The organism is Nostoc sp. UIC 10890 (assembly GCF_054786515.1).
This window is the reverse complement of sequence record NZ_JBSGKF010000001.1, coordinates 1-57,671: the sequence shown is the minus strand read 5'-3', so window position 1 is coordinate 57,671 and position 57,671 is coordinate 1. Positions and strand designations below refer to the sequence as shown.

Annotated in this window: 40 protein-coding genes and 3 pseudogenes (1 of these 43 running past the window's edge); 26 read left to right on the top strand and 17 right to left on the bottom strand. The window is 41.9% G+C overall.

Going from position 1 to position 57,671, the window contains the following annotated elements; translation table 11 throughout:
* Positions 1 to 2,435, bottom strand: partial view of a PAS domain S-box protein gene (locus ACWATR_RS00215; protein WP_460328364.1) — the 5' portion only. The gene continues 3,217 nt to the left of window position 1, outside the view; 2,435 of the gene's 5,652 nt are visible here — the first part of the coding sequence; it begins with the start codon at positions 2,433 to 2,435; the stop codon falls past the left edge of the window.
* A gap of 468 nt (positions 2,436 to 2,903) precedes the next feature.
* Here ACWATR_RS00215 and ACWATR_RS00210 point away from each other — a divergent pair, with 468 nt between their 5' ends.
* From ACWATR_RS00210 to ACWATR_RS00175, 8 genes are all read left to right on the top strand, one after another.
* Complete coding sequence (locus ACWATR_RS00210; RefSeq protein ID WP_069069407.1) at positions 2,904 to 3,185, top strand: Nif11-like leader peptide family RiPP precursor; 282 nt, start codon at positions 2,904 to 2,906, stop codon at positions 3,183 to 3,185.
* A 235-nt stretch (positions 3,186 to 3,420) separates the two neighbouring features.
* A complete protein-coding gene (locus ACWATR_RS00205) occupies positions 3,421 to 3,711 on the top strand; it encodes a Nif11-like leader peptide family natural product precursor (protein ID WP_069069406.1) in 291 nt (96 codons plus the stop codon).
* Between the two features lie 381 nt (positions 3,712 to 4,092).
* Positions 4,093 to 7,401, top strand: coding sequence for a type 2 lanthipeptide synthetase LanM family protein (locus tag ACWATR_RS00200; RefSeq protein WP_460328361.1), 3,309 nt, complete (start codon positions 4,093 to 4,095; stop codon positions 7,399 to 7,401).
* Positions 7,402 to 8,007: 606 nt separating this feature from the next.
* On the top strand, positions 8,008 to 11,424 hold the full coding sequence (locus ACWATR_RS00195; RefSeq protein WP_460328359.1) for a leucine-rich repeat domain-containing protein: 3,417 nt from the start codon (positions 8,008 to 8,010) through the stop codon (positions 11,422 to 11,424).
* Between the two features lie 209 nt (positions 11,425 to 11,633).
* Entirely contained in the window at positions 11,634 to 11,843 is a 210-nt protein-coding gene (locus ACWATR_RS00190) for a hypothetical protein (protein WP_460328357.1), read from the top strand.
* Positions 11,836 to 12,054 carry a hypothetical protein gene (locus ACWATR_RS00185; protein WP_420759220.1) on the top strand — a complete coding sequence of 73 codons (219 nt, stop codon included), beginning with the start codon at positions 11,836 to 11,838 and terminating at the stop codon, positions 12,052 to 12,054. Before ACWATR_RS00190 ends, ACWATR_RS00185 begins: the two co-directional genes overlap by 8 nt.
* Before the next feature lie 55 nt (positions 12,055 to 12,109).
* A complete protein-coding gene (locus ACWATR_RS00180; protein WP_460328354.1) occupies positions 12,110 to 13,774 on the top strand; it encodes an FAD-dependent oxidoreductase in 1,665 nt (554 codons plus the stop codon).
* 238 nt (positions 13,775 to 14,012) lie between these two features.
* Complete coding sequence (locus ACWATR_RS00175; RefSeq protein WP_460328352.1) at positions 14,013 to 15,413, top strand: ATP-binding protein; 1,401 nt, start codon at positions 14,013 to 14,015, stop codon at positions 15,411 to 15,413.
* A gap of 52 nt (positions 15,414 to 15,465) precedes the next feature.
* Here the strand turns inward: ACWATR_RS00175 and ACWATR_RS00170 are convergent, their stop codons facing one another.
* The 3 genes and pseudogenes from ACWATR_RS00170 to ACWATR_RS00160 form a co-directional block, all read right to left on the bottom strand.
* Entirely contained in the window at positions 15,466 to 15,606 is a 141-nt protein-coding gene (locus ACWATR_RS00170; protein WP_460328350.1) for a hypothetical protein, read from the bottom strand.
* A gap of 123 nt (positions 15,607 to 15,729) precedes the next feature.
* Positions 15,730 to 15,972 (bottom strand): annotated as a pseudogene (locus tag ACWATR_RS00165) (RNA-guided endonuclease InsQ/TnpB family protein); the annotation flags it as partial.
* Between the two features lie 69 nt (positions 15,973 to 16,041).
* Positions 16,042 to 16,194, bottom strand: a complete 153-nt coding sequence (locus tag ACWATR_RS00160; protein WP_460328348.1) for a hypothetical protein — start codon at positions 16,192 to 16,194, stop codon at positions 16,042 to 16,044.
* A gap of 93 nt (positions 16,195 to 16,287) precedes the next feature.
* Here ACWATR_RS00160 and ACWATR_RS00155 point away from each other — a divergent pair, with 93 nt between their 5' ends.
* Positions 16,288 to 16,869 (top strand): DUF1579 domain-containing protein, encoded by a 582-nt coding sequence (locus tag ACWATR_RS00155; protein WP_460328346.1) that lies wholly within the window; start codon positions 16,288 to 16,290, stop codon positions 16,867 to 16,869.
* A 93-nt stretch (positions 16,870 to 16,962) separates the two neighbouring features.
* On the opposite strand, the gene psbA is transcribed toward ACWATR_RS00155, so the two are convergent.
* Positions 16,963 to 18,045 carry a photosystem II q(b) protein gene (psbA, locus tag ACWATR_RS00150; RefSeq protein WP_460328344.1) on the bottom strand — a complete coding sequence of 361 codons (1,083 nt, stop codon included), beginning with the start codon at positions 18,043 to 18,045 and terminating at the stop codon, positions 16,963 to 16,965.
* Positions 18,046 to 18,207: 162 nt separating this feature from the next.
* Here psbA and ACWATR_RS00145 point away from each other — a divergent pair, with 162 nt between their 5' ends.
* Positions 18,208 to 21,777 (top strand): NB-ARC domain-containing protein, encoded by a 3,570-nt coding sequence (locus tag ACWATR_RS00145; protein WP_460328342.1) that lies wholly within the window; start codon positions 18,208 to 18,210, stop codon positions 21,775 to 21,777.
* A gap of 95 nt (positions 21,778 to 21,872) precedes the next feature.
* On the opposite strand, the pseudogene ACWATR_RS00140 reads toward ACWATR_RS00145, so the two are convergent.
* From ACWATR_RS00140 to ACWATR_RS00130, 3 genes and pseudogenes are all read right to left on the bottom strand, one after another.
* Positions 21,873 to 22,029, bottom strand: a pseudogene (locus ACWATR_RS00140) (IS5/IS1182 family transposase); the annotation flags it as partial.
* A 735-nt stretch (positions 22,030 to 22,764) separates the two neighbouring features.
* Entirely contained in the window at positions 22,765 to 23,091 is a 327-nt protein-coding gene (locus ACWATR_RS00135; RefSeq protein WP_460328340.1) for a hypothetical protein, read from the bottom strand.
* A 314-nt stretch (positions 23,092 to 23,405) separates the two neighbouring features.
* A complete protein-coding gene (locus ACWATR_RS00130) occupies positions 23,406 to 24,104 on the bottom strand; it encodes a response regulator transcription factor (protein ID WP_460328338.1) in 699 nt (232 codons plus the stop codon).
* A 106-nt stretch (positions 24,105 to 24,210) separates the two neighbouring features.
* Between ACWATR_RS00130 and ACWATR_RS00125 the strand changes: the two genes are divergently transcribed.
* Positions 24,211 to 25,605 (top strand): sensor histidine kinase, encoded by a 1,395-nt coding sequence (locus tag ACWATR_RS00125; RefSeq protein WP_460328336.1) that lies wholly within the window; start codon positions 24,211 to 24,213, stop codon positions 25,603 to 25,605.
* 352 nt (positions 25,606 to 25,957) lie between these two features.
* Here the strand turns inward: ACWATR_RS00125 and ACWATR_RS00120 are convergent, their stop codons facing one another.
* On the bottom strand, positions 25,958 to 26,326 hold the full coding sequence (locus ACWATR_RS00120) for a hypothetical protein (RefSeq protein WP_460328334.1): 369 nt from the start codon (positions 26,324 to 26,326) through the stop codon (positions 25,958 to 25,960).
* Between ACWATR_RS00120 and ACWATR_RS00115 the strand changes: the two genes are divergently transcribed.
* Entirely contained in the window at positions 26,316 to 26,468 is a 153-nt protein-coding gene (locus tag ACWATR_RS00115; protein WP_460328332.1) for a hypothetical protein, read from the top strand. The genes ACWATR_RS00120 and ACWATR_RS00115 overlap by 11 nt on opposite strands.
* Positions 26,469 to 26,494: 26 nt before the next feature.
* Entirely contained in the window at positions 26,495 to 27,295 is an 801-nt protein-coding gene (locus ACWATR_RS00110; RefSeq protein WP_460328330.1) for a peroxiredoxin-like family protein, read from the top strand.
* Between the two features lie 377 nt (positions 27,296 to 27,672).
* Here ACWATR_RS00110 and ACWATR_RS00105 read toward each other — a convergent pair whose 3' ends face one another.
* Together ACWATR_RS00105 and ACWATR_RS00100 are read right to left on the bottom strand one after the other, a co-directional pair.
* Positions 27,673 to 27,963, bottom strand: a complete 291-nt coding sequence (locus ACWATR_RS00105; protein WP_460328329.1) for an ATP-binding cassette domain-containing protein — start codon at positions 27,961 to 27,963, stop codon at positions 27,673 to 27,675.
* Between the two features lie 21 nt (positions 27,964 to 27,984).
* On the bottom strand, positions 27,985 to 28,500 hold the full coding sequence (locus ACWATR_RS00100; RefSeq protein WP_460328328.1) for a Uma2 family endonuclease: 516 nt from the start codon (positions 28,498 to 28,500) through the stop codon (positions 27,985 to 27,987).
* A gap of 151 nt (positions 28,501 to 28,651) precedes the next feature.
* Here ACWATR_RS00100 and ACWATR_RS00095 point away from each other — a divergent pair.
* Positions 28,652 to 28,825: pseudogene (locus ACWATR_RS00095) on the top strand (sulfatase-like hydrolase/transferase); the annotation flags it as partial.
* Between the two features lie 55 nt (positions 28,826 to 28,880).
* Here the strand turns inward: ACWATR_RS00095 and ACWATR_RS00090 are convergent.
* The gene (locus ACWATR_RS00090) at positions 28,881 to 29,012 is read right to left on the bottom strand and encodes a hypothetical protein (protein WP_460328325.1); all 132 of its coding nucleotides are present in this window, start codon (positions 29,010 to 29,012) and stop codon (positions 28,881 to 28,883) included.
* Between the two features lie 40 nt (positions 29,013 to 29,052).
* On the opposite strand from ACWATR_RS00090, the gene ACWATR_RS00085 reads away from it, so the two are divergent.
* From ACWATR_RS00085 to ACWATR_RS00070, 4 genes are all read left to right on the top strand, one after another.
* Complete coding sequence (locus ACWATR_RS00085) at positions 29,053 to 34,431, top strand: ATP-binding sensor histidine kinase (protein ID WP_460328323.1); 5,379 nt, start codon at positions 29,053 to 29,055, stop codon at positions 34,429 to 34,431.
* A gap of 58 nt (positions 34,432 to 34,489) precedes the next feature.
* Positions 34,490 to 34,792 carry a hypothetical protein gene (locus ACWATR_RS00080; RefSeq protein WP_460340761.1) on the top strand — a complete coding sequence of 101 codons (303 nt, stop codon included), beginning with the start codon at positions 34,490 to 34,492 and terminating at the stop codon, positions 34,790 to 34,792.
* A gap of 222 nt (positions 34,793 to 35,014) precedes the next feature.
* Entirely contained in the window at positions 35,015 to 35,185 is a 171-nt protein-coding gene (locus ACWATR_RS00075; protein ID WP_460328321.1) for a hypothetical protein, read from the top strand.
* A gap of 125 nt (positions 35,186 to 35,310) precedes the next feature.
* Positions 35,311 to 37,305 carry a pentapeptide repeat-containing protein gene (locus ACWATR_RS00070; protein ID WP_460328319.1) on the top strand — a complete coding sequence of 665 codons (1,995 nt, stop codon included), beginning with the start codon at positions 35,311 to 35,313 and terminating at the stop codon, positions 37,303 to 37,305.
* A gap of 18 nt (positions 37,306 to 37,323) precedes the next feature.
* Here the strand turns inward: ACWATR_RS00070 and ACWATR_RS00065 are convergent, their stop codons facing one another.
* Positions 37,324 to 38,112 (bottom strand): hypothetical protein, encoded by a 789-nt coding sequence (locus ACWATR_RS00065; protein WP_460328317.1) that lies wholly within the window; start codon positions 38,110 to 38,112, stop codon positions 37,324 to 37,326.
* A gap of 188 nt (positions 38,113 to 38,300) precedes the next feature.
* Between ACWATR_RS00065 and ACWATR_RS00060 the strand changes: the two genes are divergently transcribed.
* The 4 genes from ACWATR_RS00060 to ACWATR_RS00045 all read left to right on the top strand — a co-directional run bounded on the left by ACWATR_RS00060 (position 38,301) and on the right by ACWATR_RS00045 (position 46,556).
* Positions 38,301 to 39,290, top strand: a complete 990-nt coding sequence (locus ACWATR_RS00060; protein WP_460328315.1) for an adenosine kinase — start codon at positions 38,301 to 38,303, stop codon at positions 39,288 to 39,290.
* A 435-nt stretch (positions 39,291 to 39,725) separates the two neighbouring features.
* Positions 39,726 to 41,165 (top strand): NHLP bacteriocin system secretion protein, encoded by a 1,440-nt coding sequence (locus ACWATR_RS00055; protein WP_460328312.1) that lies wholly within the window; start codon positions 39,726 to 39,728, stop codon positions 41,163 to 41,165.
* A 264-nt stretch (positions 41,166 to 41,429) separates the two neighbouring features.
* Entirely contained in the window at positions 41,430 to 43,664 is a 2,235-nt protein-coding gene (locus ACWATR_RS00050) for an NHLP family bacteriocin export ABC transporter peptidase/permease/ATPase subunit (RefSeq protein WP_460340086.1), read from the top strand.
* 3 nt (positions 43,665 to 43,667) lie between these two features.
* Positions 43,668 to 46,556, top strand: coding sequence for an NHLP bacteriocin export ABC transporter permease/ATPase subunit (locus ACWATR_RS00045; RefSeq protein WP_460328310.1), 2,889 nt, complete (start codon positions 43,668 to 43,670; stop codon positions 46,554 to 46,556).
* Positions 46,557 to 46,725: 169 nt separating this feature from the next.
* Here ACWATR_RS00045 and ACWATR_RS00040 read toward each other — a convergent pair whose 3' ends face one another.
* Together ACWATR_RS00040 and ACWATR_RS00035 are read right to left on the bottom strand one after the other, a co-directional pair.
* A complete protein-coding gene (locus ACWATR_RS00040) occupies positions 46,726 to 47,013 on the bottom strand; it encodes a hypothetical protein (RefSeq protein WP_460328307.1) in 288 nt (95 codons plus the stop codon).
* A gap of 95 nt (positions 47,014 to 47,108) precedes the next feature.
* The gene (locus ACWATR_RS00035) at positions 47,109 to 49,442 is read right to left on the bottom strand and encodes a response regulator (RefSeq protein ID WP_460328305.1); all 2,334 of its coding nucleotides are present in this window, start codon (positions 49,440 to 49,442) and stop codon (positions 47,109 to 47,111) included.
* A gap of 942 nt (positions 49,443 to 50,384) precedes the next feature.
* Between ACWATR_RS00035 and ACWATR_RS00030 the strand changes: the two genes are divergently transcribed.
* Positions 50,385 to 50,945 (top strand): ABC transporter permease, encoded by a 561-nt coding sequence (locus ACWATR_RS00030; RefSeq protein ID WP_069072224.1) that lies wholly within the window; start codon positions 50,385 to 50,387, stop codon positions 50,943 to 50,945.
* 3 nt (positions 50,946 to 50,948) lie between these two features.
* Here the strand turns inward: ACWATR_RS00030 and ACWATR_RS00025 are convergent, their stop codons facing one another.
* The gene (locus ACWATR_RS00025) at positions 50,949 to 52,352 is read right to left on the bottom strand and encodes a collagen-like protein (protein ID WP_460328302.1); all 1,404 of its coding nucleotides are present in this window, start codon (positions 52,350 to 52,352) and stop codon (positions 50,949 to 50,951) included.
* 215 nt (positions 52,353 to 52,567) lie between these two features.
* On the opposite strand from ACWATR_RS00025, the gene ACWATR_RS00020 reads away from it, so the two are divergent.
* The 3 genes from ACWATR_RS00020 to ACWATR_RS00010 all read left to right on the top strand — a co-directional run bounded on the left by ACWATR_RS00020 (position 52,568) and on the right by ACWATR_RS00010 (position 56,649).
* Positions 52,568 to 52,723 carry a hypothetical protein gene (locus ACWATR_RS00020; protein WP_460328300.1) on the top strand — a complete coding sequence of 52 codons (156 nt, stop codon included), beginning with the start codon at positions 52,568 to 52,570 and terminating at the stop codon, positions 52,721 to 52,723.
* Between the two features lie 264 nt (positions 52,724 to 52,987).
* A complete protein-coding gene (locus tag ACWATR_RS00015; protein ID WP_460328298.1) occupies positions 52,988 to 54,541 on the top strand; it encodes a YcjF family protein in 1,554 nt (517 codons plus the stop codon).
* Between the two features lie 314 nt (positions 54,542 to 54,855).
* On the top strand, positions 54,856 to 56,649 hold the full coding sequence (locus tag ACWATR_RS00010; protein WP_460328296.1) for a protein kinase domain-containing protein: 1,794 nt from the start codon (positions 54,856 to 54,858) through the stop codon (positions 56,647 to 56,649).
* Positions 56,650 to 56,738: 89 nt separating this feature from the next.
* Here the strand turns inward: ACWATR_RS00010 and ACWATR_RS00005 are convergent, their stop codons facing one another.
* Complete coding sequence (locus tag ACWATR_RS00005) at positions 56,739 to 57,518, bottom strand: class II glutamine amidotransferase (protein ID WP_460328294.1); 780 nt, start codon at positions 57,516 to 57,518, stop codon at positions 56,739 to 56,741.
* Between the last annotated feature and the right edge of the window lie 153 nt (positions 57,519 to 57,671).

Genomic DNA, 57,671 nt, shown 5'->3' with positions numbered 1-57,671 from the left:
TCAGCACCACGTTGATTAGCATCGATAATCAATCCATCTTTTTGGCAGGTGCGGAAAATCCCCACTTGGGAATTTTCAAAGATGTTGCGGTATTTCATTTCACTACGACGCAAAGCTTCTTCTGCTTGCTTGCGTTCTGTAATATCGCGTCCCACACCTGCGATCGCAATTTCACCGTTGGGAGTGTTGATTGTGGAAGTGTTAAAGTTGAACCATCGCCAGCTACCGTCTTTGTGTCGCAATCGCACCTCAATATCAGTCAGCTTTTCGCCAGTTAGAGCTTTTTGTAAGGCAGTGACGCTAATTGCTAAATCTTCAGGTTTGGTAAACTCCACCACCGAATGACCTTCTACTTCCTCCAGGCTGTAACCCAAAATTGCAGTCACATTTGGCGAGTGATAAGTAAAAATTCCCTCTGGCGAAAGGACAAATATCAGATCATTGGCATTTTCAACAATGCTGCGGAATTTTAACTCACTTTCCTGGAGGGCTGCTTGGACGCGTTTGCGTTCTGTGGCATCGGTGCCTACTGAAAGTATTTCGACTAAGTTTCCTTGTTCATCTAAAATAGGTTTATTGGCCCAGACTATCCAAACGCGATCGCCATTTTGGCATAAGTTTTCATTTTCGTTGAATAAATAGTTTTCTGGGTGTTGACAAATATCAACCATTAATGTCTGTAAGTCCCGCCCAGAAGTTTCGGTTTCTGGAACAATTGTGCCGATAACATTACGCCCGATAATTTCATCTAAATCGAAACCAAAAAGCCTTTGACCATAATCATTTAAAAATATGATGTCGCCGTTACCATCCCAACGTAGAATGATGCAGTTGGCTGTTTGCACCAAATCCCGATACTGGACTTCGCTTTGTCGCAAGGCTTCCTCAGTGCGTTTACGAGCAGTAATATCGCGCACTATCGCTAAGATGTGCGGCTTACCGTTGTAAATGCAAGTTGTCCCTTTCACTTCCACATCTATCAAAGTGCCATCTTTGCAGATATCAACTGCGGGCCCATAAAATTGCTCACCAGATTGTGTTGTTTCGAGAAACTCCAAGAAAACAGAATGTGAGTCTGGGTGAATGTAAACAGATGGATGTAACGTGAGAAATTCTTCATAAGAGTAACCGTGCATCTGACAAGCCGCAGGATTAACTTCGGTGACTTTTTCAGTTTCTATTTCAGTAATAAATAGTCCATCATTAATAGCTTCAAAAATACTGCGATATTGTAGCTCACTTTGTCGCAGTGCTTCTTCTGCCCTTTGGCGTTGGGTAATGTCACGGAAACTCCACACTCTACCAATAATCTGTTCGCCGATGCGTTGAGGACAGGAATAGCGCTCAAATATTCTGCCATCGCGCAATTCTAATGAGTCGTAACTAACTAGCTCTGGCTGTGAGTATAATTCTCGGACTCGTTGCAAAAATACATCTGGTTCTTTTAGCTGGTTTGCCAGATACGCCAACCGCTTAGGATGATCTGGTTCTGTCAAAAGTTCTGGTGGAATTGACCACATTTCTAAGAACTTTTGGTTGTAACTAGTGATATTACTTAAGCTATCGACTACTAAGATACCATCTTGAATCGATTCAAAGATGGCGCTTAACAGAGATAAAGAGTTTTCTAAGGCTACTTGAGTTTGTTTGCGATCGCTCAAATCCCGCCCTAAAACCACCAAAGCTTTGCGTCTACCATCCTGGTGAAATAGGGGAGCTTTAATCATATCTACACTGCTCACCGTCCCATCAGGTCGAGGTATAACTTCTTCTACCCGATGCACACATCCCAGCTGCCAAGCTTGTTCATCTGTTTTGTCGCAGTTGAGCAAAGCATCGTGATAAAAATTGCTAAATTCTGCTAGTTCTGAGTCTGTTTTGCCTTGATAATCAACCCCTTGTAGCTGTAAAAATTCCAGGTTAGCCTGGTTTGACAGCAACCATTTTCCCTCGCCGTCTTTTAAACAGATAATATCTGGTGTAGCGTTAATTAATGTCTGCAAACGCTCCTCAATCTCTTGCAAAGATTCTTGAGTTCGTTGAGTCAGTGTGATATCCCGCATCACCAATATTGCACAGCGATCGTCAGTCAGCCCGCTACAATTACCAGAGATTTGTAGTGTTAAAGTATGCTCACCCTGCTGGAACTGGTAATTTGCTGTTTCGTACTCACCATTGAGTATCCGCACATCAGGATAGCAAGGTAAATCAACTGGTTGTCCTGCTTGTGCTAGGGGTAACAGGTCAGTTAACTTTGTGTCGGTGACAGTGTTGTGGGGCTGATTAACCAAACCCTCAAAGCTAGAATTGCACCATTGGATGCGGCGGTCTTCTCCTACCCAGACTACAGCATCAGCGATCGCACCTAATGTCACTTCCATTTTGGTGAGGGTAGCTTGCAATTGCTTCACCTGCTCCAATTGTTTAGCGCTCATCACCAACTCCTTAATATCTCCTAGATAGATCAATCAATTTGGTATAGCGATTGTATCTTTAGTTGATCATCAGGATATTTAACTACAGCAAAACTACATATTGGCTTAAAATGTTACAGCAGCTACGCAGATATCAGCATCATAGAGATAGCAGGGAGCAACAAGAGGGAAAAAGGGTAAAGGGTAAAGGGTAAAGGGTAAAGGGTAAAGGGTAAAGGGTAAAGGGTAAAGGGTAAAGGATGAAGAAGAAATAAACCTTTTCCCCCTTACCCATTCCCCTTTGCCCTTCTTACCCATGCCCCATCCCCAATTAATCTGTGCTGAAAAATTTTTCCGCAATTGCACTTATCTCCCCTAGTTCTCCCCTATTTCTTTCTAAATTCAAATCAGAAAAGCAGAGAACACCGCCCAAAACAAGCGCACAATCTCTGCCGGATGAATAACTCAATCAAAACGGAGAACAAACGTATGCTACACCAAATCAAAGATTTGCTTCAAAACGCCCAACTACAACAGCAAGTAAAAGCAGCAGCTAACCAAGCAGAAGCCATCAAAGTGTTAGCGATCGCTAGTGCAGAAAAAGGTTACAACTTTACAGTTGAAGCTATCTCTCAAATGCTGTCCGAACTAACCTTTGTGGATTCTAACGAACTGAGTGAAGAAGAATTACTCAGTGTTAGTGGTGGATTGATGGCTGATAGTGCGCCTAAGCTATGTCATACAGAAGGTTGTGGTGGCGGACACTGCTAAAAAAGGTATGTAGCTTCTCCTTGGCATTGTAGCCTCCAAGGTCAGGTTGTTTTTCTAAAACAGCTTTTTATATCCAACTTTCCCAATATTTTAATTTGGATAATTTCCATACTTGGTACTGAGGCTCAACGCAGAAGGAAATGCTGCATAACAAATTCCCTCTTTACTTTTTTAATCAAGAAAAAGAGGGAATTCAATTAACAATTACTATCACCAAATCGGAGAAAATAAAATTATGTTGTCACAAATTCAAAGCCTACTTCAAAATAGCCAACTACGCGAGAATATACAAGCAGCAGTTACCCAAACAGAAGCCATCAAACTGTTGCTAATTGCCAGTGCAGAAAAAGGTTATACCTTCACAGCCGAAAGCGTAGCTCAAATGCTGTCAGAACTGACCTTTGTAGACTCCAACGAACTGAGCGAAGAAGAATTACTCAGTGTTAGTGGCGGTGCAATGGCTGATAGTGCGCCCAAACTATGCCACACAGCCGGCTGTGGTGGCGGACACTGCTATCTCTCATAATTCGTAATTTTTGGTCTTTATCTGTTGGGGACTTGTACCCCAACTAATTCAATTAAGAATTACAAGTTATTTTAATTATGCCTACCTAATTAGTACTTAATTTAAAACTTATTTCAGAGGATGTTTTAAAAGTCGTGATTGATGTATCAAATATTTTTTACCCCTCCCTAACCCTCCCCTTTACAAGGGGAGGGAACCGGATTTTTCTTGTTTCCCCCCTTTACAAGGGGGGACTAAGGGGGGTAACAACACAATTAAAATCACAATCAAACACTTTTCAAACATCCTCTCAGACGAACGCTATTGTTCTTAATGCCAACTATTAAAACATAGACCAGAACTGATACTTACCTTTTAACTCCCACTATGAGAAATCCACCTATGATTCAACAACTTGTTCGCTTATCCCAACAGAAAACATCAGACGATTTAAGAGCGATCGCAGCCAACGCTAGCTTTCTCTGGGAGCGTCTTGATGAAAGTAAATTTGCAATTGATGTTGATCAAGTCAACGAACAAGAAATTAACCGTCGTAGACATCGCTGGTGCGAAGTTGCAGCAGAAGGTAAATTGGATACATTGCACAAACGCTTACAGTGGGAAGGGCTAGACCTCGATACTGTTAGTTCCAAATTGGGAACCATCGAGTTGCTTGCCGATCAACCCTTACCTGAGTGGGCAGAAACCTTGCAGCAAATCATCCAAACCGCTACAGGATTTAATTCTGCAACCGAAATATTTCTACCAATAGATTCACAAAATCCTATTACCTTTGAAGATATCCTTTTGCCTGCTATCTTGGTAGCCAGACAGCAATTACTGACTCGCTGCAACAGTCAATTCACCCAAGATTGTCTTCCTTTATCGATTCTTTCCCAAACTGCTTACAGTTCTTTAGAACGTGGTTTACTGAAACGATTAGCAGGAATTTGCACAAAGACATTAGATTTTGAATTTTCTCAGGTGCGTCCCTTTGGTCAAAGCTTGCTCGGCTTACTAGGACTGGAAACACAAAACAATAACACTCACTACATTAAGTTTGTCAATCAAATTCTAGAAGATGGAATGCTGACATTCTTCCAGAAGTATCCAGTTCTCGGTCGGTTAGTGGCAACAGCAGTCAATTTTTGGGTTGAGTTCACTGCTGAATTTCTCGAACGTTTAGTTGCAGATAGGACAGATATTCAACGAACTTTTGATGAAAGAATTATCCCATTTTCTCAAAACAAAGTTGCCGAAATTCAAACATCCATTTCCGATGCACACAAACGCGGACGAACGGTGATTTCGCTTACCTTTGAGTCTGGACTTAAACTTGTTTATAAACCCAAAGATTTAGGATTAGAGGTTGTCTTTAACCAATTTTTAGATTGGTGCAATCAACACAGCAATCTTTTAGATTTTAAAGTAATTCAAGTGCTGGAGCGCAACGGTTACGGTTGGGTAGAACATGTTGAACAGTTGCCTTGTGTGGATGAAGCCGCTGCGAAACGATTCTATCAGCGTTCTGGGATGCTGTTGTGTGTGCTTTACGCTTTGCGGGGAACAGATTGCCATTACGAAAACTTAATTGCCAATGGCGAACATCTGGTGCTGATTGACATGGAAACGCTACTGCACCATGAACCGAATCTTATTGAAGACTCACCGCTTACCCAAGATTTAGAAACAACCGCCACACGACAATTTTGGGATTCCGTACTCCGCACCGGACTTTTACCGCGTTGGGACTTTAGTGGCGATCGCAGTGTCGCTTATGATATTAGCGGGTTAGGCAGCACAGATCCCCGATTATCTCCCCGGAAAGTGCCGCGCTGGCAGAACATTAATACAGATAATATGCATCTGTTGTCTGAACCTGTAACCTTGCCGATTGGGAAAAATGTCCCCTTCTTGGGTGAAACTGCTCTCTCTCCAAACGATTATCAACTCCAAATCACCACTGGATTTGAGCAGATGTATCGCTTTTTGATGGTGCACAAAGATTTCTTACTTTCAGGCCAAAGTTTGCTATCTGCTATGCAAAATCAGCAGGTACGCTTTATCTTCCGCAACACCCGCATCTATGGCATTATCCTCCAAAAAGCTTTAGCACCCGATTATCTCAAACACGGCGTAGATTACAGCATTCAACTTGATGTTCTCAGTCGTGCTTTTCTAGTTGCTCAGGAAAGACCAAACGCCTTTCCCGTTTTGAGCGCGGAATTACGAGCGATGGAACAATTAGATATTCCCTTCTTCACCGCTAGCGCTGTCATTGATGGACTCAGTTTAAACGGTTATCCAACCATTCCCAACTACTTCAAGCAATCCAGTTATCAAGACCTCCTCAACCAGTTGCAATCTCTAGATGAAACCGATCTAGCTCGACAAGTAGCGATTATTCAAGGCTCCTTCGATGCCAAAATTGCAACCACTTTCAGCCGCCAAGGTGGGCAATGGCAAGGCGAATCGTTACCGTTGCTAAATTCGGAACAATTGATTGCCGAAGCCAAAGAAATCGCCACTCAACTGGAAACTAGAGCCATTTCTGACCCTGATGGCAGCGTTAACTGGATTGGCTTAGACTTTGTACCTCGCGCCGAACGATATCAACTGCAAGTATTGAATAATTGTCTCTCTGACGGACGCTCTGGAGTTGCCTTGTTTTTAGCTGCACTGAGTCAAGTAACTGATGATTCCCGTTACCGCGATCTAGCATTGAGGACAGTGCAATCTCTGCGTCGCCAAATTCACACCATAGAACCTGAAACTTGGGAACGCATGGCTCGTTTCATGGGCGTTGGGGGTGCAACAGGTTTAGGATCGATGATTTATAGCTTGGTGAAAATTAGTCAACTCCTCAACGATGCAACGCTGTTGCCAGACGCTCAAATATTAGCTGGTTTGATGACACCAGAACTAATTGCTGCCGACGAACACTTGGATATTATGAGTGGAGCAGCAGGCGCAATTTTAGGTTTATTGTCCCTGTATCAAGCTACAGGAGAAGCAACCGTTTTAGAAAAAGCGATCGCCTGTGGACAACATTTAATCAACCGTCAAGTTAGCCACAACGGTGCGCCCAAAGCTTGGCATACTTATTGGGACAAGCCCTTAACTGGCTTCTCTCATGGAGCCGCAGGCATTTCTTACGCCTTGCTCAGACTTTATGCCGCCACCTCAGAGGGCAAGTACTTAGAAGCAGGTTTAGCAGGAATCGAGTATGAGCGTAGCGTCTTTTGCCAGTCCACCGCCAACTGGCCAGACTTCCGCAGAATGGGACAACCAGGACAACTTGACTTTGCAAATAAGTGGTGTCATGGTGCAGCCGGCATTGGTTTGGGACGCTTAGGCAGTTTGAGAATCGTGGAAACGCCGGAAATTCAACAAGAAATTGAAATTGCTCTCCAAACTACTCAGAATTTTGGCTTACAAGCGATCGATCACTTGTGCTGTGGCAACTTTGGCCGGGCGGAAGTGCTGTTAGTCGGTGCAAAAATCTGTTCCCGTCCTGATTGGCATCAAATTGCTCACCAGAATGTAACAAATGTCGTAGCTAGAGCCAAGCGAACTGGAGCTTATCAACTGTTCCCCAACTTACCCAATTCTGTATTTAATCCTGGCTTTTTACCCGGTATATCTGGAATTGGTTATCAATTGTTGCGTCTGGCTAACAATGACTTGCCTTCAATATTATTGTGGGATTGAGCTTGTTGTTCGTACTTAAAAATCAATACAGTTCATTTAAGAGCTACTGGCAAAAATTTTGGGTTTTCGAGACGCGATAAATCGCCGTCTCTACAAAGGACTGATTATTGTAGAGACGGCGATTTATCGCGTCTTTATGATCTAGGGCGTGTCATCAAAAAACCTTATCCGAACCTTATTGGCCATATTTAGGACTCATAATGCACCAATAACTACTGGATGCCTAAGTCAGGAGGGTGATTTCCTGGCTTAGGCATCGAGATAATCTAGTATTTTTCCCTAATCAGTTAAGATAAGTAGTCAGACAGAATTAATTAACACCGTGTGCGACCTATTCTTGAAACCCCTCTCCAAACCTCTCCCCGAAACGGAGAGAGGCTTTGAATATTACTCCCCTTCCCTACAAGGGAAGGGGTTGGGGGTTAGGTCTGAGAGAAAGTCGCACACGGCGTTAATTACAAGATGTCATTGCGAATGGAGCGAAGCGGAATGAAGCAATCGCAAGGGCTGGGATTGCTTCTCTTCGCTAGCAATGACTGTAAATATTTTTGTCCGACTACTTAATCTTCATCAATCTTCTTTCCTTTTACCCTTCTCCTTGGAATTATGACGCAGGAAGAGTTATTGCAACTGATAGATCGCGCCGTGGCTGAGGGTTGGCAAGAGTTAGACTTGTCGGGGCAGGAGTTGACTGAGTTACCTGTAGAAATTGGTAAGTTGAAGCAGCTTGAGTCTTTGATTTTGGGAAAGAAGGTTGAAGGTTATGAAGAAGTAGGATACCGCAATGTCCAAAAGGTTTCGGGCAACAATTTAAAAACGCTTCCTCTGGAACTATTGGGTTTGCCAAATTTGCGTAAGTTGGATATTAGTGGCAATCCTTTAGAGAGCATTCCCGATGTGGTAACGCAAATACTACATCTACAGGAACTTATCTTAATTCGAGTAGAGCTAACTGAAATACCTGATGCGATCGCTAAATTAACCAATCTGACACTGCTTCACCTCAGTGGCAACCAAATAACCGAGATTCCAGAGGCGATCGCTAAATTAACCAATCTGACGCAGCTTTACCTCAGTTTCAACCAAATAACCCAGATTCCAGAGGGGATCGCTAAATTAACCAATCTGACGCAGCTTGACTTCTATAACAACCAAATAACCGAGATTCCAGAGGCGATTGCTAATTTAACTAATCTGACGCTGCTTCACCTCAATGACAACAAAATAACCGAGATTCCAGAGGCGATCGCTAATTTAACCAATCTGACACTGCTTCACCTCAGTGGCAACCAAATAACCGAGATTCCAGAGGCGATCGCTAATTTAACCAATCTGACGCTGCTTCACCTCAGTGGCAACCAAATAACCGAGATTCCAGAGGCGATTGCTAATTTAACCAATCTGACGCTGCTTCACCTCAGTTTCAACCAAATAACCGAGATTCCAGAGGCGATCGCGAATTTAACCAATCTGACGGGGCTTTACCTCTATGAAAACCAAATAACCGAGATTCCAGAGGCGATCGCTAAATTAACCAATCTGACTAGGCTTTACCTCTTTTCCAACAAAATTACAGAGATTCCAGAGGCGATCGCTAAATTAACCGATCTAACTACACTTGACCTCGGTTCTAACCAAATTACCGAGATCCCAGAGGGGATCGCGAATTTAACCAATCTGACGGGGCTTTACCTCTATCAAAACCAAATTACCGAGATTCCAGAGGCGATCGCGAATTTATCCAATCTGACTACCCTTTACCTCAGTGGCAACCAAATAACTCAGATTCCAGAGGCGATCGCTAAATTAATTAATCTGACGGAGCTTGTCCTCAGTTCAAACCAAATAACCCAGATTCCAGAGGCGATCGCTAAATTAATTAATCTGACGGAGCTTGTCCTCAGTTCAAACCAAATAACCCAGATTCCAGAGGCGATCGAAAGTTTGCCGAAATTGGAAAAACTAGATTTACGGGGAAATCCGCTTCCTATTTCACCAGAGATTTTAGGATCTTCTGATGATGTTGGTTCAGTTGAAGATATTTTCAATTACTTGCGATTACTCCGTAGCGGTGAAGTGCGTCCACTCAACGAAGCCAAACTGTTGCTCATCGGACAAGGCAGCGTCGGCAAAACATCCCTCATCGAGCGACTAATCCGCAATAAATATGATAAAAATCAATCCCAAACCGACGGACTCAATGTAGAAACTTGGAACGTGCAGGTCAATAGCAAAGACATCCGCCTCAATGTTTGGGACTTTGGCGGACAGGAAATTTATCATGCCACCCATCAGTTTTTTCTGACTAAGCGCAGCCTCTATCTCCTAGTCTGTAATTGTCGCACTAGCGAAGAAGAAAACCGCATCGAATATTGGCTGAAACTAATCGAAAGCTTCGGCGGACAGTCCCCCGTGATTATCGTTGGCAACAAAAAAGACGAACAACCCCTCGACATCAACCGCAAGGCATTACGCGAAAAATATCCTAACATCCAAGGGATTATCGAAACCTCCTGTCAAGACAATATCGGCATTGATGACCTTCGCACTGCTATTTTGCAGCAAATCGCCAACCTCAAAGAAGTCTACGACCTTTTACCCCTGACATGGTTTGAAGTTAAACAAAAACTCGAATCCATGACTGAAGACTTCATCAGCTACAACCGCTACATCGGCATCTGTCACCAAAAAGAGATTCCCGAAGAACAAAACCAAGAGCAACTAATCGACTTGCTGCATCGACTCGGCTTAGTTCTCAACTTCCGCGATCATCCCATCCTCAAAGATACCAACGTCCTCAAACCCAACTGGGTGACAGAAGGTATTTACACGCTCTTGAGCGATGAAAACCTCAAAACTAAAACCAAAGGCATTTTCACCCCTGCCGATCTCACCCGCATCCTCAATCCAGAGCGTTACCCCACCGAGCGCCACCGCTATCTGATCGGGTTGATGAAAGAATTTGAGCTTTGCTTTGCATTAGATTGTAACCCACCACAATTTCTGATTGCGGGACTTCTGCCCAAAGACCAACCAGACAAAACAGAACTCCAAGGCGAAACCCTGGAATTTCAATACCATTACAAAGTTCTCCCCGAAAGCATCATTTCCCGCTTCATCGTCATCACCCACGAAAAAATCCATAACCAAATTTATTGGCGCAGTGGTGTAATGCTGCAATATCAAGAAAACAACGAAATCTACAACATCGCTCGGATCAAAGCCGATCCCGAAGACAAAAAAATCTTCATCACCATTAGCAAACGCAAAGAAACCCGCCGCTTATTTCTCGGCATCCTCCGCGATGTCTTCCAAAAAATCCACAAAAGTCTCCCCAACCTCGAAATCACCGAATGGGTTCCCGTCCCCAACCATCCCAAACATCCGCCCCTCGACTACCAAGAACTCCTCGGACTCGAATCAATGGGCGTTCTTGAATATCCAATTGGTAAACTCAAAATAAACATCAATATCCGTCAACTACTTGATGGGTATGAAGATATAAGAACTCGACAAAGACAACAAATAGACAAAGAAATTATTGAACCATTCCCCATTAAGGAACCAATTATGTCAGAAAGCATCAGAAACCAAATATTTGTTAGTTACAGTCATCAAGATGCAGAATGGTTAACAGAACTGCAAAAACAACTAAAACCCTATATTCGTGCAGAAGGTTTGATCGTTTGGGATGACACCAAAATCAAACCTGGCGCAAAATGGAAAGCCGAGATTGAAAAAGCATTAGCCACGGCTAAGGTTGCTATCCTGCTAGTCAGCCCTAACTTTATAGCCTCTGATTTCATCCACAAACATGAGCTACCCCCTTTACTCAACGCAGCCGAACAAGAGGGATTAACCATTTTCTGGATTCCAATTAGTGCAAGCTCATACAAAAAAACCGACATCCAAGAATACCAAGCTGCTCACCCTCCAGATAAACCCCTCGACACTCTAAGTAAGGCAGAATGTAACCAAGCTTGGGTGAAAATTTGCGAAGAAGTCGAAAAGGCAATAAAATAGAACCTATTTAAACATTGACTAAATTCAACTTAAATGTTATTGAAATAGGGAGCAAATTAGGCATAGAACTAAAGCTTCCCTCTGGTAAATAGACTTTTATCACTCCAGAGGCGATCGCAAATTCGAGCAAGTGGTCAAAATGTCTACGTGCGAAAATTGGGATATTGGCGTAGTAGACTGTCCATATATCGCATACACCCGCCCCAAGTTTGTCTACCAAGCAAGCATTACAGGTCTTGAGAAGACCTTACACCGAGCAAGTGCGATCGCTCCTCGATGTCGCACTCGATCGCAAAGCCCGTTATTCTCACCGTGATTATACACTGATGGTGAATCACCGAAAGCTGATTAGTGCAATACTGGTGTTGAACCTTCTTCCAGAGTCCAATAAAGTGCAGGGAGATGAACAGTATGGCTGAACACGTATTTCATGACCAACTGAGTCTAGAGGAACAAACCGAAAAACTTGGAAAGCAAGCATTGAGCTTGGGTTTGATTCCCAGCTTTGTGGTACATTACTTTCCCGATACTTGGGTATTTTATATACCAAATGAAAGTCAATCCGAACCTCTGACACCAGAAGAGGCATACTTTCGTTTAAAACAACTGGTTAAACAGAAGATATCTTGACAACAGATTTTTGAAAATAACGGCTAGGCACTGCAATTGTTGAGTAAGAGTAATTATGGCGAAACCAGCAATTTTAACCGTCGATGATGATCCAGAGGTGCTGCAAGCAGTGTCACGAGACTTACGGCATCAGTATGGCGATCGCTTCCGTATTGTTCGGGCAGATTCGGGTATTAGCGCTCTAGATGTGGTGCAGCAACTCAAATTACGGAATGAAGCTGTTGCTCTATTTTTGGTAGATCAACGTATGCCCCAGATGGGAGGTGTAGAGTTCCTAGAACAGGCAAAAGGCATTTTTCCCGATGCCAAACGTGCCTTGTTGACGGCCTATGCAGATACGGATGCTGCCATTAAATCAATTAATAGTGCCAGACTTGATTATTACTTACTCAAGCCCTGGAATCCCCCAGAAGAGAAGTTATATCCAGTTTTAGATGATTTGCTCGATGACTGGCTAGCTGGATTCCGTCCACTCTTTGAAGGCATTCGAGTCATTGGTAATCGCTGGTCGCCTTTTTCACATCAGGTTAAAGATTTCCTAGCACGTAACCAGATTCCATTTAAGTGGTTAGATATTGAACTGGAACCGGAGGCGGCCAAATTGGTGGAATACGCCCAAGCTGATTGTAGACAACAATTGCCCTTGGTGCTGTTTCCCGATGGTTCCCGGTTAATTCAACCATCTAATTTAGAGATTGCTGCCAAAATTGGACTGCAAACTCAGGCAGAGCGTCCATTTTATGATTTGGCGATCGTGGGTGCTGGCCCTGCTGGACTGGCTGCCGCCGTCTATGGCGCTTCCGAAGGATTGAGTACTGTTTTAATTGAGCGGGAAGCGCCAGGAGGACAAGCAGGTACGAGTTCGCGGATTGAGAACTATTTGGGGTTTCCTATTGGCTTGAGCGGTAGTGATTTGGCAAGGCGGGGAGTCACCCAAGCGCGGCGATTTGGGGTAGAGATTCTCACACCTCAAGTAGTAACTGGGGTTAGGCTGGAAAATCCTTACCGGATTCTGCAATTAGCAGATGGTAGCGAGATTAGTTGCCATGCACTTTTAGTTGCAACTGGCGTTTCCTACCGTTGGCTAAATGTACCAGGAGCCGAAAAGCTGACAGGGGCAGGAATTTACTATGGTGCTGCCATGACTGAGGCGATCGCCTGCACCAATGAAGAGGTTTACTTGGTAGGCGGGGCAAACTCTGCCGGACAAGCAGCAATGCATTTTTCTAAGTATGCCAGCAAAGTGATCATGTTGGTGCGGGGTGAGTCACTAGCATCGAGTATGTCCCAATACTTGATTGACCAAATTGCCGCGACTGAAAATATCCAAGTTTGCACAGGTTGCAGCGTCGTGGAAGTGAAGGGAGAGAAACATTTAGAAGCAATTGTGATTGCCCATGCCAAGACTGGACAAACTGAAACCGTGCCAGCGCGATCGCTATTTATCTTCATCGGTGCTAGCCCCAAAACAGATTGGCTCGATGGTGTTATTCAACGCGATGCTCAGGGGTTTATCATCACAGGGCCAGATTTAATGGCTAATGGCAAATCTCCCCCAGCTTGGAATTTGGAACGCTCTCCTTTTTTGCTAGAAACCAACATTCCAGGCATCTTTGCAGCCGGAGATGTGCGCTACGGCTCGATTAAGCGCGTGGCATCCGGTGTGGGAGAAGGTTCGATCGCTATTCAATTCGTTCACCGCTACCTGAGTAATGTTTAGCTAATTCGTAATTCGTAATTCGTAATTCGTAATTAATGACAAAATACACAAAGCTTACTCAAAGAGGTTTTCCATCTTTTAGCCTACTCTTGAAACAATACTTTATTTCAAATTTGGTATTTAGATCAATTCTCCAAAAGAATACTACAGGTGCAAGCCACAAAGCCCAGGTTACATCTAACCCTCTTAATTACGAATTACGAATTACGAATTACGAACTAGTATAGGGGGTTCATTAATGTTATGTATTGAGGAATTAGTCAACTTAGACGCGTTTCAACAACTTCCCAAAGAGCGATTGCAGTGGGTTTGCGATCGCGCTCAAACCGTTGAACTGAGTGCTGGAGAAGTGTTGTCCCATGAGGGAGATCCTGTATGTCGCTTATTTATTTTAGTCAAAGGTAAAATCAACATCACTCGCCGCAGTGAAGGAGTTGAAATTCCCATCGGGCAACACGAAGCCCCATCCTTTTTTGGTGAAATTCCAGTACTCACAGGCGAACCTGCACCTGTGACAATGCGGGCATTGACAAATTGCCGCATTTATGAAATTAAGGGAGAAGACTTTCGTAAATTGCTGCATGAATGTCGTGATTTTGAGCAAATGGTCTTCCGAATTATGCAAAGTCGTGTCCGGGGGCTAGAGTCTTTCATTCGTGGGCGGGAAAAGATGGCAGCTTTAGGGACACTTGCCGCCGGATTAGCTCATGAACTCAACAACCCAGCCGCAGCCCTGGTTCGGACTTTAAAAGAAATGCCCTCTGCCATCCTAGAGTTACAACGAATGAACTTAGTTTATGGGCAACGCAATGTTGACGAAGCCCATACTCAACACTGGTTGAGAGTACGCGATCAAGGCTATGATGCGATTTTGAATAATCGCCTAGATCCTGTAACTCTAAGCGATCGCGAAACCATATTACTGGAATGGTTAGAAGATTATGGTGTGAAGCAAGCATGGAAATTAGCAGAACCTTTAGCAGAAGGTGGTGTTGAGGTTGAAAGCCTAGAGCAATTAATGGAACGTTGGCGCAACGATGACACGGAATTGCGAGAAATGGGATTGCACTGGCTAGCGCTTTCCTTTGAAGTCATGTCGATGATTAAACATGGTTTGCGAGGATCTGAGAGGATTTCCGAACTTGTGCAAGCAATGAAATCTTATTCTTACCTCGATCAAGGCACTCAGCAAGAAGTAGATATACATCAAGGCTTGGAAGATACCTTACGATTGTTTGTTCATAAACTCAAGTGTGGTGTCCAAGTGCAACGCAATTATGATCGAAGTCTTCCAAAAATCTTTGCCTATGGCAGCGAACTGAACCAAGTGTGGACAAACTTAATTGACAACGCCATTGATGCAATGGATGGTAAGGGATTGCTAGAAATTACAACATCCCATTGCGATCGCTATGCCCATATTGACATTATCGACTCAGGCAGTGGAATTCCACTTGAAATTAAAACGCGCATTTTTGAACCCTTCTTCACCACCAAATCAGTAGGGCAGGGATCGGGATTGGGTTTAGAAACTACTCGCCGGATTGTAGAGAATCGCCATCACGGTACGCTTTCATTTGAGTCGCAGCCAGGTAGAACTTGTTTCACCATCTGCTTGCCTTTGACATCAAAAATCTGACTCAAGTAAACTTTTTGACACTCCTACTGCTTGAAGCAGTGGGATTCTTGTTTCATCCAGTCAACTTACTTAGAGGAGTTTCCTCACCTAAGCAGAGGTTGTTCTGTCCACAAGCTTTAGATTCCGTATGTCCTACGGTACTTTTCAATCCTTTCGCCAGTATTTGTTTGGCTGCATTATGATCACGGTGCATCGCAATACTTCTCGGTTAAGCACTTTTAACTCGGAATCGGGTTTGGGGAAAAGGTTAAAGGGTAAGGGTTAAAGGTTTTTTATTTTCCCTTTCCCATTCCCCTTTTCCCCTTAACCGAAAAGTATTGCGGTGCATCGTTGTTCCGCACATATAACATTTGTGGGTACGAGTGGACAAGGATTTTTTAACTCGTGTCCCACAAACAGAACAATCTTGGCTTGTGTAGTGTGGTGCAACTGCTATTGCCCAAGTACCAAAAACTTTGGAATAGTAGTCTACCCAATCAGTGAACAATGACCATGAAGCATCGCTGATAGATTTAGCTAAATGATGGTTCTGAACCATATTTTTTACCTGCAAGTCCTCTAAAGGGGACTGCACCCAACGGACTAACGGTGATTTTGCCAATGGAAACAACGTCGTTATCCCTGCTAATTACGACTTTTTCTCTTCTGCTATACAAAAGCGAAAATGAGAAGTTGATTTCTCTTGGGTAGCGATCGCTGGCACTTGTACAAAGGTATAAATAGTTTTCAAAATATAAGCTGAATACTGGTAAAAGATGATTATAGTCAATCTGCCAGTCATAAACCTCGATTAGCCAATTTATGATAGTATATATGTACTACTAAGTCTTGATTTTTCATCATTTCACGCGGTTCCTAGCCCTTTGGGGCGGCTTTGCCTACAGAGTTGGGGTTCGCGCTAATTACATTCCTCAATGATTCATCAAAAGGAGCTAAAGCAATGGAGACAGCCAAAACACAACAGGAGCCAACAATGAATACTGAGCCACAAAAGGAACATCAGTGGCTAGAGAAACTCGTCGGTGAGTGGACTTATGAAACAGAGGCAATGATGAGTCCAGATCAGCCGCCTGAAAGAGCAACAGGAACGGAAAGTGTGCGATCAATCGGTGGACTCTGGGTTGTAGCTGAAGGACAGGGCGAAATGCCCTGTGGTGGTGCGGCAACAATGATAATAACGCTCGGATATGACCCGCAGAAGCAACGCTATGTAGGCACCTGGGTTGGGTCAATGATGACTTATCTATGGTTGTACGACGGTGAATTGGACGCAGCTAAAAACATACTAACGCTCAATTCTGACGGGCCCGCGATGACGGGCGATGAGAAGATGGCAAAGTACAGAGATGTAATCGAGTTCAAGAGTGATAATCATCGGGTGATGACATCTCATGTACTGGGCGATGATGGGCAGTGGCATCAGTTTATGACCGTAAACTCTTGGCGGAAGCAGTAGCAGAATGCCAAGTCAGAAAGGTAGAGACGTTAAAAAACCCGGCTTCAACAAAGTAAGCCGAGGTAAGCACTTATAAAAAATGACAGTTAAACCTTAGCCGTGAATGACAGGGGCATTGAAAGCTACTGGTGCTGCTTCACCCGCAGCCAAATCTAGAGGGAAGTTGTGAGCATTACGCTCATGCATTACTTCCATACCCAAGTTGGCACGGTTAATCACATCTGCCCAAGTGTTAATTACGCGCCCTTGGGAGTCGATGACAGACTGGTTGAAGTTGAATCCGTTCAAGTTAAATGCCATCGTGCTGATACCCAAAGCAGTAAACCAGATACCAATCACAGGTAAAGCTGCTAAGACAAAGTGCAGCCATCGGGAGTTTTGGAAGCTGATATATTGCCAAAATAGCCGTCCCAGATAGCCATGAGCCGCAACGATGTTGTAGGTTTCTTGTTCTTGACCGAACTTATAGCCGTAGTTTGCAGATTCGGTTTCGCTAGTTTCACGAACTAAGGTAGACGTCACCAAAGAACCGTGCATCGCAGAAATTAAAGCACCACCAAACACACCGATGACACCTAACTGATGGAATGGATGCATCAGGATATTGTGTTCAGCTTGGAACACCAACATAAAGTTGAAGGTTCCAGAAATACCCAAAGGCATACCATCAGAGAAAGAGCCTTGACCAATGGGATAAATTAAGAAGACAGCAGTCGCAGAAGCCAGAGGAGCGCTATAAGCTACACAGATCCAGGGACGCATTCCCAAGCGGTAGCTCAACTCCCATTGCCGTCCCATGTAGCAAGCGCAACCAATTAAGAAGTGGAAGATTACTAGCTGGTAGGGCCCACCGTTGTAAAGCCACTCATCTAAAGAAGCTGCTTCCCAAATGGGGTAGAAGTGTAAGCCGATCGCATTTGAAGAAGGAACAACCGCACCAGAGATAATATTGTTGCCATAAATCAAAGAACCAGCAACAGGCTCACGGATACCATCGATATCTACGGGGGGTGCAGCAATAAAGGCGATGATGAAGCAAGTGGTAGCTGTTAGCAGGGTGGGAATCATCAGGACACCGAACCAACCGATGTATAGACGATTATCAGTGCTGGTGATCCACTCACAGAAGCGCTCCCAGACATTGGCGCTAGAGCGTCTTTGTAAGGTAGTAGTCATAGTTTAGAATAATTTCAAGGATTTTGTTGATGATTTAAAGTTGTTGTTCGCCCTGAATCAACAACTGATAGCATCTTAAAAAAGTTGCTAAATTTTTGCAGTAACTAATAGTTATTCAAAGTTACAAGTTGGAGTTAACTTTAGTAAGCAACCTCTGGGTAAATGACTGTCGAAGAAGCCTTAGCCATTGTTGAAATAATTCTGGGAAAAACATCTCTAAATGACTTGCAGGAAATTATTTTTCGACAGTCATGGGAACAGAAAACGTATCCAGAGATTGCTGAAAAGTTTGGTTATGATGCCGACTACATCAAAATTGTTGGCTTTCGACTCTGGAAAATGCTCTCCAAGGCGATGGGTGAGAAAGTTACTAAAGATAACCTCCATTCGTCTTTGAGAAGATGGTGTTATCGTCAGAAGAATACTGGAGAAATCAAGCCTGATAATCCCATAAAAACTTATCAAGACTGGGGTGAAGCGCTCGACGTTTCGATTTTTTACGGACGTTTCCAAGAAATTGCCACCTTAGAGCAGTGGATTAATCAAGACCGTTGTCGGTTAGTGGCACTATTGGGCATTGGGGGAATTGGTAAAACTTCTTTATCTGTGAAGTTGAGTGAGAAACTTCAGGAAAACTTTGAGTATGTTATTTGGCGATCGCTTTATAATGCCCCCACTATTGAAGCATTACTCACTAGCTTGATTCAAGTTCTCTCTCACCAACAGCAGGGAGATTTACCCGAATCTGTGAGCGATCGCATTTCTCGACTGCTTGCCTATCTCCAAAAACATCGCTGTCTGCTTATTCTCGATAATGCAGAGACAATCTTAACCAGTAATGAGGGTCGAACAGGTCAATATCGCTCTGGTTACGAAGGGTATGGTGAGCTTTTTAAGCGAATTGGTGAGTTTCGCCACCAAAGTTGTTTAGTGCTGACGAGTCGAGAAAAGCCTAAAGAGGTGGCGGTACTTGAGGGGGAAAAGTTGCCTGTTAGAACTATGCAATTATCTGGTTTATCAATCGCTGATGGACAAGCAATTTTTAGCTGCAAAGGTAGCTTTATTGGCTCGGTTAATGAATGGCAAACTTTAATTCAATCCTATGGAGGTAATCCACTGGCACTGAAGATTGTAGCAACGACCATCCGTGATTTATTTGATAGTAATATTTCTAATTTTCTTGCTCAAGGCACTGTTGTCTTTGGCGATATTCAAGATTTGCTCGAACAACAGTTTCAACGTTTATCAGCTTTAGAGAAATCAGTTATGTATTGGTTGGCAATCAACCGCGAACCTGTAAATTTTTTAGAAATACAAGCTGATTTATTATCCTTGGTTACGTCTTCTCAACTCCTAGAAGCATTGTCAGCTTTAGAAAGGCGAAGCCTGATTGAAAAAGGTAGTGCTTTATTCACACTACAGCCTGTGTTGATGGAGTATATTACTAGTCTTTTGATTCAACATGTTTGTGTTGAAGTTGAAACTCAAAACATTTCTCTTTTCAAAAGCCATGCACTGATGAAAGCAATGGCGAAAGACTATATCAAAGAAATTCAACTTTACTTAATCCTCAACCCTGTAATTAAAAAGTTGCTTTCTTTGTTCGGAAGTGCAAATCGGATTGAAGCTCAACTGATGACAATTCTGGCATCACTTCGTGGCAAAAAACCAATGGATGCTGGTTATGTGGGCGGAAACACGATTAATTTACTTCATCAACTGCAAGTAGATTTAAGCGATCGCAATTTTTCTGGTTTGACGATTTGGCAAGCTGATTTAAAAGGTGTGAATTTACACCAAAGTAACTTCGCCGATTCAGATTTAACTAAATCTACTTTTACGGCAAATCTCAGCTATACCTTTACACTAGCAGTTAGTCCAAATGGCAATCTTCTGGCAATCGGGGATACCCTTGGTCAAATTTCCCTATGGCAAACAACAGATGGACAGCAATGCTTAACCTGGGAAGCACACACGGGTTGGGTGCGTTCTATTGTATTTAGTGTCGATGGACAAACCTTATTTAGTGGTAGTGATGACCAAACTGTTAAACAATGGGATCTCACAGGTCGATGCCTACAAGTATTCAGGATGCACACAGGCTTTGTTTGGTCTGTAGCACAGGCTAGGCAAGAAAACTATTCAGTCCTTGCCAGTGGTGGTATGGATCAAACGGTTAAATTATGGGATATTCAGACAGGGGAATGTCTGAAAAGTCTTGAAGGACACACAGATTGGATCTGGGCGATCGCTCTGAGTAAAGATGGTAAAACTTTAGCAAGTGGTAGCGCCGACCATACTATCAAACTTTGGCATGTTAATACAGGTGAGTGCCAGAAAACACTGCAAGCACACACGGGGATTGTGTGGTCTGTAGCATTTAATGCCGATGACAAAATGCTGGTAAGTGGTAGCGCTGATGGCACTGTGAGGATTTGGGATTTAGAAGCAATGCAGTGTTTGCAAACTCTCCACGGTCATACAGCCCATGTCTGGTGTGTAGCTTGTAGTGCTGATGGTCAAACGCTAGCAAGTGGCAGTGGTGATACAACAATTCGCTTGTGGGACATTCACACTGGAGAATGCCTGAAAACTTTGTTAGGGCACACCCACACCGTGCGATCGCTGACATTCACTCCAGATGGAAAAACCTTGATTGCCAGTGATGACAACCAGACTGTTAAGTTCTGGAATATTCCTACAGGACAGTGTTTCCGAACTTTTCGCGGACATGGTAGCGGTGTGTGGGCATTAGCGACCTCTCCACTTGATGAAAATGACCGCAGCCAAGTCTTAGCCAGTGGTGAAGACCAAACAGTTAAACTATGGGATATTCATACTGGTAAGTGTATCAAAACCTTGACTGGCCATACTAATTGGGTACGAACCGTAGCTTTTCATCCCCAAGGTAATACCATTGCCAGTGGCGGTGCAGATGAAACAGTGAGAATTTGGGACATAGAGACAGGAGAATGCCTGCAAGTCTTACGAGGTCATAGAAACTGGCTACTTTCAGTTACCTACACTCCCGATGGACAAACCTTAGCCAGTAGTGGTAGCGACAAGCAGGTACGGATTTGGGATGTCAATACTGGGAAATGTCTGGGTGTATTATGTAATCACACTAATATTGTCTCATCACTTGTTTATAGTCCTGATGGCAAGATGCTAATTAGTTGCTGTGCAGATTCCCTAATTCGAGCTTGGGATGTTGCTACAGGGGAATGCTTGAAAATTTTTCGTGGGCACACAAACGGCGTGTGGTCAGCTAAATTTAGTCCAGATGGGCAAACCTTGTATAGTAGCAGTCAAGATGCAACCATCAAAATTTGGGATTTCAAGACTTGCCAATGTCTAAGAACCTTGAAAGGACATACTCATGCTGTGATCAGTGCTGCCAGTCCCGATGGTTGTCTGCTGGCAAGCGGAGGAACCGACCAAACCGTGAGAATTTGGGATATGAAAACTGGGAAGTGCTTGAGAGTGTTGATTGGACACACACGATGGATTTTTGCGATCGCATTTATCCATTCTCCGGTCAAAAGTCCAATTCTTGCTAGCAGCAGTGAAGACCAGACCATCCGCTTATGGAATGTCGAAACAGGTGAATGTCTGAAAATTCTCAGAACTCCTAGACCTTATGAAGGCATGAATATTACAGGGGTCGTTGGTTTGACGGAATCTGTGCGATCGTCACTTTTGGCACTAGGAGCTATAACAGAAGGTTCTTAAATAAATTAAATATGCATAACGCAGATTAATTTGATTCTTTAATCCGATTTATAGCGATAATTCGTGATCATAAATGACCGCAATTAAATTTGACCTTAACCCAAAATGCCAAAACGCCGACGACAATTTCGATATCTATAATCCAAAATTATTGCATATTTCTAGGCGACGATTAACGTGTTCAACAGTGATTTTTAATCGATTAAGTTCTTGATTATATTTTTTCTGGTCTGTTGTTAACTTCTTACATTCATGGTTTTTGTCGGGGTGACAAAGAAGCTACAAAGCAGACTGGATGATAGACATAGCACCTATAACCTTGTGCAAATAGGGTAGTTTATTGGGCTTTAAACGTATTAAATCATGAGCTAAATCAGCCCAAAACTCCATCGCACCCACTTATAATTGGTCGTACAAACCAATCCAAAATGCACTGTATCGGCGCAAATAATGTGCAGATTTTGTGTAGATAGTAAACAAGAGCTACAACAAGATATTAAAATCTAGCTATTATGTAGTTTGAGCCGATTTTCAATAAGTTTCAGCCCACAAGCTAAGAGGTTGTTTTAAAAGTATTTTGCTGTGACTTTAGGCACTTATAGATCCCCCCTATGCCTTGAAAAGGGGGGAACCGGAATCAAAGTCCCCCTTTTTAAGGGGGATTTAGGGGGATCTAGAATGTTTTGCTACTAACAAGAGGACTTTCAAACATCCTCTAAAGCCTGGGGCTATATATTAATACAGTTGATTTAAGGTTGATAGATGTAGTTGAAATCCAGATTATGAGAGATCCAATCCACTATATAAAATCTACCACTGCCACGAGAATAGCTTTTGCTGTTAATATTCATGAAAAGTTTTGACTCCATTTAATGAAAAAAGTGTAGTCTTATGCATCCTGTATAATTGCTTAAATATTCAATAGCCTAATTCCACTCTAGAAATCGTAATAATAACCAAAAGTTTTATTTGCTAAATTTAAAAGTTTCAATTTCCAGGTTTACTTGTTGATGTAGTAAAGTCCAAAATAGAATTTATTAGATATTTATGTTCTTGAGCACTAAGATTGCAATTTTTATAATATTCATTTAGGAAGTCGATAATGATTAAACTTGCAGATTCTAGTTTTACCCTTTTCCTGGCTGCTTTGAGAGCCTGATACAATCCAGGATAAGCATGATTATTGCTAATCCCTATCTGCTCATCTGGTGTCCAACACTTAAATACGTAACCTTCAGACAACGGAATTAATTCAATTAACCATCCACTATATGAATCTCGCAATTTTATCCTACTACTCTTTTCTCTACCCATTGATTAGTATTTTCGCTTTTTTCTATGTACAAATAATAAAGATATAACCTATGTATATAATTACTGTGCAGAATTTGTGTAGATTTTGTGTAGGCATAAAAGCACAATAAATTTATGTAATAAATTACGAAATATTAATATATTCTTATGTTTGTATAAGTTCAAAAAGTATTAGAAAATACTATAGGACTCATATCTGATTTTTGAATAAGATTTCAGATAACACCCTTAAAAAACAGGCTTTTCAGTCTGAGTATGTTTTCAGAAATCAAATCGGAGTCCTATATGATAATTGTTATATTTTTGGAGAAAGATTATTTCTGCTTGAGACGATAGCCTAATCCATGAACTGTTTCAATAAAATTTTCTGGCGCACCCAAAGCTCTGAGCTTTTGTCGAAGACATCTAATATGAGAGCGAACAGTCTCCTCTACTGGAGAATCATCTACTGCCCAAACCTGCTCAATAATGCTAGAACGACTCAGTACACGTCTGCCATTAGCAACCAGCAATTCTAAAATGGCATACTCTTTTAGTGTTAATGTCAATGGATAAGAATCATAAGTAGCCTCATAATTACTGAGATTTAGGTGTAACTTCTCCCAAGATAAATTCATTGTGCTTGCGGAGCTACCACGTCTGAGTAAGGCACGTACACGAGCCATTAACTCTTCTAAATCAAATGGTTTAGCAACATAATCATCTGCTCCTGCGTCTAAACCAGCAATTTTATCAGCTACAGTATCACGAGCTGTCAACATCAGCACTGGGGCGCTAGTGTTTTGATATACTGGATTAGTAGTGCTAGCAGTACGCAACCTTTGACAAAATCGGATGCCATCTAGCCTTGGTAAAGTTACATCCAATACCACCAAGTCGTACTTAAATAATTCTGCTGAATTCCAAGCTGCTTCTCCATCTTTGGCAACATCTACTACATACTGCCGTCTAATTAAAGCTTCTGTAAGTACCTCTGCCAGTTGAATATCATCTTCAACTACAAGAATTCGCATAATTTATTCCTTTGTTTAGCAGTAGGTAAGTATTAGTTTAAATTTATCACGTATGCTCAAATTATAATATTCAATCTTTTTCTTTTTTAGAGAATATCTTAACTTTATGATGTGGCAATTTATCAAATTTTTTCCCCAACGAAAATGGATAGCTGGAGGTTTTGCTTTAACTTTATTGCTTATGGGAATAGTTACTTTCGCTTCTTTTAAGAATACAATTGAAATCAAACAAGGTGCTAATAAGGTGCAGAATACTTATCAGACCCTCAATACTTTGACAAATTTTTCTGCGGCAATGACATCGGCAGAATCAGCACGACGAGGATACATATTTTTGGGAAGTGAACAAGATTTAAAGCGTTATCAAAATGAAATAATAAATATACAATCTCAACTCAAGCTGTTAAAAGAACAAATACATCCTAGTTTGACCCAGCAACAAAAACTTATACAGATGAACTCGTTGGTTAATGAAAGATTAGCTCTTTTGAAACAATCAATAGAACTTTATCAAAAAGATAAAACAGCATTAGAAGCACAAACTAATATTACTGCTCGTAGTGTTAAGCTTCGACAAGAAATCTTACGTATAATAGCAAATATTGAAGCGGAAGAACAACGTTATTTACAAAGCTTTCTAGAAGAATCTGAGAACAGCATTCACTTGAGAATTTTAATGGAAATAGTAGGAACTATTTTAAGTTTCGCAGTAATTTTTAGTTTATGTATTATTCTTGTTCGGCAATGGATAAAACGCGAAAAAATTGAGTTTTTAGAATTTTCACTAGCGCAGCAAAAAGAATTGGGAGAATTAAAAATTCGCTTGTTTTCGATGATTTCTCATGAATTTCGTACACCTTTAAGCATCATTTTGCTATCATCTCAATTATTGCAAGAGATTCTTGAGGAATTGGTAGATGAGAAGCAGTTAAAAAATCTTTATCGGATTCAGTCTTCAGCTAAATTAATGAATCATCTGCTGACAGATATATTGACCTTAACAAGATCAGAAGCGGGGAAATTGGATTACAAACCTCAATTAATTAATCTAGAAAATTTCTGCTTAAATTTGGTAGAAGATTTACAAATTTTTGGTACAACACCACATTTAATAGAGTTTAGAAATCATGGGCAGTGTTTTCGAGCTAATCTAGATGAAAAACTGCTGTATTCCATCCTCAGTAACTTACTTTTAAATGCTATTAAGTACTCATCTCCTAAAAGTAAGATATACTTGGTTTTAAACTCAAAAGCAGATGCTGTATTTTTTCAAGTAATAGACCAAGGAATAGGTATTCCAACAACAGAACAAGAACAAATTTACGAGCCTTTTTATCGAGGTCAAAATGTGAATAATATTGTTGGTACGGGACTAGGTTTAGCGGTTGTTAAAAAGTGTGTAGAACGACACAAAGGAGAAATCCATTTAGAAAGTCAAGTAGGAGTTGGAACTACATTTACTATTAAAATCCCTCATAAAAATATCGTAACATCTGCCTAAATAATTAAAGCTATTATTAGCAATAGTAGAGTATTTTATTTCCTCATGTGAGCGCGATTACTCCGTTGTTAACTACTGGTATTGTAGACTAAAAAATACTTGTAATATTAGTGGCCACTCGCACTTATTAAACCTATTCGAGAACAAGAAGAAACTTCTTATCAAGACACTAGCTTTTAAGCAGAGAATCGCTGGCAGCAATCCCTATAACTTCGGGCAAGTCGTAGTAAAGAATTAGTTAGCGTCCCATTCCTTACACAAATTAAGAATAAGTACGGTCTAGAACGCCTAAAAAAGCTAATTGATAGTGATGCTTTAGCAATTTATGCCAACTAGCGTAAGTGCTGCAATTTCAGTACGAGTAAGCCGACTGAAGCTGGGGATGTGGTAGTACACAGCCATCTGTCAAGGTCTGGCTGTCGTATGAGATATTTACCCAACCGTTGGGAAAGCCCATGATCGCGCTGACAAAAAGTGGATTGAGAGAACGATTTGGAGTGCTGTCCACCTCGTAACAAAGGTTTCTGCCGCCTTTAGTTGGTTTCCTGTAATTGTTGTTGGCATCTATTTTGGTTGGTGTGGGTATGACAGCAGCCGACAGATGCAGCGTTTGTCCCGGCTTTCTCGTACTGATTCCAGGATGTATCCCGTCTTGGGCTTTGGGAGTAGGCAATAATCCAAATTCTTTCCCGCTTGTGGACAGCCCCCACTTGGTTAACATTCAAGTTCAACTGGCACGATGGAGATTAACTTTTGATAGTATTTGGTCTGATGATAACGAACGCAGAAATATGTCCGAGCAAACTAGTGCTTGGTCAGGACGAGTATTAGAGATGTCAGGGTTGCTGTCCGAATCCATCTAAAATTTTATTTAAAGACTGTTGCCTTCATGTACATAAATACTGAAACACCCACCAATTCTCCAGATATTTACTCAATTTTGAGTCAAACTCAACGCTTGCGAGTTAGTGATGGAGAGATTAAACCCGTTTTAAATGGTTGCTCTAATACTTCAAAGTTGCTCGTGCTTATTTGGTCGCAGTTGGGAGATTTTGATAACTTAGAATATGCTTGGTGGCTGCGAAAAGAATTTGAAGAGATTGAAGCCAGAGGAATCACAATTCGTGCTATTGGAATTGGAGATCGCAATTCTGGGATCAAGTTTTGCGAATATACTGGCTTTCCTCAAGAATGGTTATTTGTGGATGCAAAGGCTGAAATTCACGAGCTTTTACGGCTTTATCGCGGCTTATCTATACAATTTCCTTTGCTATCAAGTTCACAAACAGCTTGGCTTAATTTAATCTTAATGTGTGCAGGAATTCGTAGCCCTGGAACTCTCAAAGAAGTTTTTCGGGGTTACAAAGGTGATAAAAAAGCACCTCAATTAATTGCTGATGAGGAAGTTATCAAAGGTACACCTTTACCACCAATAAAAGGTTCGTTTTTCAAAGCGGCTGGAGGAAAAGGTTTTCAGCGCCCATTTGAATTAGCAACCCTGCGCCTGCGAAACATGACTGAAGTTTTGAGAAACTGGAATATTTATGTACCAGATTCATCTTATTTGACACAACGGGGAGGCACTTTTCTATTTGATTCCCAAGGTCAGTTAATTTACGAACATCGCGATCGCGGGATTCTTGGTTTTGCTGAAAATATGAGCAATCCCTTATCTTTTTTGTATAAGTAATTAATCGGCAAGGGTGGGTGTTGGCGGATTGTCAGCGCAGTGAATGACTTTAGTTGCAGTGTGAGAATATGGAATGGCGAACACACCGTTGGCTTGCAACATCTGAAATCTTACGAATACTTACCTGCCTAGTGTGAGCAGATGCAGGTGATTTGCGATGGCGTAACCGCCCACCGTAGGTGATCGCATCAATCGAGTGTATTCCGATTCGGTGGAGGAGACAGTCAAAAGTCTGTTGCAGTCGTTGGGTAAGGTGAATCGGCCTTATTTAACGGCTGTCGAAGAGAAATTGTTGACGCTTCTGGAGTCGGAGTATGGGAGAATACACTGAACAATTTTGGCAATTTGCGAACAAGATGGCAACAGTCATCCCATACTTAATCAGCAATGCCACAATGACTGAAACCAATGCCATGATTCGCATCATGAGGATCGCGTAGCGATAAAAGACTACCTTCGAGTTTTACAGTTCCAGCTTCAAGAGGTTCAGCCCCGAACAAGGCACGCACCGTTTGACTACGACCAGAGCCGAGCAAACCCGCAAGCCCAACGATTTCGCCATGCCGCATTTCAATGGAAACACCATTAAGCCGTTTTTTATATTTGAGAGCTTCCGCTTGCAGTAGTACTGGCTGACAAGGCGTGTTTTGCGACTGTCCTGTAAACAACACCAATTAGATAGCTAGGGCTCACAATGATAGCCAGCGATCGTTACTGTTACGATCTAAGTTGTGATACTGCTCAATATAGGGTTCAGTTTGGCTCACAAGCAGATATTCACAAAAGCTGGCAATCGAGCGATATTTTCTGAATTTATCCCCGCGATCATAAGCTTCAGTAGAGGGTGATAAAACTTCGACGATAAGCATTGGATTCAGAATTTCATCATTGCGATCGTTATTAAACTCTGGTTCGCCATTAACAACCATCAAATCGGTATAAGTCCCACACTGATATTCAGGAATCCAAACTCGCAAGTCGCTGTTATACAAACGAAAATCGGTGTCTCTCAGTAAAAACCCTAAGTAAATTAAGAAGTTGCTGGCGATCGCGCTATGAGATTCCGAACCTCCCGACATAGTAATAATCTCATTATGCCCGGTTTGATCTGAATAGTGGTGGAACGTTTGACTCGTGGGCAGATGATGTTCCTTGTTTCGCAGTAGAAATCCGTGATGGTGAAGTCTGGGTAAATTTAGCACCATTAGTTAACCCTCATGCTCACTACCGCCAACGTCTGCAAGACGGTTTAGAGCAGAATATTTCTTTAGTGATTGCCAAATCAACACTCGCACTGTTAGATATAGGGGTGAATCTGGTAGAACCATTTCTCATGGGGTTAGAATTTGGTACTCATTTGGATGTTACGGAAGTCCTATCAAAACACCCCACCTAGACGCACTAGCTGCCAATGGCTTGCGCTACAACAATCTACATACGACGGCATTGTGTTCACCCACCCGTTCTTGCCTTCTAACTGGGCGCAATCACCATTCTAACGCCATGTCCTGCATTACAGAAGGGTCTACGGTCTGGCTATGTTCGGACGCGGCAGGCTTCGTCATTGGATGAACTGCTTTGACTTCTACACCTGAAACTGAATTTTTAACCAACAACGTAGCAGAATAACCCTGTTCTTCTTGCTTCTGAGTTTAATTAGCGATCGCAACGCCCAGATCAAACGCAAAAAGCTGTGGAGATAAATTGCTTCACCCATCAGGGAATACTAAATCTGGAAGTATTAAAGATTTAGCAATATGCTTAACACTATTGTCAGTATTCCTGGATATCGCATTAGCAAAAAACTCTACAACGGTTCTCGAACTCTGGTTTATCGCGGTTATCGAGAAACTGACTCATTACCTGTTGTGATTAAATTGCTCAAAAATCTTTATCCGAATTTCAGCGAACTCTTATCATTTCGTAATCAGTACACCATAGCTAAAAATCTCAACTCACCTCTAATCATCCAAACCTACAGCTTGGAACCATATCAAAATGGCTATGCGTTGGTAATGGAAGATTTTGGCGGGATTTCTCTTAAAGATTATTTCATCTCTAACCAGACGCGACATACCGCTTTTCTACAAGAGTTTTTACAAATTGCGATCGCACTGTGCAACACCTTAGATATACTCTACCGCGAACGGATTATTCATAAAGATATCAAACCAGCCAATATTCTAATTAATCCTGAAACTAAACAAGTTAAATTAATTGACTTTAGTATTGCATCTCTGCTACCACGAGAAACCCAAACGCTGATCAGTCCAAATGTATTAGAAGGGACACTCAGTTATTTATCACCAGAACAAACAGGCAGAATGAATCGAGGGATTGACTATCGAACTGATTTTTATGCTCTAGGTGTAACTTTTTACGAATTACTAACTGGAAGCTTACCATTTAGATCAAACGATCCAATGGAGTTGCTACATTGTCATATTGCAAAAGTTCCAGAAAAAATCAAAAGCGAAGAAATTCCACAAGTGATTTCAGATATTGTCATAAAATTGATAATGAAAAATGCTGAAGATCGCTATCAGAGTGCATTAGGATTAAAATCCGATTTTGAAAAATGTTTACATCAGCTAAAAGGAACTGGCACAATTGATAGCTTTGAAATTGCCCAAAGTGATGTGTGCGATCGCTTTATTATTCCCGATAAACTCTATGGACGGGAAGCCGAAATAGCTGCCCTCATTGAAGCCTTTGAAAGAGTTAGCAAAGGTGCAACTGAAATGATTCTGGTCGCTGGTTTTTCAGGCATTGGTAAAACTGCCGTTGTTAACGAAGTTCATAAACCGATAGTGCGCCAACGCGGTTATTTTATCAAAGGCAAATATGACCAATTTCAACGGAATGTTCCCTTTATCGCCTTTGTGCAAGCATTCCGAAATTTAATGGGCCAATTATTAACAGAAAGTGATGCTCAAATTCAGCAATGGAAAATTAAAATTTTAGAAGCTGTAGGTGAAAATGGACAAGTAATTATTGAAGTGATTCCCGAATTAGAAAGAATTATTGGCAAACAAACGCCAGCCATAGAATTATCAGGAAGCGCATCACAAAATAGATTTAATTTATTATTTCAAAAATTTACTCAAGTTTTCACTAGCGTTGAACATCCATTAGTAATATTTTTAGATGATTTGCAGTGGGCTGATTTGGCATCACTGAAATTAATGCAGTTATTAATGGCTGATACAAAGTATCTGTTATTAATTGGTGCTTATCGAGATAATGAAGTAAATCCAGTGCATCCGTTGATGTTGAGTGTCAGTGAGATGCAAAAAACAGCAGCAAATATTAACACAATTACTTTAGCATTATTAAGTCAAGCGGATGTGAATCAATTAATTTCTGCAACGCTTAAATGTTCAGAAAAGTTAGCGTTACCAATTTCACAAATAGTCTATCAAAAAACTTCTGGAAATCCATTTTTTGGTACTCAATTTCTTAAATCATTATACCAGGATGGGCTAATTAAATTTAACTTGACAGAGGGACACTGGCAATGTGATATCACACAAATTAATCAACAAGCAGTCACGAATGATGTCGTTGAATTCATGGTAGTGCAATTACGAAAGCTATCACAACCAACTCAAGAAGTTTTGAAATTAGCTGCTTGTATTGGAAATCAGTTTGATTTGAAAACATTGGCAGTTGTTTTAGAACAATCGCAAGCAGAAACGGCAACTAATTTGTGGAATGCATTGCACGAGGGTTTAATTTTACCTACTAGCGAGGTCTATAAATTTTATCTTAGTGAGGGAAATCAAGCTATTGCTGAAGAAAATTCGGAAATTGTTAACTATAAATTTTTACACGATCGCGTCCAAGAAGCTGCATACTCTCTTATCCCTGAAGCACAGAAAAAAGCTACCCATCTACAAATAGGTAAGCTATTACTTCAAAACACACCTGAAATCCAAAAAGAAGAAAAAATCTTTGAAATTGTTAATCAGTTAAATATTGCATTAACACTTATTATTGATCCAATTGAACGAGAACAACTCCTCAAATTGAATTTAAAAGCAGGTAGAAAAGCACAATTGGCAACTGCTTATATATTAGCAGTTGAATATTTGACAATAGGTTTAGAACTTTTACCTCATGAGAGTTGGTATAGCCAGTACGAGCTAACACTATTACTATATCAATCCATTACAGAAGTACTTTGTCTGAGTGGTGACTTTGAACGCATGGAAAGCTATGCAACTGTTGTTATGCAACAAGCAAAAACTCTCCTCGAACAAATTCCTATCTACAATGTCAAAATTCAAGCCTACATGGCACAGGCACAGCACAAGAATGCTTTGCAAACTGCACTGGCTGTTCTTCAATCAATAGGAGTGGAACTGCCTCAACAAGTCAATCAAACTGATATTGAGTGTGAACTGGAGCAAACAAAACATCTTTTGGCAGATAAACCAGCGATAGATTTACTAGAACTGCCAAAAATGACCGATGAAAATATTCTGGCAGCAATGCAAATTTTGTCGAGTATTATGTCAGCGGCCTATCAAGCCAATCCCGCATTGTTTCGAGTAATTATCTTTAAACAAGTTCAACTATCAATCCTCTATGGTAATGCTCCAGAATCTACCTATGCTTATGCTAGTTACGGACTTATACTCTGCGGCGTTCTAGGAGAAATTGATACAGGATATGAATTTGGGGAAATGGCATTAGTGTTGGTTGACCATTTAAATGCTTTTAAGCTGAAATCAAAAACTCTATTTGCAGTAAATTGTTTTATTCGACATTGGAAATCGCCTGTTAAAGACACTTTAAATCCTCTTTTGCAAGCCTATACAAGCGGTTTAGAAACTGGTGATATTGAATATGCTGTAATGTCTGCCTATGTTTTTGGCAGATATGCCTATTTGAGTGGTCATGGTTTAGAGGAATTAGCCCAAGCTATGGGAAACTATGGCACAATTATGCACCAGTTTAAGCAAACTACCTATTTGAATTTCAATAGCATCTATTATCAATCAGTTTTAAATTTGTTGGGAATGTCAGACAATCCTTGTTTTTTAATTGGCGAAGTTTATGATGAAGTTGCAATGTTACCTCTGCATCAAGCTGCCAATCAAACTAGTATTATTTGTCAGCTTCATTTTTGTAAATTGCTTTTGTGTTATCTCTTTGGCAAATATCAAGAAGCACTAAAAAACGTCGGTGTTGTAGAGAAATATTTAACCAGCGTGACTGGATTAGTGCTAATTCCAACCTTTTATTTTTATGAGGCTTTGACTAATTTAGCTTTATATAAAGACTGCTCAATAACTGAGCAAAAATTGATTATTGAGCGAGTAGCAGAAACTCACAAAAAACTAAAAAAATGGGCAGAAAGTGCGCCACAGAATTATGCCCACAAATACAACTTGGTAGAAGCTGAAAGCTTTCGGATATTAGGACAAAAAACCGAAGCAATAGAATTGTACGATCGCGCCATATCTCTTGCCAAAGAAAACGGCTACATTCAAGAAGAAGCACTTAGCAACGAACTAACAGCCAAATTCTACCTCGACTGGGGTAAAGAAAAAATCGCCCAAGTCTATATACAAGAAGCATACTACTGCTACGCCCGTTGGGGAGCTAAAGCCAAAGTTAATCACCTAGAAAAAACTTATCCCCAACTACTGCAACCCATCTTGCAACACCAACAAATCAATCTCAATCCCTTAGAAACCATTGCTTTTCGTGGTACAGCCTCATCTTCTAGTACTGGCAGCACTAGTATTGTTGATGTTCTAGATTTTACCTCTGTTTTCAAAGCTGCTCAAGCTATTTCCAGTTCTCTAAAATCAGATCAACTCATTGCTAGCCTCACTCGCATTATCCTAGAAAACTCTGGCGCGAAAAAAGTTGTACTAATTCTTCCCCAAGAGGAAAACACTTGGGAAGTTAAAGCAATTACCTTTATTGAGCATGAGGAAATACAAACTATCCTCAACTCACAACCACTAGATAATTGTCAAGATGTTCCTGTAAAAATTATTAATTATGTCAAAAATACTCAACAAACAATTGTTATAGACAATTGTAAAACAGATATTCCTGGGGTAATTGGGGAATATCTGTTAGAACATCAACCCCAGAGTGTGCTGTGTGTCCCGATTATTAATCAAGGATATTTGCTAGGTATTCTATATTTAGAAAATAGCTTGACTCAAGGAGTTTTTACTAACAATCGCCTCAGCGTTATTAACCTTCTTTCATCTCAAGCTGCAATATCTCTAGAGAATGCTCGACTTTATCAACAAGCTGGGCAAGCATTACAAGAGTTACAACAAGCACAATTACAAGTTGTTCAAAGCGAAAAAATGTCTGCATTAGGTAATTTAGTTGCTGGGGTAGCCCATGAAATGAACAATCCTTTGGGCTTTATTGCTGCCAGTCTCCAACAAGCTAAACCCACTATTGCAGATATTTTTGAACACTTAAAACTATATCAAGAAAGTCTACCCAATCCCAGCGATGAAATAAAATATCATGCCGAGGATATTGACTTAAATTATAGTTTATCAGACTTAACCAAGATCATTGATTCTATGACAATGGCGTGCGATCGCCTCCGCAACATCAGCACCAGTCTTCGGACTTTCTCCCGTGCTGATAAAGATTACAAAGTGCCGTTTAATATCCACGAAGGTATTGACAGCACTATTTTAATTCTCAAACATCGTCTGAAAGCTAATGAAGAACGTCCAGAAATTGAAGTGGTCACTGATTACGGTAATTTGCCCCAGATTGAATGTTTTCCTGGGCAATTAAATCAGGTATTTATGAATATTCTGGCAAATGCCATTGATGCGCTAGATGAATCAAATATTGGACGGAGTTTTACAGAAATCCAGTCTAATCCCAACCAAATTAGAATTAAAACCTCCTTAGAAAATGAAGGCGTGAAAATTGCGATCGCAGATAATGGTCAGGGAATCGATGAAAAAGTGCAAGAAAAGATATTTGACCACTTATTTACTACAAAAGGCGTGGGTAAAGGTACGGGGTTAGGATTAGCGATCGCGCGTCAGATTGTCACAGAGAAGCATGGAGGAACAATCGAGGTAAAGTCTAGACCAGGCGAAGGTACTGAATTTGCAATCGAGCTACCGATTTAGCATATCCACACGAACTTTCTGTAAATATTTCAACCTAAATACTAATCTCTGTGACTCCATGTTTACCCAATTTAGACAAATTCTTCCGAAACAGTGGTGTGTCCGTTTCGTTAAGAAGCGCCCCACCTCACTTCGCACTTTCTCTCGTGCCGATCGCGATTACAAAGTACCATTTAACATTCACGAAGATATTGATAGCACTATTCTTATTCTTAAACATCGTCTGAAAGCTAACGAACAACGTCCCACTATTGAAGTTGTCACAAACTCTGGAGCAGAAATATTTTGCGCCGATACTTTGGAGAAAAATCCGTTGGCGATTATTATTGCACCTAATAGAGGAATAATTGAGGCTTTGTAGCTCAATGATTGTTTGTTCATGGTAGTTTTCGATTTTATTTGAGGGTTAAATACCTCTGTTAAGAGCAGAGTTGACAGCATTTCTGGCAAAAACTGCCAAAATTACCTATACACAAGCTCGTAGTTGACAAGGTAGATTGGAATACCATAACTTTTAAACTACTGACAATAGGTTAAAAAACCTTACAGGAAACTTTAAAGGAATTTTAAGGACTTATTGTTTTTGCCAACTTTGTCCCAGAACCGCCTGACTGTACGCCCAATCTCTGCATTTAGCCAAAACTGCGATGGCGCGATCGCCCGCCGGAGGCGATCGCACAAGAACAACAAAAGCCGACTCAAGCAGATCGTTGAGTTTGCAGACTCCGATTTTCAGGGTGGGATCACCCTGTAGAAATTCACCACAGCCGTAATAACTTCCGTTTGTTTGCCATTTATGACAAAATCTTGTGCAGAAGTCCGTAAAAGCGCACAATCAAGCTGTATCTAGCTTCAACCCTTGCTTTCACAAGCCCTGCCATGCCGCAAGACTTCTCTCACCAGAACCTCAGAGGTCGTTCATTCAAAGGTCAAGACTTTACTGGTGCAAACTTTAGTCACGCAGATATTCGGGGAACAGATTTTTGTGGGGCTAATTTGAGAGAAGCTGACTTCAGACATGCCCAAGCGGGACTGCAAGGCCAGTGGGCAATTTTCCTAGTCTTGGTCTCATGTTTGTTGTCGGGAATCTCAGGATTTATCTGGTATTTAAATGGTTATTTGCTCTTGCTAATATTTGAAGGCTCTCTGCTTAGTAACCAGTTTTTGGGTTGGACTACTTTAATACTACTGATTGTCTTCTTTTTCACTACGATTCGCCAAGGAGTAGGAGCTGGGTTAGGAATCTTTGCCGTAGCTGTAGCGATAGCCGCATCTGTAATTATATTTTTGGGCGACACTGTTGGAGCAGGAACTGTAGCCGGAGTCTTTGCAGGATCTGGATTTGGAGCTTTGATCGCAGCAGTGGCTGTAGTTGGAGCCGGAGCCTTTGCTTTCACTATAGCCTTCATTACAGCTTTCGCTATCGCTGGAGTTTTAGCTGGAGCAAACGCCTTCGTTATAGCTGTAGCCTTAGCTGGACTGTTGATTAGCATCTATATCACTTCGCAAGCAATGAAAGAAGATGAAAAATATTCCTGGGTTCGTAATCTTGCTATTATCTTGGCTGCAACAGGAGGTACGAGTTTTCGTGGCGCTAACTTGACTAATACTGATTTCACAGCAGCTAAACTTAAAAGTACAGATTTCCGCAACGCTATCCTTACCAATACCCGTTGGCATCAAGTTAAAATGCTTGACCGTGTTCGTCCTGGTTTGAGTTATCTTCAAAACCTGCAAATACGTCAATTACTAACTACAGGTCAGGGACAGGAAAAAAACTTTGACCATCAAGACTTGCGAGGGGTCAATTTACAAGGAGCTAATTTAGCAGATGCCAGCTTCATAGGTACTGATCTTAGCGAAGCCAACTTGCAAGACGCAGACTTATCCAGAGCAAAACTAAAGCAAACTCAATTAGACGGAACCGACTTCACGGGCGCTACTCTCACTGGAGCCTACATTGAAGACTGGGGTATTACGACTGATACCAATTTTGACGGCGTGAAATGCGAATACGTTTATATGCGGCTCCCAACAAAAGAAAACCCAGACCCTCACCGCAAACCAGACAATAGACAAGAAGTTTTTGCTCCGGGTGAGTTTGGGGATTTCATCAAGCCCATCTTCGACACTCTTGACCTCTATCATAGTCAGGGAGTTGACCCCAGAGCGATCGCCATTTCGTTTAAGCAGTTAGCAGAAAATAACCCCGATGCTGAATTAGAAATAGTGGCAATGGAAAAACGAGGGCAGGATAAGTTTCTGCTTCGTGCCAAAACCGCAGTAACGGCTGACAAATCTGAACTGAGTGCAGAGTATTTCACTACCTATAATCAGCTAAAAGCTTTGGCAGAGCAAGAAGTTCAAAAGTTAATAGCAGAGAAAGATAAGAGAATTACTGATCTACAGAATATGGTAGTGACAGCACTACAGCGCCCCAGCTTCTATGCTCAAAGTTATCAAAATCAAGGAGATACTATAATGTCGGAAAGCTCAAAACAATTATTCAACAACAACTTACAGGGCGCTCAATTCGGTGGCGGTCTGGTCAACGCCGACACCGTAAACGCGCACCAAATCGGCGGCAATATCACCAACTACAACCCTGAACAAAAGCAGAACCTAGCTCAAGCCGCAGCAGAGATTCAGCAGCTTCTCAACCAACTGAGCCAGACATACCCCACTACAACGACATCACAGAAAATGACTATGGTAGCTAGGGCTGTAGACGAGATTGAAAATAACCCAACATTGAAAGTGCGAGTAATTGGGGCATTGAAGGCTGGAGGGACTGAAGCATTTAAAGAGCTAATTGATCATCCTTTAGTTAATATTCTGCTGGCATCAATTGAAGGATGGCAGGAGGCGGAGTAACTTTTCTGTCACTACATTTTAACAATCAAATATGTATCTAAAAACACTTACTTTCTCATGCGACCACTTTTCAGGATTTGGCACGGGCGCGGCGGAACCTTCGCCTTCATGATCCGCTTTGACTTCTGCACCCGAAACCGAGTTTTCCACTAACAACATAGCAGAGTGATCCTGTTCTACAAGCTTTGGTGTTTGATTAGCGATGGCTACGCCCGCCGCAGGCATCGCAGAATTTAGGGATTTTTCATTTTGAGCGATGGGCGCGGCGGAACCAGTATCTTCTCTACGAGAAGCTACGCGAACATGATAGTCTTTCGGCTCAACGCCACAAGAGAGGTTTTCAGCCAACAACGTTCGCGCAGCGTCTCGTAGAGAAGTAGATTGACTCGGTGCAGCATCCACAAGCGTTAGCGTCGTGCAGTCCATTGCCACAGGCAAATCTTTCTCTAACTCTTCCACGCTTTTAACAGTCTGAGGCGACGCGCCCCTCAAGGGCGCGTGAGCCGTCTCCTCCTCACGCGGATTTTGTGTAAGCGTGTCAGAGACACAGTTCACGAACTCATCATTTGAGTTCGTGAACTGTTCCTGAGTAGTTCGTGAGAGTTTTTGAAACCCTTGCTCTGATTGACCTGAAATAGATGCTTGATTTAAAGCACGTATTTCTTCAGAGCCAGCATCTTTATCTGAAATTTCAGCATCTGGTTGCTGATTAAAAGAATTGTTTTTCTCCCAAAATTCCTTTATCCGGCTGCCATGCAAATTCTTCACCATCCAGGTAACGGTTTCTCGGCTATCCTGTATCGACAAGTCCTGCTTGAAAATGAATAACCCGCTTTCGGAGAGAATTTTCTTCGCAGAGATAAAAGTACTGTAGCCTAAAGACCATAAAGAAATGTGGGTCTACGAAATTATCGACAAGCAACTCTTGGGGAGTTGTCTATCTGTTATTATCAGTTCTGTTCAAGTCAGATAGAAATTATTCTTGGAGATAAACAATGGGCAAGAAATATGATGTTTATGGTGTAGGTAATGCCTTAGTAGATATAGAATACGAAGTATCTCCAGAGTTACTACAAGAGCTAAAGATTGACAAAGGTGTAATGACACTGCTAGATGAAGACAGTCAAAATCATATTTTGGAAAATCTCAAAAATCTTCATTGCCATAAGAGTTGTGGGGGATCAGCCGCGAACACAATGGTGGCAATTAGTCAATTAGGAGGAAAAGCTTTTTATTCCTGTAAAGTGGCTAATGATGAATTTGGAGACTTTTACATCGAAGATTTACTCAAATCTCAGGTAGATACCAACTTAATAAATGGCGACCGCCAATCAGGAATTACAGGTAAATGTTTGGTGTTAGTAACTCCCGATGCAGATCGTACCATGAATACGTTTTTAGGAATTACTGGAGAATTTTCTACACAAGAATTAGTATCATCAGCGCTCACTGATTCAGAATACATATATATAGAAGGATATTTAGTGGCTTCTCCCACAGCAAAAGAAGCAGCTATAAAGGCTAGAGAAATAGCTGAAAAAGCGGGAGTAAAAACCACCATGTCCTTATCTGATTACAACATGGTGAAATTTTTTAAAGATGGGTTATTAGACATCATTGGCCCTGGTTTAGACTTGATTTTTGCTAATGAAAGTGAAGCATTAGAACTAGCAGATACAGAAGATTTTCAAGTAGCTGTAGACAAATTAAAAACCCTGAGTAAGAAATTTGCCATTACTCGTGGTGCCAAGGGTTCAGTAGTATTTGATGGTCAGAAATTAATCGAAATCACTGCACCTCAAGTAAAAGCTGTAGATACAGTGGGAGCAGGAGATATGTATGCAGGAGCTTTCCTCTATGGAATTACCCAAGGTATGAGCTATGAAGAAGCCGGAAAATTAGCATCGGCCGCAGCTTCTAAGATTGTTACATCCTATGGGCCAAGATTAAAAACTGAGGAATTAAAGGCATTAGTTACTGCTTAGAGGGTATTGGAAAAGTTTTGAGAGGTCAAATTTTATGCCAAGTATAAGCCTTCATAACCATCTAGGGAGTTGCACTCACCGGATCTAAAGCTAGGGTAAGGTTGAGTGGGGTAGGTAAATACCCAATGTGTGAAGAGATACGACAAGTCATTAATAATGGTAATACTTGTACCTTCACTTATAAAAAACCTCTAGGACGAGTTATAGGCGAGGATTTATTGACATAGCGTTCAAAAAAGGTCTTGCCGCTCTCCTAGCTAACCCTATTCTGTGAATTGTCAGCTAAATATAGTATTGGTGATGTTTATGCTTTGATTTGAAGCAGTAGAAGCGATCGCTTCTGCTAGTTCACTTCTCCCCTAGTTCTCCCCGATCGCACTTTAATCTTAGAAGTCTAAAAGACTTGAGACTCTGAGTGCCATCAGAAAAAGAACAATGCAACTCAAACACAGCCACATCTTTCGCCAAGAAGCGCTAGAGCGTTTATCTTCACCAGAACAACTGGATCAAGCGATAAATGTCGTCAAGCCTCAAGCTTGGTTGACTTTATCTACCATGAGTTTTGTGATTGCTGTGGCTGGCGTTTGGAGCGTGTTCGGCAGAATTCCTCTCACGGTCACAGGTCAAGGTATATTGATTAAACCGCACCATGTTGTGGAATTTCAAGCACCGAGTTCTGGCCCATTACTAACTCTCAAGGTGAAGGCGGGAGATATTATTAAACAAGGTGATGTGCTGGGTATTATCGACCAATCAGCTTTGAAGCAGCAGTTGCAGCAAGAGCAGATAAAGTTGCAACAACTGCAAACCCAAAATCAAGAAACTGACAGGTTACAAAAGCTGCTGATTGACCAACAAATCATGACGCTTGGGCAGCAAAAACTAGATTTGGAAAGTAACCTGCGCCGAGAGCAAGATGCACCCAAGTTACGCGATCAAACCCAAAGAGCGATCGCTCAAAAACGTCAAAGTATTAATTCCCGTAAACAACAAATAAACTACTTACTCAAAACTCTTAAAGGACGGGTTGATAACCGTCGTCACCTTTTTGAGCAGCATGTCATCAGCCAAGATATGCTGGTGCAAGCCGAACAAGAATATTTTAATACTCAAAGCGAATTGTCAGATATTGACGTGCAACTAAAGGATCTGGAAATCCAAGAAACCACCACGCAACGAGAATATCTAGAAAATCTTAACAGAATTGACGAAATTAAAACCAAAATTAAAGATATTAATACTCAAAATACTAAGCTACGCGAACAAGACTTAAAGCAATCAATTGATAAAACAAATCAAATTCGGGAAGTAAAGCGGCGAATTGCCCAATTAGAACTCCAACTATCTCAAGATAGTAGAATTATTAGCAAATATAATGGTCACATTCTCGAACTGAGTGCTGTCCCTGGACAAATGATGAATCCGGGTAGTCGCTTGGGGTCAATTGAAGCTGAACAGCCAAATTCAAAACTTATGAGTCTTGTTTACTTTGCTAATAAAGATGGTAAACAAATCAAGCCGGGGATGGCTGTACAGGTGACTCCCAGTTTTGCCAAACGTGAACGCGAAGGTGGTATTGTCGGAACGATCGCAGATATTTCTTCATTTCCGGTAAGTACACAAGATATTACAGCGATCGTTGGTAACAAAGAAATTGCCACCAGTCTTGCGGGTAAAGGTGAAGGCCAGGTGCAAGCTTTTGTCCAACTCCAAGAAAACCCTACATCAGTCAGTGGTTATAAATGGTCATCCTCTGATGGCCCAGCCTTAAAAATATCCTCTGGGACAACTACATCAGTTCAAGTGAAAGTTGGAGAAAAAGCACCGATTTCTTATATTATTCCTATGCTACGCTCTTGGACTGGGATTTATTAATTTACGCCGTGTGCAACTTTATCTCAGACCTAACCCCCAACCCCTTCCCTACAAGGGAAGGGGAGCAATAATCAAAGCCTCTCTCCCTGTGGGGGAGAGGAATGGAAGTGGGGTTCTAAGAATAAGTTGCACATCGCGTTAATTTGGGCATTGGGGTTAAAACTTGAAGGTTCACCCTTAGAGGCTCAACTTCCACCTTCAAAGGCTCAACGTTCACCCTCAGAGGCTCAACTTCCAAGTTCTAATACCAATGCCCCATGCCCTATGCCCCATGCCCAATTCCCAATTCCAAAATTTAAACCAAATCGTGTCCGCACTTCTACACTTTTACAAATGGAAGCGGTTGAATGTGGTGCGGCGGCTTTAGGAATAATTCTGAGCTATTACGGCCGGATTGTGCCACTGGCTAAACTGCGTGAAGAATGCGGTGTCTCGCGGGATGGAAGTAAAGCTTTTAATATCCTCAAAGCTGCCAAAAATTATGGACTCAATGCTAAAGGTTTAAAACTGTCTCTAGAAAACGTCAAAACTACCCGTCTTCCCTACATTGCCTTTTGGAATTTTAACCATTTTCTCGTAGTAGAAGGATATAGCAAAAAACGCGTCTACCTCAACGATCCTGCTAATGGTCGGAGAACAGTGAGTTGGGAAGAGTTTGATCGCGCATACACGGGTGTTGTGCTGACAATGGAACCAGGAGCGGATTTTCAAAAGGGAGGCAAAAAAAATCACATTGTCTCAGCCTTAAGTAGCCGCTTACAAAACTCACGAGTTACTATCTTATTTTGCTTGCTTGCGGGGTTATTGCTAACACTGCCTCGGTTAGCTGTGCCAGCCTTTTCTCAAGTATTTATCGATGAGATTTTAATCCAAGATCGGCAAGATTGGTTACGACCTTTGCTGTTAGGAATGCTGTTAACTACTTTATTACGGGCATTCCTTGCTAGACTGCGGCTTAACTACCTGCGGCGATTAATGGTTAAGTTGTCAGTCAGCACATCAGGACAATTTCTCTGGCATATTCTGCGATTGCCTATTGGGTTTTATGACCAGCGTTTTGCTGGGGAAATCAGTAGCCGGGTGCAACTGAATGACCGGGTGGCGGAAGTACTCTCAGGGTCTTTGGCAACTACAGTAATTGACGCGGTGATGATGATATTTTACCTGCTGATTATGATTCAGTATGACCAATTGCTGAGTGCGATCGCAGTCGGTTTTGCTTTAATCAACATTCTCGCCCTCCTATTTTTATCACAAACTCGTGTAGATACAAATATGCGCCTAGCTCAAGAATATGGCAAGGTGGGCGGAGTAACGATTAGCGGCATCCAAACGATAGAAACCATCAAAGCTTCTGGGCTGGAGTCAGATTTATTTGCTCGGTTTGCGGGTTATTATGCTAAAGCCATGAACGCCCAACAACAATTAGGTTTACAAACTCAAATTCTCACCACATTACCCACAATTTTGACAGCCCTAACCACAGCTTCTATTTTGCTGGTTGGTGGTTTACAGGTAATGAAGGGCAATCTCAGTATTGGGATGCTGGTTGCCTATCAAAGTTTAACACTGAGTTTTTTAGAGCCAGTTAATAGCCTCGTTAATTTCGGCAGTACACTCCAAGATTTAGAAGCTGATTTAAACCGCCTTGATGATGTATTACAAAATCCCGTTGATTTGGAAGTCGAGAAAGGCAAGGGAGCAGAGGAGCAGAGGAGCAGAGGGGAACTTATTACAAGTATTCCCCATGCCCAATGCCCAATGCCCTGGCAATTACAGGGTCATGTTGAGTTACGGAATGTCACTTTTGGGTACAGTCGTGTAGAACCTCCGTTGATTGAGAATTTGAGTTTGACTGTCAAGCCAGGGCAAAGAATAGCCCTTGTGGGGGGAAGTGGTTCTGGTAAATCTACAGTTGCTAAATTAATTTGTGGTCTTTATCAACCTTGGGATGGGGAAATCTGTTTTGATGGTGTAGAGCGATCGCAAATTAAGCGTTCTGTTCTGGCTAACTGGTTGGCAATGGTTGAACAAGATATCTTTTTATTTGCCGGCACTATCCGAGAAAACATCACTCTTTGGGATTCAACTGTACCAGAAGGTGATTTAGTACAGGCTTGCCAAGATGCAGCGATTCATGATGCGATCGCATCTATGCCTGGGAAATATGACTTTGAGTTGATCGAAGGCGGTATGAATATTAGTGGTGGACAACGCCAGCGTTTAGAAATTGCCCGCGCTTTGGTGAGAAATCCCACAATCTTAGTATTGGATGAAGCAACCAGCGCTTTAGATGCAGAAACGGAGTTGATTATTAACCGCAACTTGCAACAGCGTGGTTGTTCGTGTATTGTAGTAGCCCACCGCCTCAGCACAATCCGCGATTGCCATGAAATTATTGTGCTAGAGCAAGGTAAAATCGTGCAGCGTGGCACTCATGAGGAATTATGGCAGCAAGGCGGAACTTATGTTCGCTTACTTCACGCGGCAGAGGCATAGGTAATGAGTAGCGCACAGGTGAATCCTTCTTCTAAACTGTACTCCCTCCAAGCAAACGAACCAGTACTGTTGAATGGCTCAGAAACATTCTGGATAGTGCAGTCTGGAACATTGGCGGTGTTTGCCACTAGAGTTAAAAACAGCTTATCAAAGGAACATCGCCGCTATCTGTTTCATGTCAACGCTGGTGAAGCCTTGTTACCGGAAGTAATAGCACAAAGTCAATGGAATTTTGTCGCGATCGCAGTTGAACCTACCCAATTATGCCAGATGTCAATGGTTGATTTGGTTAAGGGAATCGGTGCGGCTGACTCTCAATCCATAGAACTCTTAGAAGGTTGGGTAAATCATTTAGGACAATCTCTTAGTGCCCAGCAAACAGTTTTGACTACGCCATTAAACCTTGTGCAGGCAGTTGAACGGGATTTTTTATTATCGTCTGGTGAAACGCTACAGGGAAGGCAACAAACACTTGTATGGGTGAAGTTGCAGCAAGGCAATACTCACTGGATGGGAGTTGAGGAATTAACGTTGCATCCTACTTCACCAGCGTTTCCACTCACGAGTGATATGTGGCTGGAGGCGGAAAATGCGGTTATCGGACAAGTGTTACCAACGGCAGATTTAGAAAATTCCGAGGAACTTCTGGCAGGTTTAGCCAGTTTGCATACTTATTTCTTTCACTACTTCAGTTTGCTGGCAAATAAAGAAGCAGAAGCAGAATTTCGGCAGTTTCAGGAACGCGAACAATTTAATCAGCAAGTAATAGAGGGGGCACTCTCTGATTTAGCAACAATATTGCAGCCACAGCAGGAGGCGGTTTTTTCTCAGGAAGGGCCGCCCTTATTGGTAGCATTTGGGGCAGTTGGGCGATCGCTGGGAATAGAGATTCGTCCACCAGCAGAGGATTTGAATTCTATTAAAGACCCTGTAGCTGCGATCGCACAAGCATCACAAATTCGTATCCGCCGGATAACTTTAGCAGATGGCTGGTGGCATCAAGACCAAGGCGCGATGTTAGCTTATACTCAGTTGGAACGCCCAGTGGCGTTGTTACCTACAGATAATCGAGATTATGTCATCTTTGACCCCGTAGCGCGGACTCGGACACCTGTAAATGAGGCAGTAGCAAAAACACTATCACCATTAGCCTACGTTCTGTATCGACCATTACCCCAAGTTGCCCTCAAAGCCGTCGATTTGCTGCGGTTTGGGGTCAAGGGTTATGAAAAAGACATCGCCAGTATTTTAGTGGTAGGGCTACTAGGCACAATATTGGGGATGGTTGCACCACAAGCAACAGCAATTTTAATCAATCATGCCATTCCAGATAGCGATCGCGCTTTGCTGTGGCAGATCGGATTGGTTATGTTTGCCGTCGCCTTTGGGCAGTTAGCTTTTCAAGTTGCCCAAAGTATTATTACTCTACGAGTCGAAAGCGCCACTGATAGCATATTACAGCCAGCTATCTGGGATCGGTTACTCAGATTAAGTCCTAGCTTTTTTCGCCAGTATACTTCTGGAGATTTAGTCAACCGTGTTATGGCGGTGAGGGAAATTCATCAAAAACTCAGTGGTGCTACCCAAAGAACATTGTTGAGTGGAGTTTTTGCCCTATTTAACTTGGTGCTGATGTTTATCTACAGTTGGCAACTAGCGCTTGTAGGCGTGGGTTTAGCAATATTTGCCGCTGTGGTTACGACTGTTGCAAGTTTCCTCTTGGTGAAGAAATCGAAAAAAGAGCAAGAACTCAATGGTGCAATTCAGGGACTCACCGTCCAACTAATCAACGGTGTCGCCAAACTGCGAGTGACAATGGCAGAAGAACGCGCATTTGCAGCTTGGGCAAAAAAGTACAGCCAGCAGATCCGACTGAAGGCGAGTTGGCAAGAGATTAAAGATGGTATTTCTGTATTTAATGAAGCACTCCCTTTGGTGAGTTCTATACTGCTGTTTGGGTTTGCCATGCTGTTGATGCAGACACGCTTGACACTGGGTACATTTGTTGCTTTCAACTATGCTTTGACGATTTTTATCAAAGGAGTAATTGACCTGAGCAATACTGTATCGGAAATTTGGAGTATTGTACCAATATGGGAACGAGCAAAACCGATTTGGCGATCGCAGCCTGAATATGACTCAACCAAGGTTAACCCCGGTCAATTAAGCGGGCGTATTGCCCTAAATCGCGTCAGCTTTCGCTACTCTGAGAATGGAACTTTAATCCTCAATGATGTCAGCCTCCATGCCGAACCAGGAGAATTTATTGCGATCGTTGGTTCTTCTGGAAGTGGAAAATCAACGATATTGCGATTGTTATTAGGCTTTGAAACTCCATTGACAGGTAGCATCTATTATGATGGCAAAGATTTAGCAGAGATGGAACTACAGGCTGTACGAAGACAGTTAGGAGTGGTACTGCAAAATGGGAAAATTGGCACGGGATCGGTTTTTGATAACATCACCGCCGGGGCTTTAGTTTCCCTAGAAGAAGCTTGGTCAGCGGCACAAATGGCAGGTTTTGCTGATGATATCAAGCAAATGCCAATGGGGATGCATACGATTGTCGCCGAGGGTGGTAGTAATCTTTCCGGTGGACAACGGCAAAGATTATTGATTGCGCGATCGCTTGTTTCCAAGCCTAAAATTATCTTGATGGATGAAGCAACCAGCGCCCTCGATAACCGCACCCAGGCAATTGTCACTGAAAGTTTAGCTAAGTTAAATGCTACCAGAGTGGTGATTGCCCATCGCCTCAGCACAATTCGTAATGCCGATCGCATCTATGTTATCGACGCTGGTCATGTCGTGCAGGTAGGTAATTTTGCGGAATTGCTCGCTCAAGGCGGGTTATTTGCCAGACTGGTAGCCCAACAGTTAGAAGGGGAGTAGGGGCGCAAGCAATACGGTTCGGTTAAAGGGGAAAGGGGAAAGGGGAAAGGGGAAAGGGGAAAGGGTAAAGGGGAAAGGGTAAAGGGGAAAGGGTAAAGGGGAAAGGGGAAAGGTTTTGAATACATTCTTTACTTTACCCTTTCCCCTTTCCAACCGTATTGGGCGATGCCTACGCATTTGTTATTTCGGCGAACGCATTTGTTGCTTCAGCGAACGCATTTGTTATTTCCGCGAACTCATTTGTTATTTCCGCGAACTCATTTGTTATTTCGGCGAACTCATTTGTTGCTTCAGCGATCGCATTTGTTGCTTCGGCGATCGCATTTGTTGCTTCAGCGAACTCATTTGTTGCTTCAGCGAACTCATTTGTTATTTCCGCGATCGCATTTGTTGCTTCCGCGAACTCATTTGTTATTTCGGCGAACTCATTTGTTATTTCCGCGTGTCCATAACGCACTTTCCCTTTTACCCTTTCCCCTTTCCCCTTTACCCTTTCCCCTTAACCCCAAACCCGATTCCGAGTTAAAAATGCAAAACCTGAGAAGTATTGCCTTAGTTCTGCTTCAGCATGGAATTAGCAACTTGGTATAAAGATTGGATATTTAGTCCATCATTAGGATACTCAACCACAGCAAAATTACAAGTTACCTGGAAGCGATCGCCATTGGGAGCTGTAAAGACTTGTTGGCGGAGCTTGGTTAAAATGTCACTGAGGCGATGTTTGACGACATCTGTTTGAGTAAACCCAGAAACTCCTACCATAAATTCTCCGTTACCCCAATATCCCAATATTTCGCCACTGCAAAAAACCGATTGGAATAGACGACTCCATCGTTGCAATACTTGATTACCAGCCTCATGGCCATACTGGATATTAATTTGACGTAAATCGCTGATATTCAATGTCACCAAGCAAATCGATTGCTGATTTTTCTCGGCTTGAGCAATCAAGTGCTGTAAGTCGCGGCTAGAGTGGAACTGATTTGCTAGTCCGGTTAAGGGATCTTTGGTAGAGAGCGACTGAAGTAGGCGGCTGCGTTCTAGGCGGTGGGTAATCCTTGCTAGCAGTTCTGCTCCCACAACTGGTTTAACCACATAATCATCTCCTCCAGCAGCAAACACTTGCTGCACTGTTTCCATCTCCCGATGAGCCGTCAGAAATACGATTGGTAATTCCTGCCATTGCGGATCTGTGCGAACTGCCTGACAAAGTTCTATACCACTGATTTGGGGCATTTCAACATCCAAAATCAACAAATCTGGTGCAGTAGATTGCAATACCTCCCAGAAACGTAGGGGATTGTCCAATCCGGTCATTCGCATTCCCCAAGGTTCTAACATTGGGCCTAGTGCTGCTAAAATCAGTGGATCATCATCAACTACTAATACATTTACTGTTAAAGAACGGGTAAACTGCAATATTTGAGATGCGGTTTCCCAAACTTGATTTGCTGTGACAGGTTTGACGAGAAAACCCCGCGCCCCAGACTGAGCCAAAGTCACACGATCCACTAGCTGATCAGTGAGAGCCAGCGCCAGAACAGGTACAGCAGGGGTATATGTTGCTAAGTCCAGCATTAATGCTAAAGTTTCCTCTCGCTGCCCGATCTCATCTACATTCAGCACTACTAAATCTGGTGATGTGGTTTGCAAGAAGTTTTTTGCACCTTCTAACGTTGTTATTTGTTGCCAACGCATTTCCATAGAATATGCAAGTTGTTGCAACTGTGAACCCAGTTGGAAATCAGGATCAATCAGCAGTAACTTAGGACTTATCTCTTCCCCAATCGAGGTAGTAGTTTGATTAACTACTTTTTGTACCATTGGGTTTATCAAGTTGCCTAACTCTTGGATCAGCGATATTAGTTGGGGTTTTTGGGCTGGTAATAACTCTCCATCTTTGTCTAAAATCTGTTCAATTTCCCGTGCTATTTGAGTTCCTGCTTCTTGCTCAAACATTCCCAAAACACCAGCTAGCTTATGCGCTTCCCGTTCTGCCGATTTACGTAATTCTATAGTTAGTGTGCCGCTAGATAGTTCTACTGCTGCTTGTTGCAGTACCTCCATTCGCTGTGTCATTAGCCCTTGGTATTGACTCCACAACCCACTCATTGCTTGGTTAAATTGCTGTTCAACGGATGAGGAAGTATCGGGTATGGAGGAATTTTGCTCTGGATTTTTTTGAGTTATTTTTTCGCTATTTCTATTAGTAGCTTTTTGAGAGTTTAAGCGATATCCCAAACCATAAACATTTTCAATCCAGTCTACGGCTCCAACTACTTTTAACTTGTGTCGCAACCACTTAATATGAGACTTAACAGTTTCCTCTTGGGGTGGATCGTCAAAAGTCCAGAGATGTTCGATAATATCTCCGCGACTAAAAACCCGCAATGGATTCCGTAGTAATAACTCCAGCAGACTATATTCTTTGGGTGTTAAATCCAGAACTTGATTATCGTATGTTACCTCGCAAATACTTGGATCTAACCGCAATGCCCCAACTTCTAGCACTGGAGGACGGGGAGTATCGCCGCGACGTAACAAAGCCCGTACCCTTGCTTGGAGTTCTCCCAAATTTAAAGGTTTAATGAGATAATCATCTGCTCCAGCATCAAGTCCACGGATGCGATCGCTAGTTTCATCTTTTGCTGTGATCAACAAAATAGGAGTGGAACGGCCACTAGAACGTAAGCGCTGACATAAAGTAATGCCATCGAGTTTTGGCAGTCCAACATCTGTTAATATCAAGTCGTAGTTCGTACTTTGGGCATATTCCCAGCCAATTTGTCCGTCTCGTGCGATTTCAACAGCATAGTGTTGTTGGGTAAGAGACTGCAACAAAACACTCGCTAAAATTTCGTCATCTTCAATCAGCAAGATTCTCATAGCAACTTACTCCACTAGGACTAGCCCAACAAATCAATGCTGGTGATATTGCCTATCGCTGGCAGTGGCAATTGGACGGGTAACGAAAGCACAAGGCAAAATCGAAACTGCGATCGCAGCTTATCAATGAGCCATCAATAATATTAAATCGTTGCGGGCGGATTTAGCTGCCGTAAGTCCCGATGCACAATTTTCTTCCCGCAATGCAGTTAAGCCGATTCACCGCAAACTGGTTGGATTGCTTGTGCAATCAGCTTCACAAAAAAACTGTACTGAACTATATTACATTTTCCTGCATTTCTCACAAGCTTAAAGCGTTTGATGGAGCAGAGGAGAAGTAATGAGTAAGAAGTAAGAAATTTTACTCATGACTCATTACTCATGACTCATTACTCATTACTCATTACTCATGACTCATTACTCATTACTCATTACTCATGACTCATTACTCATGACTCATTACTCATTACTCATTACTCATGACTCATTACTCATTACTCATTACTCATTACTTATCACTTCTCCTCTGCACAAGCGCAGGCTTTAAGAGCTGTGGTGAGAAATCCGGGATTTTACATATCTACCCATTGTATAGATATTCTGTATTGCTAATAACAAACTTGGTTCTTTATTTAGTATAAAAAATTGTACATGTTTATACTTGTTACAATCACCAAGCAAGTAAAATCTGGAAATTGTATTTAATTTACTAATCACCATTTGCTTTTCTGATAAAGTTTAGTAAATCAAAGTTTTACCTCTTCTTTGTACTACTACTATCTTATCGTAATAATACCTAAGTTTTTTTGATTACTTATCAAGGAGGAGAAGATATAAAAATCTTTTGTCAATCAAATAAAAAGCGTATTGAAATACACTTTTTATGTTATTGCCGCAGTATTTCCCAAATGTTTTTATGAGAACTGAGGCAGAGAAAATAATATGTTCTTAGACATTTTAGCTAGCTTACAACGGTTGTTTGTGGGTTACATTCCAGCAGCCGTATTGGGTAGCTTTATCGGATATTTTATAGGGATGAATAGCATGATTTATCAGCTATTTAGGCTGATATTTCAGATACCACATAGTATCCCTCCTATAGCTCTGCTGCCTATTGCCCTAATAGCATTTCAAGAGAGTGAATCGGCTGCTATTATAGTAGTTTTTCTAGGAACTCTCTGGACGATGATTATTAATACTGCAATAGGTATGCGACATTTTAAGAGACAGAATAACAACTTTCGAGCAGCTATATTTCATCTATTTCATGCCTTGAAAGTTAGCATTTGGGTAGCCTGGTTTATAGTTATTGCCATAGAAATGTTAACAGGGCCAAAAGGACTTGGCTTTACCCTGTGGGATGCTTATAAAGCTGGCAATGCTGATTACATCATCCAGGTGATCATCTACATCGGGATTATTGGTTTTTTGCTGGATCAGTTACTAGATTTTGCAGCCTATATTCTCTCGCAAATGGTTTCAGATGGTAAAAAATCTTCCTAAACTTTATCTAGGCTTGCGGATTGCACCCTGCCAGCTAATAGTTTGCTTCGCAGAACGTATTCCCAAAGAACGAGTTGCTACGACTTCGATATCAACATTAATACCAGGGCGTAAAGCTTCATCAGGAATTTTCAGCTTGCCCAAAGCTAGAGTAAAACGGTTGTAGTCACGAGTCACAAGTTCGTTGGGAATATCCCCTTCATATTCAGTTTTGTAGCCAGAAAAACCGTGCAAGCTATCCTGGGCGCGGAATTTCACGCGAAACTGAGTATTAATAGCATCAGACTTTGCTGCCAAATCGACTATTTTTAAGTTGAGGTTTTGTCCTGCATCGGCAAACTCTGCCACAGCTAATCGGGTAACATCTTTTTGAGGAATGGCATGGTTAACGGTAAATGTTGTTAAGTTAGCGTCACTTTTGGTGTTACCTTCAACCCATAATTCTTCGGAAAAAGTAATTTCTACTTGTTTGTTATCAGTTAAATTTAGTGTTACAGCTTGATTACCAAAGCTGGTAATGGGTTGTCTTTCTTGCCAAACTATTTGAAAAGCCTCTTCTAGACGTTGTTCAAACTCTCGATAATCATCAGCGATCGCAGCACCAGGCGCAAGTAGAGAAGTTGCCCCCATGCGTTGATTCCACTTATTCTTCGAGAGGTTGACCTGTTTGTTTATCAGTTGCGAAATTTCTAGCTGCACAGTTGGAACATCATCTGCCAAAGCTTCCTTGCTATTCACAATACTCAAAGTTCCTAAGCGTCCTTGGCTACCATCGCTACCATCACTGCCATCTCGTCCATCGCTACCATCACTACATCGATAAACCTTATCTGTACACTTGTAATCAGGGCTACCGGGAGTTCCCTTGCAGGTTTTCACTTCCCATCTCCGTCTGTGACAGTTACAACCCTCCGTACCGTTGCCACCTCTACCGCCGCGCCCGCCTTTTCCACCAGTTGCCCTAATGGAAATATTTCGTAAGTCTGCCAAATTGCTGTAATACACAGTCAGGGAACCGCCATTTCCCCCATTTCCTCCTTTGCCACCGTTACCGCCATTACCACCATCTGGTGCGCTTATATCGTGGCTGACGCGATTACGTTGATAACCACAGTCAGGACGATCAGCATGTTCCCCGTCTTCCCCGTCTTCACCATCTTTACCCGACAAATCAAGATTTACAGGTGAACCATTGACAAAAATATTTTGGTTTTCACCGCTGCTACCATCTCTACCCGATCGCCCATCGGTTCCTGTGCGTCCATCTCTGCCATAATTTCTGGCTACCTTATAGTATTCGTCAGAGGCAACGGCTGGACATAAAACTGAACCAGAAGCAGGCAAAAAGCTAGTAAATAAGCAGAATGTCAGCAGTAGTGGTAGCTTACTCCTAAAACCATTGTGCATCTAGTTACACCTAAAACTTTAGTTGAATTATCTACTCCTGACGCTGATTTTCAACAATTTGCTCCCTTTTATCCAGTGGTGTGCCAGAATTTTCGCTCATTTGGAAATAATTTGAGTGTCAACGTACCATAGACACCCGTGAAGTTCAATTTTATTTAACTAGTTTGGACTGTGATGCTTGCAAACTGGGGCAAGCCATTCGTCTACATTAGACAATGGACGTTACTTTCCATGAAGATACTTGTCGCGTCCGTACTGGTCATGCTCCACAAAATTTAGCATTGCTGCGACGAATCGCTCTTAATGCTTTAAACGTAGTAATCGCCAAAAATCCAATCGAGCCACTATGCTGGCAAAAACAAAGCTCCTAAATAAGCAAGAAGGAACCAGCTTCGGTGATTTCAGCATCATTCAGGAATTTCATAAGTCCTGTAATCTCTTTCAAATGAGTGAAGTGTTTATCTGGTCGCAAGAGTGCGATTTACAGAATTATCACCAAAGGGGAAAATGTAGTGAGCGTTGTTGCTTTATCAAGAAAGGCCTCCTGCCTCCTTCCTACTACTCTGGTAAAAAATGCTGAAACTATTAAGATTAGAAGCATCTGCCTACTGAATATTTACTAATCTTTCCCAGCCATGCCTCTGTCACGCATAGTAACGCTGATTGTTGGTCTGATCGTCATTTTGGGGCTAGCCCTGTGGCTAATTGATTCCCTATCACGGCTCTACTGGCAATTGTCCTATTCGCCTTTGCTAGGCAATTTGCTGCTGTTACTGCTAATTGTCCTCATTGGAGCCTTGGTTGCAGCTTTCGTCTATTATGTACTGGTGATTCAATCTGGGGAAAAGCGATCGCGCCGTAACCCTAAACGAGTGACTGCGGCACAAATTCCTGCTGGCAAATCTGATGCTGCTTCTACAACTCTTCAAGCTGTGCGCCAACAGGTAGGGCAAATTCAAGATGAAGTAGCACGTCAAGCTTTATTAAGTAAATCACGAGAGATTGAAGCCAATCTAGCACGGGGTGAAATTCAAGTAGTGGTATTTGGTACGGGAAGTGCTGGTAAAACTTCCCTGGTAAATGCGATCATGGGACGCATGGTCGGTCAAGTGGATGCACCGATGGGTACAACTCAGGTTGGGGAAACTTATTGTCTGCGGTTGAAGGGATTAGAACGCAAGATTTTAATTACAGATACACCAGGAATTTTAGAAGCGGGTGTAGCGGGAACGGAACGCGAACAAATGGCGCGAGAACTGGCAACAGAAGCAGATTTACTGTTATTTGTGGTAGATAATGATTTACGACGCTCAGAATATGAGCCGCTGCGGGGGTTGGCAGAAATTGGGAAGCGATCGCTTTTGGTTCTCAACAAAACCGATTTATATACAGATGAAGATAAAGAATCCATCCTCGCTAGGTTGCGTCAACGGGTACGGGGATTTATTGCTACTAATGATGTGGTAGCGATCGCTGCGAATCCCCAATCTGCACAACTAGAAACTGGCGAAACCTTCCAGCCGGAACCAGATATTGTTCCCTTACTGCGACGCACCGCTGCTGTTTTACGCGCCGAGGGTGAAGATTTAGTGGCGGATAATATTCTTTTACAATCTCTGCGATTGGGAGACGAGGCGCGAAAACTCATTGATGGCCAGCGTCGCCGTCAAGCTGACAAAATCGTGGAACGGTTTCAATGGATTGGTGCTGGTGTAGTATCAGTGACACCTATACCAGTCGTAGATTTATTGGCGACAGCCGCAGTCAACGCTCAAATGGTTGTAGAAATTGGCAGAGTGTACGGCTGTGAATTGAATATGGAACGGGGACGGGAGTTAGCTCTTTCTTTAGCGAAAACCATCGCGAGTTTAGGTATTGTTAAGGGAGCAATTCAATTATTATCTACAGCTTTGCAACTCAATGTTGCTACCTTTCTGGTTGGTAGAGCCATTCAAGGCGTGACAGCAGCTTATTTAACACGAATTGCTGGTAAAAGTTTCATTGAATATTTTCGTCATGATCAAGACTGGGGTGATGGTGGAATGACAGAAGTTGTGCAGAAACAGTTTCAAATTAATCGCAGAGATGAATTTATCAAAGCTTTTATTCAAGAAGCGATCGCACGGGTAGTGAAGCCGTTACAAGATAAATCTGAAGTAGTTGAACACGATGAAGAAATCAATAGATAGACTTTTCAAACAACCTCTTAGCCAGATTAAGAATTGTAATCAAATATAATATTTGATTACGCAAAAATACTGAGAAATTAAACTTGCATTTAAGGCAATACTTTTCAGTTAAAAGGGAAAGAGAAAGGGTTTGAATTTACCTTTACCCCTTGCCCATTAACCTTTCCCCAGACCAAAACAGAGATTGTTGGGTTTATCCGAAAAGTATTGGTATTCAAGGTATCAAAACTCTCATTATTTATTTCTCAAGCATTCCGGAAACAGAAGTGAATGTCAGAAAAACTAAATAAAAGGACTTACTGAGTAACCAGGTCATGACCCACCACATAATCGGTAAATTACTACAAGGGCGTTACCAAATTGTCCAAAGCCTTGGTGCAGGGGTGTTTGGACAAACATACATTGCTGTTGACGTAGATTATCCAGAGAATCCCAAATGCGTTGTTAAACAGATTAAGGTTAGCAGTTCCGAATCCGGCTACTTAGATATGTTGAGGTTAATGTTTCTGACTGAAACTGAAACCCTTAAGCTTCTGGGAAGCCATCAGCAAATTCCTGAATTCATTGCTTGCTTTGAAGAAAATGAGCGATTTTATTTAGTGCAAGAGCTTATTGAAGGACACGCGCTGACTGCGGAATTACCTATTGATCAACATTGGGGGTGTCTGTGGAGTGAAAGGGAAGTTGTAGAATTTCTGATAGATGTCTTAGGTATTCTAGAATTTGTTCACTCTCAAGGCGTGATTCATTGTGATATCAAGCCAGAAAACTTAATCAGACGTACCAGTGATGCCTATGGCAACGATAAAGCTTTACGCAAGTTAGTTTTGATTGATTTTGGCTCTATCCAGTCTATCGATTTTGGCATAGGTGCGGAATTGCCTATTTATCGAATTCCCGTCACTTCATTGGGATATATACCGCCAGAGCAATTTATTGGACAAACACAGCCCAACAGTGATATTTATGCTTTGGGCATGATTGCCATCCAGGCTTTAACTGGGTTAGAACCATTACAATTAAAAGCTGATCCTTATACTAATGAAATTTTTTGGCGTTCTCAAAACACGCCAGTTAACGATTATCTAGCTGCTGTTCTCAGCCAAATGATCCGCTACAATTACCAAGACCGCTTTCAGTCTGCGGCTGAGGTGCTGCGGATACTTAAACAAATAATCTGGGAAACTGAGCCATCACAAATATTAGAAACAGATGAGAAATTTCCCCTAGAGGTGGCGATTGAGGATAATAATTCTCCAAACCCTGTATCTGGCAAATCATCCCCATTATTCACAGGGATGAAAGTAGGACTGGCGGCTAATTCTTTATTGATGGGATTTGGTGTATATTCTTTAGTTAATACTGCACCTGCATATTCAGAAACAGACACTTTATATCAAGCAAAAAAAGAATATCAAGCTGGGGATTTACAAGAAGCGATCGCATTAGCGAAATCAATTCCCTCCCACAGCAACGTTTATCCAGAAGCACAAGCGACAATTGAAGAATGGCAACAGCAATGGCAAGTTGCTGCACAGCAACACCAAATAGCACAAATAGCTTTTCATGAGAGCAGATGGTCAGATGTTCTTCATGCTGCTGCTAAAGTTCCAGATATTTTATATTGGCAATCTAGAACAGATAAACTAGTTCAGAAAGCATACGTCAACATTGAAGTACAGACGCAAGATTTATTAGCAAAAGCTTACGAAAGAGCAACTGAAAAAGATTTTTCTACTGCATTACAATATCTGCGGCAAATTCCTAAAGAAAGTTCTGCTGGTGCTTTAGTTCAAGACAAGTTAGCTGAATACAATCGAAAGCGGCAGATCAGAGCAGCTTACTTTTTACAAAAAGCTTACAAGAAAGCATCTATTGGTGATTTTAATCGGGCTGTAAAATTTCTCCGAAATATTCCCCAAGATACTCTAGTTTATGCTCAAGCTCAAATCAAATTGAATGAGTATACTCAAAAGCAACGTGTCCTAGCTGACAATCAAAAAGTAGCTTCTACAAAAAGAACAAATTCATCCATCCCTAAAAACTCAGCTACTAGAATTGAATATTTTCAGGGAGTAAATTACCTGCAAGAGGTTAATATCCGTTAGTTATAAGTATGAAAAACAAAACCCATTTAGAAAGTATCCAAATGGGAAAAATCTGATTAATTTTTGAATTTGCTAACAGGATAAGATTCTTAACTGAATGCATATTTCAGAGGTAATCCGTCCTGAAAAACTAGTAATTCTCCCGGTTGAATTTGTGTCCAAACTTCGTTGTCAGTGAGGGGAGTAGTAGCAATGACAGCGACGCGATCGCGTTCAGTAGTCACTTCTCGAAAATCTACGGTCATATCTTGGTCAATTAAATGGGCAGCCGCAAAGGGCGCTTGGCGAACAATGTAGCTGAGTTTAGTTGAGCAATAAGCAAAAAAGTGTTCTCCATCTGATAATAAGTAATTAAATATACCCAACTTTGCAATTACAGCAGTAATTTCTCGCAGCACAGAGTACAGTTCCTTTATGTCAGGCTTACCTTTAGGAAAACGCGATCGCAATGTTTCTAGCATCATACAGAATGCTTTTTCGCTATCGGTATCACCTACGGCTTGATAAAAGCCCAAATTTTCCGGTTCAAAATCTGGCAAATTACCATTGTGGGCAAACACCCAATACTGACCCCACAATTCTCTGCGGAAAGGATGGCAATTGTGTAGGGCAATTTCACCCTGAGTAGCTTTGCGGATATGGGCTATGACATGGGTTGAGTGGATGGGATAATTCCGCACAAACTCAGCTACCGGAGAAGCAACAGAAGGTTGAGCGTCTAAAAACATTCGACATCCCTTTCCCTCAAAGAAAGCAATGCCCCAACCATCGCTATGATCATCCGTTTTTCCTCCCCGTGCAGAAAACCCTTCAAAAGAAAAGCAAATATCCGTTGGAACATTGCAATTCATTCCGAGCAATTGGCACATTAGCTCTCAATTTTTGACTAAGGTCTCAGGATCAAGATACTTCAGAATGCTGCATTGATTCTGGAGCGATCGCTTCAATCTTGGAATTTCGTGGGGATTGGGGACTGGGGATTGGGAATTTCAAATTACCCCCCTTAATCCCCCCGATGCATT

Bases quoted from the DNA above. Each gene is read 5' to 3' on its own strand.
- ACWATR_RS00210 (WP_069069407.1), top strand. From the start codon at position 2,904: ATGCTACACCAAATCAAAGATTTGCTTCAAAACGCCCAACTACAACAG.
- ACWATR_RS00205 (WP_069069406.1), top strand. From the start codon at position 3,421: ATGTTGTCACAAATTCAAAGCCTACTTCAAAATAGCCAACTACGCGAG.
- ACWATR_RS00200 (WP_460328361.1), top strand. From the start codon at position 4,093: ATGATTCAACAACTTGTTCGCTTATCCCAACAGAAAACATCAGACGAT.
- ACWATR_RS00195 (WP_460328359.1), top strand. From the start codon at position 8,008: ATGACGCAGGAAGAGTTATTGCAACTGATAGATCGCGCCGTGGCTGAG.
- ACWATR_RS00185 (WP_420759220.1), top strand. From the start codon at position 11,836: ATGGCTGAACACGTATTTCATGACCAACTGAGTCTAGAGGAACAAACC.
- ACWATR_RS00180 (WP_460328354.1), top strand. From the start codon at position 12,110: ATGGCGAAACCAGCAATTTTAACCGTCGATGATGATCCAGAGGTGCTG.
- ACWATR_RS00175 (WP_460328352.1), top strand. From the start codon at position 14,013: ATGTTATGTATTGAGGAATTAGTCAACTTAGACGCGTTTCAACAACTT.
- ACWATR_RS00170 (WP_460328350.1), bottom strand. From the start codon at position 15,606: ATGCACCGTGATCATAATGCAGCCAAACAAATACTGGCGAAAGGATTG.
- ACWATR_RS00160 (WP_460328348.1), bottom strand. From the start codon at position 16,194: ATGACTGGCAGATTGACTATAATCATCTTTTACCAGTATTCAGCTTAT.
- psbA (WP_460328344.1), bottom strand. From the start codon at position 18,045: ATGACTACTACCTTACAAAGACGCTCTAGCGCCAATGTCTGGGAGCGC.
- ACWATR_RS00145 (WP_460328342.1), top strand. From the start codon at position 18,208: ATGACTGTCGAAGAAGCCTTAGCCATTGTTGAAATAATTCTGGGAAAA.
- ACWATR_RS00135 (WP_460328340.1), bottom strand. From the start codon at position 23,091: ATGGGTAGAGAAAAGAGTAGTAGGATAAAATTGCGAGATTCATATAGT.
- ACWATR_RS00130 (WP_460328338.1), bottom strand. From the start codon at position 24,104: ATGCGAATTCTTGTAGTTGAAGATGATATTCAACTGGCAGAGGTACTT.
- ACWATR_RS00125 (WP_460328336.1), top strand. From the start codon at position 24,211: ATGATGTGGCAATTTATCAAATTTTTTCCCCAACGAAAATGGATAGCT.
- ACWATR_RS00120 (WP_460328334.1), bottom strand. From the start codon at position 26,326: ATGTTAACCAAGTGGGGGCTGTCCACAAGCGGGAAAGAATTTGGATTA.
- ACWATR_RS00110 (WP_460328330.1), top strand. From the start codon at position 26,495: ATGTACATAAATACTGAAACACCCACCAATTCTCCAGATATTTACTCA.
- ACWATR_RS00100 (WP_460328328.1), bottom strand. From the start codon at position 28,500: ATGGTGCTAAATTTACCCAGACTTCACCATCACGGATTTCTACTGCGA.
- ACWATR_RS00090 (WP_460328325.1), bottom strand. From the start codon at position 29,012: ATGGGTGAAGCAATTTATCTCCACAGCTTTTTGCGTTTGATCTGGGCG.
- ACWATR_RS00085 (WP_460328323.1), top strand. From the start codon at position 29,053: ATGCTTAACACTATTGTCAGTATTCCTGGATATCGCATTAGCAAAAAA.
- ACWATR_RS00080 (WP_460340761.1), top strand. From the start codon at position 34,490: ATGTTTACCCAATTTAGACAAATTCTTCCGAAACAGTGGTGTGTCCGT.
- ACWATR_RS00070 (WP_460328319.1), top strand. From the start codon at position 35,311: ATGCCGCAAGACTTCTCTCACCAGAACCTCAGAGGTCGTTCATTCAAA.
- ACWATR_RS00060 (WP_460328315.1), top strand. From the start codon at position 38,301: ATGGGCAAGAAATATGATGTTTATGGTGTAGGTAATGCCTTAGTAGAT.
- ACWATR_RS00055 (WP_460328312.1), top strand. From the start codon at position 39,726: ATGCAACTCAAACACAGCCACATCTTTCGCCAAGAAGCGCTAGAGCGT.
- ACWATR_RS00050 (WP_460340086.1), top strand. From the start codon at position 41,430: ATGCCCCATGCCCAATTCCCAATTCCAAAATTTAAACCAAATCGTGTC.
- ACWATR_RS00045 (WP_460328310.1), top strand. From the start codon at position 43,668: ATGAGTAGCGCACAGGTGAATCCTTCTTCTAAACTGTACTCCCTCCAA.
- ACWATR_RS00035 (WP_460328305.1), bottom strand. From the start codon at position 49,442: ATGAGAATCTTGCTGATTGAAGATGACGAAATTTTAGCGAGTGTTTTG.
- ACWATR_RS00030 (WP_069072224.1), top strand. From the start codon at position 50,385: ATGTTCTTAGACATTTTAGCTAGCTTACAACGGTTGTTTGTGGGTTAC.
- ACWATR_RS00025 (WP_460328302.1), bottom strand. From the start codon at position 52,352: ATGCACAATGGTTTTAGGAGTAAGCTACCACTACTGCTGACATTCTGC.
- ACWATR_RS00020 (WP_460328300.1), top strand. From the start codon at position 52,568: ATGGACGTTACTTTCCATGAAGATACTTGTCGCGTCCGTACTGGTCAT.
- ACWATR_RS00015 (WP_460328298.1), top strand. From the start codon at position 52,988: ATGCCTCTGTCACGCATAGTAACGCTGATTGTTGGTCTGATCGTCATT.
- ACWATR_RS00010 (WP_460328296.1), top strand. From the start codon at position 54,856: ATGACCCACCACATAATCGGTAAATTACTACAAGGGCGTTACCAAATT.
- ACWATR_RS00005 (WP_460328294.1), bottom strand. From the start codon at position 57,518: ATGTGCCAATTGCTCGGAATGAATTGCAATGTTCCAACGGATATTTGC.